This window comes from Mesorhizobium sp. M0293, assembly GCF_040321735.1.
In the GTDB taxonomy this organism is placed as follows: Bacteria; Pseudomonadota; Alphaproteobacteria; order Rhizobiales; family Rhizobiaceae; genus Mesorhizobium.
The window spans coordinates 1-47,500 of sequence record NZ_JAMYSA010000016.1; the positions used below are offsets into that span (position 1 = coordinate 1).

Genomic DNA, 47,500 nt, shown 5'->3' on the forward strand with positions numbered 1-47,500 from the left:
GGCTACAATAGGCTCGCGCCCTTCCTCTACCCCGTCGATCGGGGGAGAGGTGGCTCGGCGAAGCCGAGACGGAGTGGGGGGTCGATCTGGCTCGGACGTCGAACGCCGCGCCATCCGACTCAGCCTGGCGAATTTTTGCTCGAACTCTGCGTTGCGCCAGTTATCGAATTGACTCAGTCGCGCGTGAAAGCACCGCGGAAGGCGACGGCGGCGAGGACAAGGCTGGCGATGGCGTTCCAGCCGGCCAGCGACAGGCCAAGGATGCGCAGTGCGGCCTTGTCGCAGGAGGGCGGCACGAATTTGTCGAGCGCGTCGAGCACGCCCTTGCCGCCGGTGTCCACCGGTCCCGCACCTGCGGTGCAATCGGTCGGGCCGGCCCACCACTGCCATTCGACGCCGGAGTGGTAGACGCCGAGATAAAGGCCGTAGAGCATCAGCAGGCCGCCGACGGCCAGCAAGCCGCGCGTCAGCCATGCCGGCGCGTGAAGCATCGATGCAATCGCCGCCAGCACCATCAGCGGCACGCCGATGTAGTAGGGCGTGCGCTGCTCGAGGCAGAGGTGGCAAGGGATGTAGCCGCCCAGATACTGGAAGCCGAGTGCCGAGCCGACGGTGGCGCCCATGGCGACGGCGAGGAACAAGGCCGTGCGTGTCCGCTGGCGTCCGGGATCGGCATTCATCGTCGCGGTCATTTCAATCGGCTCCGTCCGGCTCGCAATGGCTGTGTTCAGAGGGCGTATTTGACTGTTATATAGAGCAAAATCAGGGCAGCCGCGGCCGCGCCCGCGATCAGGCCAAGGCGCTTTTCGATGAACTCGCGGATCGGCTCGCCATAGCGGCGCAAAAGCCAGGCCAGCAGCAGGAAACGGCCGCCGCGTGCCACGATGGCCAGCACGATGAACAGCAGCAGATTGACGCCGATGACGCCCGACAGGATCGTCACCACCTTGATCGGCGGCAGATGGGCGGCGCCAGAGGTGACCAGCATCAGGACGATGAAGCCGACGCCCGCGCCTGCGCGCAGCGTCTCGAACTCGTCGTACTTGCCGTAGAATTCGAGGATCGGCCTCGCCACCGCGTCATAGGCGTAATGGCCGATAAACCAGCCGGCGATGCCGCCCAGCACCGAGGCGACGGTGGCGATCAGCGCGTAGCGGTAGGCGCGATCCGGCCGCGACAGCGCCATCGGCAGATAGAGCACGTCGGCCGGCACCAGGAACACCGAGCTTTCGACGAAGGCAATGAAGGCCAGCCACCATTCGGCGGATTTGCGGGCCGCCAGCGACAAGGTCCAGTCGTAAAGTCCGCGAAGCATCGGCACTCCTAACGCATGTCGCCCCAAAGGTGCGCGGCGATCTTCTCAGACATGCCGCGCTTTGACGCGCCGCCTGTCTAGAAAGATTTTCCGCACTGCACAATGGCAGCCCTGTCACGAAATCGAAAGGCGCAGTTTGGTCGCATCCGGCACCGGAGAAATTGGCCAGTTGACGAACGGGCCTCCAACCGTATAGTCCCGCGCCATCCAGGCCGCCCGGCCTGAGCCCCTATGGCGGAATTGGTAGACGCGCTCGACTCAAAATCGAGTTCCGCAAGGAGTGCTGGTTCGATCCCGGCTAGGGGCACCAATTCCTTTTGAAGAACCGGCGTTGCAATCCGAAAAATTGACCTTCCGCTATCAAGACGCTTTGCGCGCTCCGGCGGGATCGCCGTCATTGGCCGCGCTAAGCTCGCCGGTCGCCAGCAGGTCCAATCCGTCGAATGCCCGTTCGAGATCGGCACTCACATCCGCTGCCGGTCCGCTGTGCCGGTCCTGGCGCGTCAGCGTTTCCAGCCTGTGTTGAAGCTCACGGTTCTCATCGCGGCAACGGGCATGGGCGAGCTCGTCGGTCATGCCGCGCAAGCGCAGGTCCGCGAGTTGGACCTTCACCGCGGCACAATCTTTGCGTGCCGCATCGCGCTCCTCGCGTAACTTCGCGATCTCGGTTTGCGAAGCGCGGTGCCAATGCTCGGCCGCTTCCCCGGCACCGTCTCCGACATGGCTCGGCGGTGCGCGCACCACGGCCTGATCGACAAGCAGAGCCGTGGTCCGGCGCTGGAGCGAGCGCAATTCTCTCTCGAGTCCCGCGGCCCGCTCTTGCGCGGCGGCGGCGCAATCGTTGAGAACGCCGCGCTCATGCTCGGCCGTGGACAGCCGCGCTTGCAGGTCTTGCTGAACCGCCAACTGCCGCGACAGTTTGCCGGTCAGTTGCTCGTTGAGGAACTGGTAATCCGCGACCTTGGCATGAAGCAGCATGGCTGCCTGTTCCAGGCTGGCAAGCCGCGATGCAACGTCCTCACGCGCCCGCTCGGCGGCTTGCCTGGCCATGATCTCATCGGCAAGCTGCTCCGAGATCCGCGCCAGGTTGTGTCCCAGGCGCTCGACCTCGACATTCGCCTTGAGGAACCGCGCTTCGCGCTGGTCGGCGTGCCTGTCGGCCTCCACAATGGCCTGCCGGGTCCTGTCGAGTTCGACCTTCAGGTCGGCGATGGTCGCGCTCGCGATCGACAGCTCGCGCGATTTTCGCTCAAGTTCTTTCGACGCGCGATCATGCAGATGTTCGAGCCTGGCCGTCGCCTCTTGCAATTCCCATGTCTCGGTATCGAGCGCGTCGGCATGGCGCGTTTGCGCATCGAGCCTGACCAGATAGTCCTGCAAGGAGGACCATGCCTGACGCGACAATTCCAGCCCTTCCGCCACGCCTTTCAAATGGGCGGCCAAATCGTCACCGGAACACAGCATCGACTGATGGCTGGACAAGGGGGAGGAAAGGCGCCTGCCTTGGCCTGTCTGAATTGAAGCGGGAGAAGCAGCCAGCGGGTCCGACTGGGCCAATCTGTTGGGCTTCTCTTCGAAGGAAGGCGAAGCCGTGCCGGCTTGGATGCTTCGGATCAGCTCCTCCAGCGCGTCATCGTCGCCTCTTCGGACAACGGCATTGGCCTCTGCACTGATGTGCCGGGCGCCGTTGGCCTCATGATTCAGCGACATTTTTCTCTCATCGCTACCGAATCACTAAAGTATCGCGGATCAAGAACAAGATTGCGAGTAGATTTTATTGCTGAAAAGTGCTGTCGAAAAATCTCGTTTTTTTATGAACAGACGTCAATATTGGCATCGACTGGTGGGGAATCGAAGTAAGTTCTCGGCCACCTCTGTCAATTATCCAGGGCTTGCGGCGAAATATGCCGTTCTCTCGGACCGCGCCTGGCTGCCTTACCGCCGTCCCAGCAGGCTCTTCATGCGGTTGCGCAGCAGGCGGGCCATGTTGCGGGTTTCGCGGTAGAGGTGCAGCTGCGAGGCGGCCTGGCGGGTCAGGCGGTCGGCGTCCGGCGTCAGGCCGATCACCAGCGTGCCCATTGGCTTGCGCTCGGCCCACAGCCGGCTCATCACCGGGTGGTCGGGCACCGCGCAGGAATCGGTCATCATGATGTTGGGATCGTCGAGATGCTGCCTGGTCACCTCGATCATCAGCAGCGTGCCCGGCGAATAGCTGGCCAGCGTCTCGTCATAGGCCGTCTTCCAGGTGTAGGCGACGCCGATTTCGACGAAGACGATCAGGCAGGCGATGGTGCGGCCGTCGAGCGTCAGCGAATGGATGCGGCACATGTCCTGTTCGGCCAGCCGGTGCACCGCCTCGCGGGCGAAGGCGGCGCGGTAGCGGTCGATCGCCATGGCGGTGCGTTCGCGGCCCTTCCAGCCCGCCGCTTCCAGGGTCAGGAAGCTTTCGATGGCGTGGCGGATGTCCTCGGGCCCGCGCGCCACGACATGCTCGAGCTTGCCGAGGTCGCCAAGGCGCCGCTTCAGGCGGCGGAACTCGCGATAATGGTGCGAACGCAGCGAAGCCTTCAGATACTCGTCGCCATCGGTTTCGCTCTCCAGCGCCGGACGCTGGGTCTGGCCGGTGGTGACCAGCATCAGGCCGCGCGTCTCGGCCACGGTGGCAAACAGGCTCGCCACCGGGCCGTCGAGCCGGATATCGGGCAGGACGAACACTTTCGGCAGCTTGAGGTGTGGACGCGACAGCATCGAGAAGAAATCCTCGACGACGCCGACCGGATCGTCGCGATCGACCAGCGGGGTGCCGAGCGGACCGAACGGGCTCGACCATGTGCGCATGACCGGCACGCCGAGCGGCACCACCGGCCGTTCGACCGAGATCGGCACAAGAAGGCGCAGCCGGTTGCGGTATTCGTCGCCGTCGCGGATGACCGCCAGCCGCACTTCGCGATCCTCCAGCCGCGGCATGGCCGGCGCCAGGAAACGCGGGTTGAAGAAGACGTTGGGCTCGACCGCGCGGGCGCAGAGGTAATCCAGCTCCTCGACCAGGTCGAAGCCGGCCGATGCCGGGTAGATGGCGAGTTTGCGCTCGGGCCGGTTGTTGGCGAGGATTTCAATGTGGGCAGGGTCGGGGTCGCGGGCCAGTCCGGCAAGGCCGGACACCATAGCGCCGGCGCTGCCGCCGCTAGTTTCCTCAAGCAACGGGATGGCGGCCATCACGCGGCTCCTTTCGCAGGCACGAAGATGAGCATGACGATGCCGAGCTTGCGCCACACCGTGAACGACAGCGCGCTGGCTTCGAAGATCATGGCAAAGGCGGTGGCCATGGCCGCGCCCCACAGGCCGAACATCGGGATCAGCACCACGTTGAGGGCGATGTTGAAGGCCAGCGTCATGGCATAGACGGCGGCGCAGATGTTCTGGTTGCCGCTCATCGTCAGCAGGCTTTCGCAAGGACCGACGGCGGCGCGCGCCACGACGCCGAAGACGAGCAGGAACAGCAAGGGATAGCCGCTGCTGAATTCAGGGCCGAACAGCACCAGCATCGGTTCGCCCAGCGCCAGCACCAGCAGCGCCATCAACAGCGACGGCCAGAACGTCCATGACACTGTCTCGCGGGCAAAGGCGGCGAGCCTTTGCGGGTCGCCATGAGTGAACTGCGCATAGCGCTGGGCAACGCCGGCCTTGACGGCGAAATAAACGAAATGCACCAGCGCCAGCGTCTTCACCGTGGCGAAATAGACGGCGACGTCGTTGGGATCCATATAGGCGCCGACCATCAGCACATCGGCATTGGTGAGCAGGAAGAAGAAGCTTTCGACCAGGAAGATCGGCAGCGACACGATGAACCATTGTGCGAAATGCACCTTCATCGGCCCGGCCGGGATCTGCCGTTCCATGCGCTGGGTGACGCCGATCAGCTGGCCAAGCGTGGTGGCGTAGGTGGCGGCGATCGAGGCGAAGATGGCGGTCTTTGCGTCAGGGGCGTAGCCCGCCAGCAGCATCAGCGCCATGAACAGCAGGATCAGGATGGGCCGCACCAGATAGGTCGGCGACAGGGCAAACAGCGCCCAGCTGTTGGCGCGTGCCAGTCCCGACAGAAGGTCGGACATGGCGATCATCGGCAGGCAGATGACGCCGAGGATGAACGGGATCACATAGTAGTTTTCGATCCAGGGTGCCGCCAGCCAGACGCCGAGCGCGCCGAGCCCGGCGATGAGCGTGGAGGCGATCAGCACGAACAGGCGGCTGGCCAGCACGATGCCGCGCAGTTCGTCCATCAGGCCGCGCTCGCGGTATTCGGGAATGAAGCGGATAACCGAGGTGTGGAAGCCGAGGCAGGCGAGGTTGCCGACGATGACCATCGTCACCCAGACGAGGACGAAGATGCCGTATTCGAACGAGCCCATCCAGCGCGCCATCAGCACCTGGCTGATGAAGGCGATGACGGCGCTGACGATGCGGATGGAGAAGGCGATGACCGACATGCGGCCGGCCTCGCCGCGCTCGTCGGCGGTGAACAGCACGGCGTCGATGCGGCCAAGCAACGGCTCCATGCGCAGCGCCAAACGCTGCGGCAGGAACCGCCCGGCTGTCGTGGCCGCGGAAAAGCGCACCCCGATTTCTCTCCGTTTTCCGCTTCTTTTCAGGCTTTGGTGTAGCGGAGACACATTAAGAAACGGTTGGGTGAGGAGTGGTCCGCGCAGCGGACGAAAAGCCAACGATTTGGCTTTTCGAGCGACGAACGCCCGGAGCCATAGCGGAGGGCCGGCAGGGGCGGTGCGCGGCACGAGCATTCGTTATGGCGGTGGCATCGCCATCACGATCCGCAGTCGTGCGCGCTGAGTACAAAGCCGCGCTTGAAGCGCAAGATGAAGCCGAAGCGCACCGTTATCGGCCTTGTTAAGCGTGGAGGCAAAGCCAGCCTGGTTCACGTCCAGCACGCCATCAAGGCAGTTGTGCGCGATATCCTGGTGCGCAATGCCGACCGCAATTCGACGCTCTACACGGACCAATCCAAGCTCTACACGGTGATCGGCGAGGAATACGCCTCGCACAAGACGACCAATCATTCCGCTGGCGAATACGTCCGCTATGAGGACGGCGTGTCGATCCATTCGAACACGATTGAAAACGTGTTCTCAGTCTTCAAGCGCGGCATGGTCGGCGTCTATCAGCATTGCGGCGAAGCCCATCTTCACCGCTACTTGTCGGAATTCGATTTCCGCTAGTCGCCGCACCGCTCTTGGCGTCACCGACACCGAGCGCCACGACCAGTTGCTCGCGATGATCGAAGGCAAGCGCCTTACCTATCGGCGGATTGGTGAAACCGGTCTCGCCTAAGCAGAAGGCGCGAAAGCTGATGCGTATGCGACGAAAGCCTAACTATCGTCCTTGATGCCAGCTTCCGAGCGGCGACGGTCGATTTCGGCATCAACGCGCTTCCGCTGTACATCCATGAGCATTTTAGGCATCCCCAGCGTGAGTATGAACGCCGTCACTCCTAATGCTAAATGAATATGGGCAATGATGGACTTTGTGTCGCTAGATACTACGGCTTCAGGCGCCTTGCTGAGAAGCGTTCCGACAAAAATTACGCCTATTGTCAATAGATATAGCACGAACAACCAAGTATGGCGTATTAGTCTATCCTCTATCGCCTGCCTGTGACCTTCCGCTGACTTCCAAGAACCGGACGGCAATAGCGATGGGTCGCCCAAGACTGTTATCACCGCAACCAAAAATCCCGCGAGTACAGTATATACAGTTACAAAAATTCCTATCGCGGCCTCATTGTCTACGACATACTCTCCCCAATGGCGAGACACCAAAAATCCGGCCAAGAAAGCGAACCCAATAAATAGAGCTCGCATCTTATTGCGTCACTATGCCAGACGCTTGCAAGTCGCTTTCGAACTTGCGAAGCGCTTTCCAAGCGCTGTCCCGCAATACCGATTTTCCGTGACGCTCGATCGTCACCTTTTGACGGATGAAGACCTCTTTCTGGCTTATCCTCTGGTTGTCACCAGTGACGATTACATAATCGTCGTCCTCGTCCTCGATAACGTCGCGGGCGACGCTATCCATTAGTTTCCTACCGACCACGCGCCCTTCCTTCCTCCGGGTGTCAAAAGAGAGCGACAGGGATACGTTCACATTCTCTAGATCCATAGGAACGCCATTTCCGAATAGCGCTTTCAAATGCTTGAATGCTGCTCCCATAGCACCTGCCGTATCGCCCTTCCGGTCGACGTAATTTATACTGGCTTCATAAAGCGTAGTGCGCATTTCGACCGCCTTTACGCCTTGTGCTTTGATAAGTTTCACTTTGTCGATATTCCCGACATTTTGAAGCTCGAATTGATCGGCCTCGTCATCGATATCGGCTTTCTTGAGAAGCTGGTGGCAGTATGTCGAGAACGAACCGTCTTTGAGCACTGTAGAGCATAGGAATGCGTCATTCCCGCGCACTAGGGCAAAGACATCACCGTCCATGTAATCCCTTTTTGCGGGAGCCGGAGCAGTGCCAACTTCAAATTCTTCTAGATCGTCATCTGCGGCAGGCACCGTGCTCGCATGGTCGCCTGGAGTTCCTGCAACCAAATGAAGTAATAGGCCACCACCCGCATTGCGATTTGCTTTGTTGCCTTTGATTATTTGCCCGTCTGCGCGCGGAAATTTACGCTGGCCAATCTTAGGCAACTTCTTATGTGCCTCACGCAGATAATGTTCTAGCGTCTTCGCTGGGTCGTGGCCGTCGAGCCACATGGCCCGCCTGTATACAACAGTCTTCAGCCGTGTGTTGGCCATGCTAATCCCCCCATTTTAGGAAGAATTAACATGCTCAACGATTGTTTGACAGTGGCTTGCTATCGTCGGGCGATGCTTTTTTCTTAGTCTCTGTTTTGGCTGCCTTGGACGGCGGGGGCGGCGTCTTCAGCATCCGCTTAACGTCTCGTTGAAGCGCTTTTCGTCGGTTTTTGCGTCGGCCTTGTCATTCATGCCGCCTTACCCAGTGCCTCGCGAGCAATACGAGCTATCGCTGCGTCTTCGTCATCCTTGTAAACGGGTACGGTCGCAAGGCGGTTACTTGCCCTGCGGCGTAGTTCATTCGAGATGGCATGGTCATCCTCCAATAGAGCGATAACCGACAAATCTTGCTTCACCTCATGCAGCGCAGCAAAGTGAAGGAAGATCGCGTCGTTCACTCGCGCAGGACTATTCCCAAAAAATATGGCGACGGGCGGGCGACCGCTCACCTCCAAAACCATGTCAGGAGTCACCTCAGAAAGGCGAGAACTGACCGCCTCATTTTCTCTGATCTTGGCACGGTCGCCTACCACGGACCTTATTCGCTCCGCTGCGTCTTCCTTGAATGAGGAGGCGATCTTCTCTTGCGTAAGCAGGAGAAAATCGTTCATTCGGATCATAACGCCGACAAACTCTAGCGCCCTAGCCGGCAATTCCTTTTCAGGAAACGCCACGGTCTTGATCGTCCCGTCTGCCTGATCGAAATGAGCGTCCACTGAGGACAGTAGGCTTTCCAGCCCGCGACGGCGGGTATCGGTCTCAAAATCGACGCCGGCCGCCTCTAGCTGCTGAATCGTAGCGCCGTCGTCCTCAAGCCTGAAAGCACCACCCTCTGTTTGCGTAACGTAGAATGACACGCGGTCACCGTCATCGCGCCTGAATGCCGTAGACACAGCAAGGCCTGCGGGCACCTCGGTGACCGTTATGTCGTTGCAGAACGCGTGGCAGAGTTCGGTCTTCATACCATCCCTTCCGCCTTATCGATCTTGAAGATCGATATTGCGCAATTAAAGGCGGTTTGAGCAGAAAGAGGCTGCTTTAGATGCCTGAATTCTGTTCGGCGATGGAACGAACCCGCCTTAGGCAGGCGAACGCTGCCGAACCGGTTGTGAGCGACATTGACGTTGGCCAAATCGCTGCAACGGGCATGGCAGTGCCACCCAGGTTCGCTGGCATGATACTCATAGTCACAGATGACAAGAGTTTCGCCGCCTTTCGTTACGCCTAGGGTAGCACGGAAAATCCGCTTGGATTCGTTGAACAGCAGAAGAACGCGACAATCTTCGCCGACTGCTTCAAAGGTGAGGATTCGCCACTGATAAAGCGGGCCATACTTATATGCCTTGGCCTTGGCTCGACGTGACGGCCACTTGGAGCGCGGTATCTCACCTCGCTTCCAATCCCCCGTATCAACGGCGGATTTCTCCGCCGCGATGATCCCCCTCAGATTCATGATGATCCTCATAGTGCAAAATCGCTAAGGAATCACCTATACTTTGTCATTGAGGCCGCCCGAAATGCGCTGCTTCAATCTGCCTATGTCGATTGCGATCCAGGCGAGCCGCTAGATCAGATGATCACTGCCATTTTGCAGGCCGCCCTTGCGGCCTCATCTTATTGAGGAGCGTCTCAATCTCATCAGTCGCTTGGCTTGACGCCATCCATAATGGCGTCAACGCGCATCTGGTCCGTAAAGCCGAGCTTAGAGCGGCGATTGTAGCGGAAGTCGAACTGCCAAGTAGCGGTGCAAATGAGCCTCACCGCAATGCTGATAGACGCCAATGCCGGCGCCGCCCCTCATCCGCCTGCCGGCACCCAGCCCTTCGCTATCGCTCAGGGCGTTCGTCGTTCGAAAAGCCAAGCAATTGGCTTTTCGTCCGCTGCGCGGACCACGCCTCACCCCCGTGAACGGGGAGAAGGGAAGCATTCCCCTTAGGCGAACGCCCCATGGCAGTGCTTGTATTTCTTGCCGGAGCCGCAGGGGCAGGCTTCGTTGCGGCCGACCTTGCCCCAGGTAGCCTGGTTGTTGGGGTCGCGGTCTTCGGGAGCGACGACAGCGGTTGTCTCCGGGCGGACCAGGAGGGCGGTCTCGCCGCCTTCGAAATCATTCTCGCCGGTGGTGCCGTCGAGATGCGTGCCGAACATATCGGGTGCCTCGGGCGGCGGCGCGTCGGCGGCCTGGCGGACCAACTCGACGCGCATCAGCTGCGCGGTGACGGCCTGGCGCAGATTGCCCAGCATCGCCTGGAACAGCTCGAACGCCTCGCCCTTGTATTCCTGCAGCGGATCGCGCTGGGCGTAGCCGCGGAAGCCGACGACCGAACGCAGATGGTCGAGATTGACGATGTGCTCGCGCCACAGATGGTCGAGCGTCTGCAGCACCACCGAACGTTCGACATAGTTCATCACCTCGGGGCCGAAGCGCTCGGAGCGCTCCCTGGCGGCGGCGTCGGCGGCCTGCGTGATGCGCTCGCGGATGTCGTCCTCGGCGATGCCCTCTTCCTTGACCCACTCTTCGATCGGCAGGTCGAGGTTGAGGAATTCGGCGGCCTCGGCCTTGAGGCCGGCAACATCCCACTGCTCGGCATAGGCGTTTTCGGGAATGGCCTTGGCGACGATCTCGTCGATGACGCCCTCGCGCATCTCGCCAATGGTTTCGCTCAGGCCTTCGCCGTCCATCAGCTCGATGCGCTGCTCGAACACCACCTTGCGCTGGTCGTTGGAGACGTCGTCATATTTCAACAGGTTCTTGCGGATGTCGAAGTTGCGCGCCTCGACCTTCTTCTGCGCCTTTTCCAGCGCCTTGTTGATCCACGGATGGATGATCGCCTCGTCTTCCTTGAGGCCGAGCTTCTGCAGCATGCCGTCCATGCGCTCGGAGCCGAAGATGCGCATCAGGTCATCCTGCAGCGACAGGAAGAATTTCGAGCGGCCGGGGTCGCCCTGGCGACCGGAGCGGCCGCGCAGCTGGTTGTCGATGCGGCGCGATTCGTGGCGCTCGGTGGCGAGCACATAGAGGCCGCCGGCGGCCAGCGCCTTTTCCTTCAGGCGCTCGACGTCGGCATTGATTTCCTTTTCACGTGCTTCGCGTTCTGGACCGGCCGGCATGTCGCCGAGTTCCTCTTCGATGCGCATCTCGGCGTTACCGCCAAGCTTGATGTCGGTGCCGCGGCCGGCCATGTTGGTGGCGATGGTGATGGCGCCGGGCTTGCCGGCCTGGGCGACGATCGCGGCCTCGCGCTCGTGATGGCGGGCGTTCAGCACCTCGAAGTCCTTGAAGCCTTCCTTGCGCAGGCGCTCGGCCAGCTGCTCGGACTTTTCAATGGAGGTGGTGCCGACCAGCGTCGGCTGCCCCTTGGTGCTGGCTTCGCGGATCTCCCTGACGATCGCCTTGTATTTCTCCTCGACCGTCCGGTAGACCTCGTCGTCCTCGTCGATGCGGACGACCGGCAGATTGGTCGGGATCTCGGTGACGTCGAGGCCGTAGATGTTGCCGAATTCCTCGGCCTCGGTCAGCGCCGTGCCGGTCATGCCGGAAAGCTTCTTGTAGAGGCGGAAGTAGTTCTGGAAGGTGACGGAGGCGAGCGTCTGGTTCTCCGGCTGGATCGCCACATGCTCCTTGGCTTCGAGCGCCTGGTGCAGGCCTTCCGAATAGCGGCGGCCCGGCATCATGCGGCCGGTGAATTCGTCGATGATGACGATCTCGCCGTTGCGCACGATATAGTCCTTGTCCTTCTGGAACAGCCGGTGCGCCTTCAGCGCGTTGTTGACGTGGTGGACGATGGCGACGTTCTCGACGTCGTAGAGCGACTCGCCCTTGAGCAGGTCGGCGTCGCGCAAAAGGTTTTCGAGCTTCTCGGTGCCTTCCTCGGTGAAGATCGAGGTCTTCTGCTTCTCGTCGATTTCATAATCCTGCGGCTGCAGCTGGATGATGAAGGTGTCGATGGTGTTGTACATTTCCGAACGGTCCTCGAGCGGACCGGAAATGATCAGCGGCGTGCGCGCCTCGTCAACCAGGATGGAATCGACTTCGTCGACGATCGCGTAGTTGTGACCGCGCTGCACCATCTGGGCGCGCTCGTATTTCATGTTGTCGCGCAGGTAGTCGAAGCCGAGCTCGTTGTTGGTGGCGTAGGTGACGTCGGATGCGTAAGCGGCGCTGCGCTCCTCGTCGGACAGGCCATGGACGATAACGCCGACCGAGAGGCCGAGGAACTTGTAGACGCGGCCCATCCATTCGGAGTCGCGGGTGGCCAGATAATCGTTGACGGTGACGACGTGAACGCCCTTGCCGGCGAGCGCGTTGAGGTAGACCGGCAGCGTCGCGACCAGGGTCTTGCCTTCGCCGGTGCGCATCTCGGCAATGCCGCCATTGTGCAGCACCATGCCGCCGATCAGCTGGACATCGAAGGGCCGCATGCCGAGCACGCGGCGGGCCGCCTCGCGGACGGTGGCAAAGGCAGGCACCAGAAGGTCGTCGAGCGTGGCGCCGTTGGCGATGTCCTGGCGGAATTTCGCGGTGCGGCCGACCAGCTCCTCATCGGAGAGCGCCCGCATCTCGTTTTCCATGGCGTTGATCGCCTCGACACGGGGCCGGGTCGATTTGACCCGACGGTCGTTGGAGGAACCGAAAACCTTACGGGCGAGACCGCCGAGACTGACCATCCAATGGTCCTTTCGATAGAATTCTCAATCTTGAGATGGGCGCCGGCTGGCCCCATCAATTCCACGTGAACGTGGACAAACACAAAAAGCGCCCGGAAAACGGTTCTGGACGCAAAGTCGTTGGACAGATAAGAGGGGGCTCAACTGATGTCAACGCCGCGCTGGCCCTGCCGGGCGCGCCAAATTCCGCCACAATCTGGCTGATCTGGAAGCCACCCGTCCTTACAATCCCCACCGGAGTCGTCTTATGTCCTTGTTGTTCCGCCGTGCGTCGCTTGCCAGCCTTGGTCTGGCCTTCGGCCTGTCGGCCCTTTCGCTGTCGCCGCTGATGGCACAGCAGACCGCTCCCGCTCCGGCGGGTGCAGCAGCGCCGGCCGCAGCACCGGTCGATCCGAATACGGTGATCGCCACGGTCAACGGCCAGCCCCTGACCGAGGCCGATCTCGTGCTCGCCGAAGGAGAATTGTCGCAGCAGTTCGCACAGCTGCCGCCCGAGCAGCGCCGCGCCGCCGCGCTTTCGGCCGCCATCGAAATCCGCGTCATGGCCGCCCAGGCGGTCACGACAGGGCTCGACAAGAATCCCGACTTCCAGCGCCGCATGGCCTTCCTGCAGCAGCGTGCGCTGCATGGCGAGATGGTCGAGAAGGGCGTTGTCGACAAGGTCACCGACGCCGAGGTTCGCGCCCGCTACGACCAGGAAATCGCCAACACGCCGCCCGCCAACGAGGTGCATGCCCGTCACATCCTCGTGAAGACGAAGGAAGAGGCCGAGGCCATCATCAAGCAGCTCGACGGCGGCGCCGACTTCCAGAAGCTCGCCAACGAGCACACCAGCGATCCCTCAGGCAAGACCAGTGGTGGCGATCTCGGCTGGTTCGGACCTGGCCAGATGGTGCCGGAGTTCGACAAGGCGGCCTTCGCGCTCGAGGTCGGCAAATACACCAAGCAGCCGGTGCAGTCGCAGTTCGGCTGGCATGTCATCAAGCTCGAGGACAAGCGCACCAAGCAGCCGCCGGCCTTCGACGACGTCAAGGACCAGGCCAAGCAGGCGGTCATCCGCGATAAGTATTTCGCGCTGGTCAAGTCGCTGCGCGCCGGCGCCAAGGTCGAGATCCCCGACGCGAACCTGAAGCAGGCGGTCGATACGCTGGAAAGCGCCAAGTAAGCCTGAAAGAATTTTTTGCAAAGGGGCGCGGCAGCCAAGGGTTGCCGCGCCTTTTTACCTTCCGGGCGCCGCTATGCCTCGCATGACGTAACCGACCACCTTGCGGATCGTCGCTTCGTCCTCGTCGAGCCGGTTGGTCAACAGATGCTTCCAGGCGAAGGAGGCGATCAGGTCGGCGACAACAGCCGGATCGATTTCGGCCGGGATTTCGCCCCTTGCCTTGGCGCGTTCGATGATCTGACCGGTGTGGGACCGTCGGCCCAGCGCATAGTCGGCAAGGGCAGCCGCCGCCGTATCATCCGACTGCGCCTCGGCGATCAGCGACCTGAACACGCTGCCCGACGATGTCTCGCGCCAGTGAGCGAACAGGTTTTTCAGGAAGCCGACGAGATCCTCCTCCAGTCGCCCGGTATCGGGAACATCGACGCGTTTCTGGCGCTGGTAGACTTCGAGCAGCAATGCCGCCTTGCTCGGCCACCAGCGATAGATGGTGGGTTTGCCGGCGCGGGCCCGCCGCGCCACCGCCTCGATCGAGAACCCGGCATAGCCGGCCTCGACCAGCACGGCCTCGGCGGCGTCGAGAATGGCATCGGCGCTGTCGGGGTTGCGCCGCGCACCGATCGATCTGCGCGCCGGATCGGCATCCTCGGCCATGTCTGTCGTCCTCGCCACCAGGTTTGCCGGCAGCATAGGTGACCTGGCGTTCAAACGAAACGCCGCGTTTTCAAACTTCTGGACGGCGATGATGGTCGCGCCAGGCAACAAGTCAAGGATAACATATTCCTTTGGAGCCTCTACCAGCATGTTGGTTGACGAAGCCCCTAACGCAAAAACCCGCCTGTGCGGCGGGTCACTGGCGCAATCAGCACCATGGCCGAAAATCTAGCATAGCTGCCCTCATGGGTCAAGGAAAAAATTCCTATCGGCATAAACGCGACCGGCACAGAACTATTCGACAACGCCGGATGATGCCTACTGCATCGCTTGCGATGTCTCGGACTCGATGCGCCAGCCGCCGTCGGCCTTGACCAGTCCAAGCGTGACGCGTGCCTTGCCGGTCAGGCGAGCCGCCGACTTGTCCTTCGGCACATAGTCGTAGCGCATGGCAAAGATGGCCTCGGAGCGATCCTCGCCATGCGGGGTGACCTCCAGGCTGCCTGATACCAGGCCAAGCGACCAGGAGGACCATTGCGCGAACCAGTCGGTCTTCACCTTGACGATGGCATCGGCGTCGTAGCGCGCGCCGAAAATGGTCGCGGACGGGCCGTAGAGCCGCTTGACGGTCTCGCTCATCGCCTTGGTGTCCGGCGTCAGATAATCCTGGCGGAGGAATTTCTCGATCGATCCCTTGTCGTCGCCCACCGAGCGCTCGAGTACGGCAACTTCCGTCGAGGGCGCCGGCGCGGCGGCCGACTTCCGCGGCTGGGCGGGCTGTCCGTCCGAGACGAATTCGAAGCGTTCGAGCAGCGAGCCCTGCTCCCAGGGGCGCTGGGCTTCGCGGGTTTGCGAAACCACGTCGCGGCGCACCGCGATCATCATGTCGTTGATGCTCTGGCCGGGTTCGGCGATATGCCGCAGCAGGGCCTCGGCGAAGGGCGAGTTGCGCCCGCTTCCGTCCATGGCGACAGCACCGGGTGCCGTCGAGAAGGCAATAAACGAACCGCGTGTCGAATCGAATTGCGCCAGTCCCGCCAGCGCCGTCGCCGAGCGCGTGGTGGCCGTGCGGCTGAGACTGCGGGCAAACGGGTTGTTGCGGCAGGCGTCGAGAAACACCAGGCTGACTTTGGTCTGCTGTTCCATGATGTCGAGCACTTCGTCGATCGGCACCGCCTCGAGCTGCAGCTTTACCGGAACGTCCAACCTGGCGTCGACCGGCACGATGTAGTTGCGCCCGTCGACCTGCAGTCCGTGACCGGCATAGTAGAAAAGCCCGACGCCGGCGCCTTCGAGCGCATCGGAGAACTCGCCGATGCTGCGTTCAAGCTCGCGCTTGCCGAGATCATTGCCCTCGATGACCTCGAAGCCGATGGAGTGCAGCTTGTCGGCGATGTCGAGCGCGTCGTTCACCGGATTGGCCAACGTGCCGGCTTCGGCATAAGTGCCGTTGCCGATGACCAGCGCCACGCGCCGCTGCGGCTGTGCATCCGCGCTCAGCAGCAAAAGTCCCAGAAATGCCCATGCGAGGATCGCAAGCCTGCCCATGGGCAGGATCATAACGCCATCGGCCCCGGCGACGCCAACGGATTTGAAATGCAAGCTTGATCCCAAATGGGGTTCCCGCCCCTGGCAAGAGCGGCGAAAACGCCCTTGCGCCCGCGCGGCGTATCGGGCAAACCGGCCTTCCCTTGCGATTTTCCCGCCCGAGGCCGCCATGTCCACTACGATTTCGCCGCTTGCGCCGAAGAAATACCCCAAGATGCCGGCCATTGAGGGGGTGCGCATCGCCACTGCCGAGGCGGGGATAAAGTACAAGAACCGCACCGACCTTTTGACCATGGTCTTCGATGAAGGCACCGCGGTCGCCGGCGTGTTCACGAAATCGAAGTGCCCCTCGGCGCCGGTCGATTTCTGCCGGCAGAATCTCGGCTCAGGCAAGGCGCGGGTGCTGGTCGTCAATTCCGGCAACGCCAACGCCTTCACCGGCAAGAAGGGCCGCGAATCGACCGCATTGACGGGCGAGGCGGCGGCGAAGGCGGCCGGCTGCCGGGCAGCAGAGGTTTTCCTGGCATCGACCGGCGTCATCGGCGAGCCGCTCGACACCAGCAAATTCAGCCACCTGCTCGCGGGACTGGTCAGCAACGGCAAGCCTGAGCTGTGGACCGAGGCGGCAAAGGCGATCATGACCACGGATACCTATCCGAAAGTGGCGACCGCGACCGTCAAGCTCGGCGATACCGACGTCACCATCAACGGCATCTCCAAGGGCGCCGGCATGATCGCGCCCGACATGGCAACGATGCTCTCCTTCATCGCCACCGACGCGTCGATCGCCGCCCCTGTTTTGCAGGACCTGTTGTCGCGCGGCACGGCCAAGACCTTCAACGCGGTCACCGTCGACAGCGACACCTCGACCAGCGATACGCTGCTGATCTTCGCCACCGGCAAGGCCGCCAAGCGCGGCGCGCCAGCGATCTCTGATGCAAAGGATGCCCGCCTTGGCCCATTCCGGCGGGCGCTCGGCAAGGTGCTGAAATCGCTGGCGCTGCAAGTGGTGCGCGACGGCGAGGGCGCCCGCAAGCAGGTCGAAGTCACCGTCACCGGCGCCAAATCGGCGCGCTCGGCCAAGCGCATCGCGCTGTCGATCGCCAATTCGCCGCTGGTCAAGACCGCGGTCGCCGGCGAGGACGCCAATTGGGGCCGCGTCGTCATGGCCGTCGGCAAGGCCGGCGAGCCCGCCGATCGCGACCGGCTGTCGATCTGGTTCGGCGACAACAGGCTGGCGCATGAAGGCGAGCGCGATCCCTCCTATTCCGAGGCAGCGACGTCGGCCTATATGAAGCGCGACGACATCCGCATCCGTGCCGATATCGGCATCGGCCGCGGCAAGGCGACGGTGTGGACTTGCGATCTCACCAAGGAATATGTCGCCATCAATGGCGATTACCGGAGCTGATGGTTTTGGGCTCCAGGCACCCGGCAAGCATGCTCGCGATCGTGCGTCGCTACGAGGCGGCCGGCTTTCGCGCGTGGCCGGCAGCCGCCGTCCACTATGACGGCACCTGGGTGGTGCGGCTGACCGCCGGCCATCCGGCCAAGCGGCTGAACTCGGTCAATCCGCTCGATCCCGGCGATATCATGCACATTGCCGACCGTATCGGCCGGGCCAGCCGCCGTTTCGATGCCTATGGCAGGCCGCTGACGTTCCGCATGTCGCCGCTGTCGGGTCCCGATCTCGCCAACCATCTCGACCGCGAGGGCTGGAGCCGGTTCGACGAGTCGCTGGTCATGCGGCTGCCGCTGGCCGACGCGCAACTCGATGCCGCCATGGACCAGATTCCGCTGAAGGACATCAGCCGCTTCATCGGCGCGTCGCTCAAGGTCAGCGGTTCGGATGTTTCGCTGCGGCCTGGCCTGTCGGAGATCATCGGTGCCATCCAGCCCGAGGCCGGCCTGTTCGCGCTCGAAGATGGAGCCGAGCCGCTGGCAACGCTTATCTGCGTGCACGACGGCGATCTCGCCGGCCTCTTCGAGGTCGCCACCGACAAGTCGGCGCGCAACAAGGGCCACGGCCGCAACCTGATCCTGTCGGCGCTGAAATGGGCGCGGTTGCGAGGTGCGCGGGAAGCCTGGCTGCAGGTCGAGGCCGGCAACATCCCGGCGCTGGCGCTCTACCATTCGCTGGGCTTCGACGAAGTCTATCGCTACCACTACCGCCGGCCGCCCGGGCATGAGTGAAGTTGGGCATGAGTGATATGACGATCGCCGGCAAGCGCCTGCTCCTGGTCGCCGCCTGTGCGCTGGTCGATGCCGACGGCCGGGTGCTGCTGGCGCAACGGCCCGAGGGCAAGCAACTTGCCGGGCTGTGGGAATTTCCCGGTGGCAAGGTCGAGCCCGGCGAGACGCCCGAACAATGCATCATTCGCGAACTGCACGAGGAAATCGGCATCGAAACCGACATTCCGTGCCTGGCGCCGCTCACCTTCGCCAGCCATTCCTATGACGACTTCCATCTGCTGATGCCGCTGTTCATCTGCCGCCGCTTTCGCGGCATCGCCCACCCAAGGGAAGGGCAGGCGCTGAAATGGGTGCGGCCGAAGCAGATGCGCGACTACCCGATGCCGCCGGCCGACGCGCCGCTGATCCCGTTCCTCATCGATCTTCTTTGAGGGCGCTCCCGTCCGATTGCCGGTCGAGGCGTCGTATCAGCCAGCGTTAATGGAAGATTTATCTCGTCATGAAAAATTGAAGCAAGGCCGTTCGCGGCCGCGCCGCCGATTCGCTGGGGAGCGATAGCATGAGCCTAGACAGGGATTGGGACTCGATCCGGCCCGAGCGCGGCTTTCGCGCCGCCGACGCGGGCATGGGCATATTGCGCATCACGCTGCTGTTCGGTTCGGCCGCGGTGGCGCTGGCGCTGATCGCAACCCCTTTCCTAGACAGCCAGACACGCTCGCTGTCGGCCCGCGATGGTCTTGCCGGCGGGCTCGACATGACGGCCACCGGCTCGGTCAGCCATCGCGAAACCTACACGCTGCGCCGCAGCGTGCTGCAGCCGCAGCCCAGTTCGGTCTGCATCATCAGGTCCAATGGCAGAAGCAGCGGCGATTGCTGACATGGTTAAGAGTTTTCGCAAAGGCGGCCGTTTCACCGCCTGTTAAGGCTTTGCCGTTAACCTTTCTTAACAGATCGGCAGTAAGGTCCCGGCGAGAGGGGTTCAGGCCATGAAAGCAGTGCTGCTGCGTTTTCTGAAAGACGAGACCGGCGCCACGGCCGTCGAATATGGCGTGATCATCGCCGTGCTGTCACTGGCCATCGTCGGCGGTATCGGTGAGGTCCGTGACGGGATCGTCTGGCTGTTCAGCGACAACAACAGCAAGCTTGCGAACGCTTTCACACCCACACCCTGATCCAACTTTTCCGCGATTGCGGGCAGGATCATTGCCCGTCGGGCGCCTCCAGGATTGCCTTCAGCGAGATCTTGGCCGAACCCGGCTTCAGCGGTTTTTGCTGCGATGCATCGGGCGCCCAGCCGGACATCCAGACAATCGAGAAACTTGCCCTCACGCGGCCGTCGGGATCGGAAAACCGCTCGGCGTAGATTTCCGCCGCGCGGGCAAACAGCGTGCGCGAGCCCGGCCGCCGGCTGCGATCGGTGAGTGCATTGGTCTCGCCCATGGCCCGCAGATCCGCCATCAGGTCAAACAGACTGTCATAGCGCACCGTCACCGTCTCGACGTCGGCGACCGGCAGAGCGAGACCGGCGCGCTGCAGAAGCGCACCGGCATCGCGCACGTCGGTGAACGGGATGACACGTGGGCTGGCGCCGCCATAAAGCTCGGTCTCGGCCGCAAGCAGGCTTTCTCGCAACTCGAAAAGCGTGCCGGCGCCGGCAAAGGCGCCGAGGAAAAGCCCGTCCGGCCGCAGCGCGCGGCGGATCTGGACCAGCATGCCGGGAATGTCGTTCATCGCCTGCAGCGACAGAAGCGAGACCGCCAGATCGAGGCTCTCTGGCTCGAACGGCACGGTTTCGAGCGGTGCGGTCAAGCCGGCGCCGCCACCGTTCAGGAAAGCCATGTCCGTCTCGACGCGGACAATGTCGGCGACCTTGCCGCTTTCGGCGAGCATTTCGGCTGCCGCCGGTGTCTGGCAAAACAGCACGGCCGCCTTGCCGAACCGGCGCTCGACGGCACCAAGCCGGTCGGCAAGGTCCTCGGCCGCGCGGCGCATGAGGAAGTCCGCGCCGTCAACCGGATGGGCAAGCGCGCGCCGCTTGTGCGCCAGCCACAGAGAGGTATCCATTATCGGCTGCAACAGGCAGATCCTTGTTTGTCCACGCCCTGATATAGTTGGTATACCTGGCACGGAGAACCAACCACGTGGCCGATCCGATGTCCAAGATCAAGCCCAGCGAGATCAAGCGTTTCGCCCGGTCAGCCCTCGGCTTGCCGGCGCGCATCCTGTTTCCGCCTGTCTGCGCCGGTTGCCGCCGGCATGTCTCGCAGCCCGGCGTGCTGTGTGGCGCCTGCTGGCCGAAGCTCAGGCTGCTGGAACGGCCATGGTGCCCGGTGATGGGCACGCCGTTCACCCACCATATGGGCGAAGGCTTTCTGTCCGCCGAGGCCATTGCCGATCCACCACCGTTCGAGCGGGCGCGGGCGGCGGTGGCCTATTCCGGTGTCGCTCGCCAGATGGTGCAGGGGCTGAAATACCAGGATCGCACGGATCTCGCGCCGTGGATGGCGCGCTGGATGGTGCGCGCGGGCGCCGATCTCATCGCCGAAGCGGATGTGGTGGTGCCGGTGCCGCTGCACTGGCGGCGCTTTTTCAGGCGGCGGTTCAACCAGTCGGCGGAACTGGCAAGGGCGGTCTCGGCGCTCAGTGAATTGCCCTTCGCTCCTTCGGCGGTGCGGCGCGTGAAACTCACCCGCCAGCAGGTCGGGCTGGAGCGTAGCGAGCGCGAAGAGAATGTGCGGGCCGCCTTTCGCGTGCCCGCCGAGGCGGAAATCGAGATCGCCGGCCGCAGGGTGCTTTTGATCGACGATGTCTACACCACCGGCGCCACTGTCCGTTCCGCCACCAAAGCGCTGAAGAGGGGAGGTGCGGCCGCCGTCGATGTGCTGACCTTTGCCCGTGTGTTGCCGGGGGACTTCCGGGCGGACGAGTCCGCGACTATATAAGTCGGCAACGAACAGTGGAAATTCGTCATGGTCGATGTCACCATCTACACCCGCATGATGTGCGGCTATTGCACGGCGGCCAAGCGGCTGCTGGAGCGCAAGGGCGTTGCCTTTACCGAGCACGATGCCTCCTTCTCGCCGGAACTGCGCCAGGAGATGATCTCCCGCGCCCACGGCCGCTCGACCTTTCCGCAGATTTTCATCGGCGATACGCATGTCGGCGGTTGCGACGACCTGCACGACCTGGAGGCCGAAGGCCGGCTGGACAGGTTGCTCGCCAACAGCGCGACGATTTGAGGATATGACGATGGGTGTTTTCAAGGCCGCTGCGATCCAGATGCGTTCAGGCGAGAGCCCGGAGCGCAACGCGGTTGATCTCGAACGGCTGGTGCGTGAGGCTGCTGGCCAAGGTGCGACCTACATCCAGACGCCGGAGATGACCGGCGCGCTGATCCGCGACAGGCAAGCCCGCGCCGCATCCTTCACGTCGGAGGACAAGGATGTCGTCGTCGCGACCGCGCGCAGACTTGCCAAGGAGCTCGGCGTCTTCCTGCATATCGGCTCGACCGCCATCGCGCGCACTGATGGCAAGCTCGCCAACCGGGCGCTGCTGTTCGGGCCGGATGGCGCGACGCTCGCTACCTACGACAAGATCCACATGTTCGATGTCGATCTCGACAATGGCGAGAGCTGGCGCGAATCCGCCGCCTATGAACCAGGAACTGAGGCCGTCGTGGCCGAGATCGAGGACGCGAAACTGGGCTTCGCGGTTTGCTACGATTTGCGCTTCCCGCAATTGTTCCGCGCCGAGGCGCTGGCCGGCGCGGACCTGCTTTCCGTACCTGCCGCCTTCACCCGCCAGACGGGCGAGGCGCACTGGCATGTGCTGCTCAGGGCGCGCGCCATCGAGAACGGCGCCTATGTCGTCGCCGCCGCGCAAGGTGGCCTGCATGAAGACGGCCGCGAGACCTATGGCCATTCGCTGATCGTCGATCCGTGGGGCCGTATCATCGCGGAAGCCGCACATGACGAGCCGGCAGTGATCGTCGCCGAGATCGACCCGGCGCAGTCGCTTGCCGCGCGCAAGAAGATCCCCAATTTGAAAAATGCGCGGGATTTTGCCGTCAACGGCTCGGGCGAGGCGCCGCGTCTCAGGGGTGCAGCCTCTTGATCCGTTTTGCCCTGATCTGCGAGCATGAACACGAATTCGAAGGCTGGTTTCGCAGCAACGAAGATTTCGATACCCAGAAGAAGCGCGGCTTTGTCGATTGCCCGACCTGCGGCTCGCACAAGGTGCAGAAAGCGCTGATGGCGCCGGCCGTCTCCACGGCGCGCAAGCAGGAAACGATCGCGCTCGCCATGGGCGAGGCGCAAAAGCAGGCTTTGGCGCAGCTCAAGGCGATGGCCGAGAAGGTGCGCGAGAATGCCGACTATGTCGGTGACAAGTTCGCCGAAGAGGCGCGAAAAATCCATTTTGGCGAAAGCGACCCGCGCGGCATCTATGGCGAGGCGACGCTGGACGAGGCCAGGAGCCTGGCCGAGGACGGCGTCGAGTTCATGCCGATTCCGGTGTTTCCGGACGACCGCAACTGAGCGGCTAGCTGACGCTGCCGATCAGCTTTTCAAGCAGCCGAGAGAGCGCTTCCTTCTCTGCCTGCGTCAGGCTCGCCAGAATCTTGTGCTCGTTGGCAACGTGGGCGGTAACTGCCTCGTCGATCAAAGCGAGTCCCTTTTCGGTCAACCGTACCACAATGCCGCGCCGATCGTTGGGGTGCGGACCGCGCAGGATCAATCCGGACGTTTCTAGCCGGTCGAGCCGGTTGGTCATGGCGCCGGACGTCACCATCGTCGCTTCGTAGAGAGCGGTCGGCGTCAGCGCGTAAGGTGAGCCCGAGCGGCGCAGCGTTGCCAGCACATCGAACTCTCCCGACTGCAATCCATAACGGGCAAACAGCGGCGCGAGCCGCTCGCGGGCGATCAGCGAGGCGGCCTCGTTCAGCCGCCCGAGCACGGCCATCGGCGAGACATCCAGGTCGGGCCGCTCCCGCTTCCATTGTTCGATCGCTCTTGCTGCCCTGTCCAACTGTCTCACCATCATATATCTTGACGTTAAGAATCTTTCCATTATCTTACTGCAAGATGCAATGCTGGCCAAGGGCCGCTCGCGACAGGGTTCGATGATGAAATTTCTCTGGGATTCGGCACTCGGACTGCTGGTCGTCACCGGCGGCCTGCTCGGCCTGACACTGCCCTTCGGCAAGCTCGCTACGGCTGCCGGCGTGCCGGCCATGGTCTGGGCTTTCGTCATCTCGCTCGGCGCCGGCGGCGTCTTGCTGTGCGTGCTCTTGGCTCGCGGCCAGCGTGTCCGGCTCACGGCGCACAAATTGCGCTATTTCTTCGTCACCGCGGCGGTGTCCTATGCCGTGCCCAATCTCCTGATGTTCTCGGCCATTCCGCATCTTGGCGCCGGCTACACCGGCATCATGTTCACGCTGTCGCCGGTGATCACGCTGGTGTTCTCGATCCTGCTGCGTGTCCGGCGCCCGAACATGCTGGGCATTGTCGGCATCGCCATCGGCTTTGTCGGCGCCGTCATGGTGGCGGTGACGCGCGGCGAGGCCGGTCAGCCGGCCGACTTGTTCTGGGTGGTGATGGGGCTGCTGATCCCGGTCAGCCTTGCCGCCGGCAACATCTACCGCACGGTCGATTGGCCCCAGGGCACCGGCCCGATCGAGCTTGCCGTCGGCAGCCATTTGGCATCGGCAGCGATGCTGTTTGTCGGCATTCTCGCTCTGTTCGGCGTCAAGGCCTTCGCTCCCCTCGGCGGCGTGCCGTTGGTCGTCGTCGCGCAGGCTGCGTCGGCGTCGGCGATGTTCGCCTTCTTCTTCCGGCTGCAGGCGGTCGGCGGTCCGGTCTATCTCAGCCAGATCGGTTATGTGGCGGCGGCTGTCGGCTTGTTTGCCGGCACGATCTTCCTCGGCGAGCACTATCAGCTGCTGACCTGGGCGGGTGCGGTCATCATCACCGCCGGCGTGTTCATCACCACCAGGGCGCAAGGCCAGACCAGCATGAAGGCGCAAAGCCAGGCGGCGTGAGGCCTTGGCGCCTCAACTGGCGCCGGTTTCGTTCTCTTCACCGCCGGGTTCCGGCCTTGGATGCCGGCGTCGGTGAGTGGCCGCGGCACGGGCCGCCTGCTCATAGATGCCGGTCATCAGTTCGAGCGTGCGCGCCGCTTCCTCGAGCTTCGCCGCCATCTCCGGAACGCGCGTCACCGCTTCGATGAGCAGGACGGAACGGATGTCGGCATAGCGTTCGGTCACGCGAAACCCAAGCGGCGTGACCTCGTAGGTGACGCCGGCCCTGCCGCTGCCGGTTCGCTTGACAAGGCCGCCCTTGAGCAATTTGCGCAGGCTGTACTGGATGTTGGGAATGTCGTCGCGGTTGGTCATCTGCGCCAGGTCGCGGATGCTCTTTGGCCGGTCGTTCATCCTGATGATGTGCAGCAGCGCATTTTCCGGCCCACTGGCGGAAAACTCGATCACCGTCGCCAGGCATTCGGCCTGCCAGCGGCCGAACGCCTCATAGGAGCGCATCAGCGCATATTCGATTTCGGCAACGTCGATTTCGAGCGGTGTCCGCGCCAGATGCCAGCCGCGATCCAGCAGCTTGGCTTGCGTTTCCAAAGGTTTGCGCCGGTCGGTCATCATGTCTCCCCGCACGGCAGCATGCGCCGATCCGGCCGATTGCGTCCATATGATTTTATGACAGACTTTCTATTATAAAATATAATCATAAAATGAGGAGAACACGACCAATGAGCATGCTCGACAAGACCGCGGCCAATGCGCAGCCCTTCTTTCTCGGAACCTTCGCGTCCAATTGTTCCGGCGGCATGACCGTCACCAAGGTCCCCGAACGATGGGTCAGTTCCTGGGACAACAATCTGCGGCTGGCGCAGCTGCTCGACGAGGCCGGCATCGATTTCATGCTGCCGATCGCCCGCTGGATCGGCTATGGCGGCGAGACCAATTTCCACGGCAATGTGCTGGAGACGATCACCTGGGCCGCCGGGCTCTTGGCGCTGACCCGCAACATCACGGTTTTCGCCACCACCCACACCGCGGCCAATCACCCAGTCGTGGTCGCCAAGCAATTGGCGACGATCGACCAGATCAGCCGCGGCCGGATCGGCCTCAACATCGTCGCCGGCTGGAACAAGCCGGAATATGAAGCGCTCGGGCTGACGCTGCCCGACGATCACATCACGCGATACGGCTATGCGCAGGAATGGTTCGATATCGTCAGGGCGCTGTGGGATCGCACCGAGGCGTTCGACTGGGACGGCACCTATTTCAAGCTGAAGAACGTGCTTGGCGATCCGCGCCCGTCGGCGCGCCTGCCGATCCTCAACGCCGCCGGCTCGGAAGAAGGGCGCAAATTCGCGGTCCGCAATGCCGATTTCCTGTTCACGCCGGCAATCGACCTGTCACGCTCCAAGGACGAGATCGCGGCACTCAAACAACAGGCGATCGCCGCCGGCAGCACCGTCGACGTGCTGACCTTCGCCCATGTCGTCTGCCGGCCGACCGAGAAGGAAGCGACGGACTATCTCGAGTATTTCGGCCGCACCAATGCCGACTGGGCGGCGGTCGACAATCTGGTGCGGCTGCAATTTGCCCATGCGCAGTCGTTTCCGCATGACCTCCTGGCGCTCATTCGCGACCGTATGGCGGTGGGCCATGGCGGCTTCCCGCTCACCGGCACGCCCGAACAGGTCGCCGATGGGATCACCGCCTTGCACGAGGCCGGATTTCGCGGCTCGACGCTGTCCTTCGTCGACTATGTCGAGGAATTCCCATATTTTCGCGATACCGTCCTGCCCATCCTCGAGCAGCGGGGCACCCGCATCGCAGCGGCCGCCATGCAGTCGGCGGCGTAGAGCGGTTCATCGTTCACGAAAACGCCAAACCGCTCTACTTCTTTTTGTTTTGTCGCAAATTTGGAGCAAGCCATGACCGAAGCAAAGGTTCTTACGGGAACTCCTGTCGATGTCGCGGATTTTCGCGCCGCGATGCGGCTGATTGTCGGCAATGTCAGCGTCATCACGGCCGGCACCGGCGAGGACCGCTCCGGCCTGGTGGTCATTTCGGTCGTCTCGCTGTCGGCCGAGCCGCCCAAGGTGATTGCCTGTGTCAACCGGTCGTCGTCGACGTGGCCGGTGATCGAACGTTATCGGCATTTCGGCGTGAACTCGCTTGGCCCACAGCATCAGCGCGTTGCCGAGCGGTTCTCCGGCTTTGGCGGCATCAAGGGCAAGGACCGCTATGAGGGCGCCGAATGGACGACGCTCAAGACCGGAGCTTTATTGCTTTCGGATGCGGTGGCAGCCTTCGACTGCAGCCTCGACGAGATGATCGATCGCGGCACGCATTCCATCGTCATTGGTTCGGTCGAGGCCGTGCGCACCAGCGATGCCGGCCAGGCGCTCATCTACTGGCGCGGCGGCTATCGGCCTCTCGACGCCTAGGACCCTGGAGCAATTCCAGCAAAGGCGTGCAGGATCAGACCGAGACTTTTTCCGCCAGGACCATGTAGTTGACGTCCATGTCCTTCGAGCGCGACCAGCGGTCGGCAAGCGGATTGTAAGTGACGCCAGTGCGGTCGATCACGGTCAGGCCGGCGCCGCCCAGCGCCTTCTCAAGCTCTTCCGGGCGCACCAGCTTGCCGAATTGATGGGTGCCGCGCGGCAGCCAGCGCAGCACATATTCAGCGCCGATGATGGCCAGCCCGAGCGCCTTCAGCGTGCGGTTGATGGTGGCCACGAACATGATGCCGCCAGGCCGGACCATTTCGCCGCATTTGGCGACGAACAGGTCGATGTCGGCGACATGCTCGACCACTTCCATGTTGAGAATGACGTCGAATTTCTCGCCGGCGTCGGCAAGGTCCTCGGCCGTCGTGGCGCGATAATCGATGCTGACATTACCCTCGGCCGCGTGCAGCTTCGCCACTTCGATGTTTGTTTCGGAGGCGTCCGCGCCCACCACCTCGGCGCCAAGCCGCGCCATCGGCTCGCACAACAGGCCGCCGCCGCAGCCGATGTCGAGGATGCGCAGGCCCTCGAAAGGTCTTGCCGCGCGCGGATCACGGCCAAAGCGCGCTGCCACCTGGTCGCGTATATAGGCGAGCCGAACCGGATTGAATTTGTGCAGCGGACGGAACTTGCCGTTCGGGTTCCACCATTCGGCGGCGAGGGCGGAGAAGCGCTCTACTTCTGCGGCATCGATCGTCGATCGTCGGGGCTCTGGCATCGGTTGGTCTCCTCGACACTACAGCGCCGCGCGTCCTTTGGACGTGCGAAGGACGCCGTAGCACTTTAGATTCTGCGCATGATCCTTTCCGAAATCGACTCCGATTTCGGCGCCATGCGCTAGGAAGTCGGGCGTGAGACCGCGAATGTCAAGGCAACAATTTTCGATGCTGCCAAAGCAACAGGTCTGTCAGGACATGTCACCTGTCGGGCACCTCATCGAAACACAATTGGCCCGCTGGGCGAAAAGAGGACAGGCTTTAAGTTCGAAGGAAACGACGAATGAAACAGGAAACGGCTTCGATCCTCTGGCGCCGGCTGGACCTGGAGGGCCACGATGCCTGCCTGCTTTCGCAGACGGATGGCGGGTACAGCATCACGGGGCAAGCCGTCTTCATCCAGGACGGCGAGCCGTGTTGCCTTGTCTATGAGGTGGATTGCGACGCCGGCTGGCGCACACGAACGGCGCGGGTCGACGGCTTTCTCGGCACGCGCAAGCTGCATTACGCGATCGAACGCGGTTCCGACGGCCAGTGGACGCTGAACGGCGAAGTTCAACGGGATGTCGCCGGCCTCGTCGACGTCGACCTCGGGTTCACGCCGGCGTCGAACCTGCTGGCGATCCGCCGGTTCGACCTCGGCATCGGCGAGGCGACGCCCGCCCCGGCCGCCTACCTGACCTTCCCCGAGCTCAAGCTGGTGCGCCTCGAACAGAGTTACCGCCGTCTCGACGAGGTTCGCTATGCCTACGCGGCGCCCATGTTCGGCTATGACGAAGTCCTCGAGGTTTCGCCGCACGGGTTTGTAGTCGACTATCCCGGCCTGTGGAGAGCCACCACAGGCTGACCCAGCATCCCTCGGTGCCGGGTATCTTGCTGGAGACGCGGTCGACCAGGATTCTTAACATCAAATTTACGAGGTTGGCGGTTTCCTGACGCACGACCGAAATTCGGCATATACATTGCTTCCTGGAATAGGATGGCTTGGTGCGGATCAAGACCCAGATTATCACAGCTTTGTCGAGCGCTGTGGCCTTGATCGGCCTTGTGGGCGGCATTGCTATAGTCTCCCAGATATCGCTGACCAGATCCGGTGCACTGGCTGAGGCGACAAGCGTTGCACGGCAACTGGCGGCGGCGATCGCCTTCAAGGCCGCCGATACGCCACGTCCGTTGTTCGAGAGACCCGAAGCGTTGCGTGAATTCGTGACCTCGCAGCACAGTGGCTCGAAACGCGACCTCGTCGTGGTCGATCGCGGCAAGATCATCCTGGCGGATATCCCGGGTGAGGAACAGAACGTCGGAACCGCCTTCGATCATGATCGCGGCAATGAAGTCGGCCGCACGCTCGATGACGGCGAGCCGCGCGACTTCGTCGAAAGCAGCGCCGACGTATCAGAAGCGATCAATCTGGTTGCAGTGCCGATCAAGGATGCCGCCGACCAGACCGTCGGCGCGGTCCTGTTCGAGTACACGCCGCTGCTGCGCGCTGCCCAGGAGCGCACCAACAACGTGCTCTGGCTTGTCGGCCTGTGCACCGCGGCCGCCGTGCTGCTTTCCGCGCTCTCGGCTTTCCTTTTGCTGCGCGGCTTTGGCGCCGGTCTTTCCGGTCTCAACCGCGGCATCGAATCGCTGGCGCGGGGCGACGCCGGGGCGCGCATCGGCCGTATCGCCAATGACGAGTTCGGCCAATTGGCGCAAGGGTTCGACCGCATGGCATCCGAACTCGAATCCTCGCGTGCGCAGCTCGTCGAGCAAAAGGCCTATATCGAGGATATTGTCCGCACCGTTGCCGAGGGCATCGCCGTCATCAACGGCAGTGGCCAGATCGTCTCGGTCAATCCGGCTGCCGCCGAGATCGTCGGGCGGCGCAACGACAAGGTCGAGGGGCAGAATTGGTCGTCGATCCTCGATATCAGAGGGCTGTCGGGAGACAGGCTGGCGCAGGGAACATCGCCGGTCGAACTGGCGCTGAGCACGGGCCGTCGACATCAGGCGGAGGTGCGGCTGGCAAAACCGGACGGATCGTACCTGCCGGTGATTGCCAGCTGCAATCCGCTCAATCGCTCCGATGGCGGCATCGTGCTGACGTTGAGCGACATCAGCGAGTTGCGCAGCGCCGAAAGGGCGGTCAGCGATCGCGCCGAGGAAATGGCGACGCTGAACCGCGAACTGAAGGAAACGTCCCAGGCAACGACCCGCCTGGTCAAACTCGGCGAGCTGCTGCAGGCTTGCGTCACCTTCAAGGAGGCGTTTTCCGTCGTCGGTTCGGCCATGCCCGACTTCTTTGGTGGATTGAGCGGGACCGTTCATCTGACCAGTGCCTCGCGCAATCTGGTCGAGGAGATGGCGCATTGGGGGGCCGTCCGTTCTAGCGTTGGCCAATTTGCGCCGGAAGATTGCTGGGCGCTGCGGCGCGGCCAGGAGCATGTTGCCGGCCCCGGCATGCTGACGCCGCGCTGCAACCACATCACCGAGAATGGCGGCCGCGGCTATGTCTGTATGCCTCTGGCGGCGCAGGGGGAGACGCTTGGCATTGTGCATCTGTGCGAACCAGATGCCGTTGACAGGCCGGGCTGGCTGGCCGAGCGGCAGCAGATCCTGCGTGGTGTCGTCGATACGCTGGCATTGGCGCTCGCCAATTTGCGCCTGCGCGAAACGCTGCGGCAACAATCGATCCGTGACCCGAATACCGGGCTCTACAATCGCCGCTATCTCGAAGAGACAAGCAGTCGCGAACTGAGGCGCATGGAGCGTTCCGAACAGCCCCTGGCGATGATCATGCTCGATGTCGATCATTTCAAGCAGTTCAACGACACGTTCGGCCATGAAGCCGGGGATCTTGTCCTCAAGCAGGTCGCCGGCACGCTGCTCGACCATGCCAGGGAAAGTGACGTGGTGTCACGCTATGGCGGCGAGGAATTCGCCCTGATGATGCCGGCGACTTCGCTGGCGGATGGCGCCGAGCGTGCCGAGGCGCTGCGAAAAGCGATCAAGCAGCTTCATCTCGCTCATCGCGGCCGCACGCTTGGCACCATTACCGCGTCATTCGGGGTGGCTGCCTTTCCGGAGCTTGGCGCCTCATGGGCGGAGATCGTCAACGCCGCGGATCGCGCGCTCTATCAGGCAAAGGCTGACGGGCGTGACCGCGTCGTCGTCGGGTTGGGCAACGCGCATGCGGACCGGCAACAGGCCAAGGCCAGCAAAAGCGTGGCTTGAGGTCCGGCGTCCCGCTGTCGCGGCCGGCGAGATTATTCCGGTGTGCCTTGTTTCGTGTCCAGCACGTCGCGCAGTTTCGCCGCCAACTGCTCGATGGTGAAGGGCTTGGCCAGGAAATGCACGTCATGGTCGAGCACGCCGTTGTGAACCACGGCGTTTCGGGTGAAGCCGGTGGTGAAGATCACTTTCAGCCAAGGCATGCGCGCGACCGCTTCTTCCGCCAGCTTGCGGCCGTTCATGACCGGCATGACGATATCGGTGAACAGAAGTGCGATGCCGGGGTTTTCCGCCAGCTTCTGCAACGCTTCCTGGCCGCTTGCGGCATCGATGACGGCGTAGCCGAGTTCGCGCATGGCATCCGTGGTGGAGGCACGCACCTGGGCATCGTCCTCGACGACAAGGATCGTTTCGGTGGCAGGTGCCGCGGGGTTCCCGCCGCGCCCGCTCGGCACGACAGGCTCCTGCGGGTCGAAGAATCGCGGCAAGTAGATCTTGACCGTCGTGCCTTCGCCGGGTTCCGAATAAATCTTGACGTGGCCACCCGACTGTTTGACGAAACCGAACACCTGGCTCAGTCCCAGGCCGGTACCCTTGTTGACCGGCTTGGTGGTGAAAAAGGGCTCGAAGGCCTTGGCTATGATTTCGGGGGCCATGCCCGAACCGGTGTCGCTGACGGCTATCATCACGTACTGGCCGGCCTCGACATCGGCATGGGTAACGGCGTAGCTGTCGTCGAGATGGCTGTTGGCGGTCTCGATGGTCAGCCTGCCGCCATCGCCCATGGCGTCACGCGCGTTGACGGCGAGGTTGAGAATGGCGTTCTCGATCTGGCTCGGGTCGGCATGGATCTTCCACAAGCCGCCCGCCAGCACGGTTTCGATGCGAATGACTTCGCCGAGCGCCCGCCGGATGAGGTCCGACATTCCGGTCAGCAGGCGGTTGGCGTCGACGATCTGCGGCGCCAGCGGCTGCTGGCGTGAGAAGGCGAGCAGCCGGGCCGTCAGGTTGGCAGCACGGTTTGCCGCGTCGACCGCCGCCTCGATGAATTTTGCGATGTCGTGCTCGCCGCGCGCCAACTTGCGCTGGGCGAGGTTCATGGCACTGATGATCACCGCCAGCATGTTGTTGAAATCGTGGGCGATACCGCCTGTGAGTTGACCGACCGCTTCCATCTTCTGCATCTGGCGGATCTGGGATTCGGCCTTTTCGCGCGTCTGGATCTCATGGCCGAGCGCGATGTTCTTGCGCATCAGTTCTTCCTGGGCGGCCACCACCTCGCGGAAGCGGCGGCGCGATTGCCTGATCGTGTAGGCGGCAAGCAGGAAGATCGCCAGCAGCGCCGCCAGCGAACCGACGCGCAGCCAGATTTCGACCTGGTCGGTATGGTCGTCGCGCGCGGCGACGGCGGCGGCGCCGATGCGTCGGATCTTATCCATGCTGGTCCGGATTTCGTCCATGACAGCCTTGCCCTGGCCGCTGCGGACCAGATCCAGCGCCTTCGTCGCATTGCCCTGGTCGTACAGCACAATCGTCTCGGCCAGTTCAGCCTGCATTTGCGAAAGCGCGTCCTTGATGTGGTTGATCTGCTGGACGATTTGGTCGTCCGGGGCCGTCATGCTGTCGATGCGTGCAAATTGCCCCGGAATTGCGCTCACAGCCCGTCGATAGGGTTCGAGATAGGATTTCTCGCCGGTCAGCAGATAGCCGCGCTGGCCGCTCTCCGCGTCTTGCGCCAGCGAAAGCAGGCCGGAAAGCAATTCCTGGTACTCGATTGCCTCGCGCGCGGCGGCGCGATTGGCCCTCTGGCCCTCGACCAGCATGGCACGGCTGCCGACGATCAGCGCCAACACCGCGAAGCCAATGATGAGCGGGAGCGATTGCCATCGCATGGCGCGTCGAAGACGAGCAATCATCTGTAATGCTGAGCCAAAAGGAATTCCCCCGGGGCAACATTTCGTAAGCGGCGCGGCGTCGGAACGCAATATGCCGTCTTCTTGAAGCCGGCAATCCGCCGCCAGCCTTGCGAAACCTTCATCATTTGGCTAAGGAGGCCGCGCATTCAGCGGCCGGCGTCAGCCGGCCTCCCGCTTTTCGGGATTCCCGCTTTTGGGCTGGGGTCCGGCTTCAGTCAAAGGCATTTCGCTTCCATGGCGCGCATCGTGATGAAATTCGGCGGAACCTCCGTCGCCGACATCGCCCGCATCCGCAATGTGGCGCGTCACGTCAAACGCGAGGTCGATGCCGGCCATGAGGTGGCGGTGGTCGTTTCGGCGATGTCCGGCAAGACCAACGAACTGGTCGGCTGGACGCGCGAAGCCTCGCCGATGCACGATGCACGCGAATATGACGCGGTGGTCGCTTCCGGCGAACAGGTCACGGCCGGCCTTCTGGCAATCACCCTGCAGAACATGGGCGTGCATGCACGCTCCTGGCAGGGCTGGCAGATCCCAATCAAGACCGACAATGCGCATGGCGCGGCGCGCATCCTCGACATCGACGGCGCGTTCCTGATCAAGCGCTTCGGCGAGGGCCAGGTGGCGGTGATCGCCGGTTTCCAGGGCATCGGCCCGGACAATCGTATCGCCACGCTTGGCCGCGGTGGCTCCGATACCAGTGCGGTCGCCATCGCGGCGGCGGTCAAGGCCGATCGTTGCGACATCTACACCGACGTCGACGGGGTCTACACCACCGATCCGCGCATCGAGCCCAAGGCGCGGCGGCTGGCCAAGATCTCGTTCGAGGAAATGCTTGAAATGGCCTCGCTCGGCGCCAAGGTTCTGCAGGTGCGTTCGGTCGAGCTTGCCATGGTGCACAGGGTGCGTACCTTCGTGCGGTCGTCCTTCGACGATCCCGATGCGCCCGGAATGGGGGATTTGCTCAATCCGCCCGGAACGCTCATTTGCGACGAGGAAGAGATCGTGGAACAGCAGGTCGTCACCGGAATTGCCTACGCCAAGGACGAAGCGCAGATTTCGCTGCGCCGGGTCGGCGACCGGCCGGGCGTTGCCGCCGGCATCTTCGGGCCGCTGGCCGAAGCCAACATCAATGTCGACATGATCGTCCAGAACATTTCCGAGGACGGCAAGTTCACCGACATGACCTTTACCGTGCCATCGGGCGATGTCGACAAGGCGCTAGCCGTGCTTGAACGGCTGAAAGCCGAGATCGGCTACGATGTCGTGCAGTCGGAAGCCGGCATGTCGAAGGTTTCGGTCATCGGCATCGGCATGAGGAGCCATGCCGGCGTCGCAGCCACCGCTTTCAAGGCGCTGGCCGACAAGTCGATCAACATCCGCGCCATCACGACCTCCGAGATCAAGATTTCGATCCTGATCGACGGTCCGTACACCGAACTTGCGGTTCGTACTTTGCATTCCGTCTACGGTCTGGATAAGCAGTAGCGAGAACGATTTGAGTTGTTGCGTGTGCGCCGGTCGCAGTGGAAACTGCGACGGGCAGAATGTCCATTGGAGAAGAAGCCGCGATGCGTGATCAGGCCAGTGGCCCGCGCGTTTTGCTCAAACGGCTCCGCGAGCTCATGCAAGAGCCGCTGGAGCCGCAGGAGCGGCTTGACCGGATCGTGCGCGATATCGCCTCCAACATGGTCGCCGAAGTATGCTCGCTCTATGTGCTGCGCGCCGATTCGGTGCTCGAACTCTACGCCACCGAGGGTTTGAACCCGAACGCCGTCCACCTGGCGCAGCTCAGGCTGGGGCAGGGCCTGGTCGGCACGATCGCGGCGAGCGCACGGCCGCTCAACCTTTCCAATGCGCAGGAACACCCGGCCTTCGCCTACCTGCCGGAGACCGGAGAAGAGATCTACAACTCCTTCCTCGGCGTGCCGGTGCTGCGGGCAGGGCGCACGCTGGGCGTGCTGGTGGTGCAGAACAAGACCATGCGCCATTACCGCGACGACGAGGTCGAGGCGCTGGAAACCACCGCGATGGTCATCGCCGAGATGATCGCCACCGGCGATCTGGCGCGGCTGACCAGGCCTGGCCTTGAACTCGATCTGCGCCGCCCGGTCAGCTTTACCGGCCTGTCCTTCAATGAAGGCGTCGGACTTGGCCATGTGGTGCTGCACGAGCCGCGCATCGTCGTCACCAATCTGTTCAACGAGGACAGCGAGGAAGAGGTTCGCCGGCTCGAAACCTCGCTAGGTTCGCTCAGGCTCTCCATCGACGACATGCTGGAGCGCCGCGACGTCGCCTTCGAGGGCGAGCATCGTCAGGTTCTGGAAGCCTATCGCATGTTCGCCAACGACCGCGGCTGGGTGCGCCGGCTGGAAGAGGCGATCCGCAACGGCCTGACCGCCGAGGCTGCCGTGGAAAAGGTGCAGAGCGACATGCGCGCCCGCATGCTGCACATGACCGATCCCTATTTGCGCGAGCGGATGAGCGATTTCGACGACCTTGCCAACCGGCTGCTGCGCCAGCTGATGGGACGCGGGCCGGAGGATGTCGCCGCATCGCTGCCGAAGGACGCCATTATCGTTGCCCGTTCGATGGGGGCCGCCGAACTGCTCGACTATCCCCGGGACAAGATGCGCGGGCTGGTGCTCGAGGACGGCGCTGCGACCAGCCACGTCGTCATCGTCGCGCGCGCCATGGGCATCCCTGTCGCCGGCCAGATGAAGGGCGCCGTTTCCATGGCGGAAAACGGCGACGCCATTATCGTCGATGGCGAAGAGGGCGTGATCCATTTGCGGCCGCAGGCCGATCTTGAAGCCGCCTATGCCGAAAAGGTGCGTTTCCGGGCGCGCCGGCAAGAGGTCTATCGCGAGCTGCGCAAGAAGCCGTCGACGACGAGGGATGGCGTCCAGGTCGACCTGTTGATGAACGCTGGTCTTGCCGTCGACCTGCCGCAGCTGGCCGAGGCGGGTGCGGCCGGCATCGGCCTGTTCCGCACCGAACTGCAATTCATGGTCGCCTCGACCTTTCCCCGTGCCGAGGCCCAGGAAAAGCTTTACCGCGACGTGCTCGAGGCAGCGCGCGGCAAGCCGGTCACCTTCCGCACCATCGATATTGGCGGCGACAAGGTGCTGCCCTACTTCAAGGGCTCTATCCAGGAAGAGAATCCGGCGCTCGGCTGGCGGGCGATCCGCCTGACGCTTGACCGGCCGGGTTTGCTGCGCACCCAGATCCGTGCCCTGCTCAAAGCCAGCGGCGGACGTGAGCTCAAGCTGATGCTGCCGATGGTGACCGAGCTCGGCGAGATCGCCCAGGCGCGCGAGATCATCGATCGCGAGGTGCGGCACCTGTCGCGTTTTGCCCATCATTTGCCGACCAGCCTGAAGCTGGGCGCCATGCTGGAAGTGCCGTCGCTCTTGTTCCAGCTCGACGAATTGATGAAAGCGGTCGATTTCGTCTCGGTCGGTTCGAACGACCTGTTCCAGTTCGTCATGGCTGTCGACCGCGGCAACACGCAACTGGCCAACCGCTTCGACACGCTGTCGGCGCCGTTCCTGCGCGTCCTGAAGCAGATCGCCGATGCCGGTGTCCGCAACCACACGCCGGTGACCCTGTGCGGCGAACTCGCCGGAAAACCTATCTCGGCGATGGCGCTGATCGGCCTCGGCTTCCGCTCGATCTCGATGTCGCCGGCCTCGATCGGCCCGGTCAAGGCGATGCTGACGGAACTGCCGCTGGATGAGTTGGAGGCATTCTTCGACGACAACCTGATGGCGCCGGCGCAGGGGCTGCCGATGCGGGCGCTGCTGCAGGCCTTTGCCGACGACCGCTCGATCCCATTATAACAGCCTCATCATGGTCAACCTGCCCCGCGATCGTATGGATCAAGTCGTCAAGCGTTTCGAGATGCTCGAAGCGCAGATGTCGGCCGGCCCGGCGCCGGACGCCTATGTGCGGATGGCGTCCGAATATGCCGAAATCCAGGACATGGTGGCCAAGGTCAGGGCACTGCGCCTGGCCGAGCATGAGCAGGCCGACCTCGAAGCCATGCTTGCCGACAAGGGCACCGATGCCGAGATGCGGGCGCTCGCCGAGGCCGAGCTGCCGGAGGTCGAGGAACGCATCGAGGCGCTGCAGAGGGACATCCAGATCCTGCTGTTGCCCAGGGATGCCGCCGACGACAAGAACGCCATTCTCGAAATTCGCGCTGGTACCGGCGGCGATGAAGCCGCCCTTTTCGCCGGCGACCTGTTTCGCATGTATGAGCGATACGCCGCCGAACGCGGCTGGCGTTTCGAGACGGTGTCGGCCAGCGACGGCGATGCAGGCGGCTACAAGGAAATCATCGCCACGGTGTCGGGCAAGGGCGTCTTTGCGCACCTGAAATTCGAATCCGGCGTGCACCGCGTGCAGCGGGTGCCGGCGACCGAGGCGAGCGGGCGTATCCACACCTCGGCCGCCACCGTCGCGGTGCTGCCGGAAGCCGAAGAGGTCGACATCGACATCAGGGCCGAAGACATCCGCATCGACACGATGCGCGCTTCGGGCTCGGGCGGCCAGCACGTCAACACCACCGATTCGGCTGTCCGGATCACCCATTTGCCGACCGGCATCATGGTGGTGCAGGCGGAAAAGTCGCAACACCAGAACCGGGCGAAGGCCATGCAGATCCTGCGCGCCCGCCTCTATGACCTGGAACGCGGCAAGGCCGACGAGGAGCGTTCCGAATCGCGCAAGTCGCAGGTCGGTTCCGGCGACCGCTCGGAACGCATCCGCACCTATAATTTCCCGCAAGGCCGCGTCACCGACCACCGCATCAACCTGACGCTCTACAAGCTCGACCGGGTGATGATGGGCGAACTCGACGAGATCATCAACGCACTGATCGCCGATCACCAGTCGAAGCTGCTCGCCGACATCGGCATCGATGGCTGATCAACTGCCCGAGACGCTGGGGCAGTTGCTGCGGGAAGCGCAGGCTCGGCTTGCCGCTGCCGCCATCGACGATCCGGCGCTCGATGCGAGGCTGATCGGCGAGCATTTTTCCGGCACCACGCGCACGCAAGCCATCGCGGCCCCCGAACGCAAGGTCGACGCTGGCGTCGTCGCCGAAATCGATGCCGCCTTGCGACGCCGCGCCGGCGGCGAGCCGGTGCATCGCATCCTCGGCTATCGTGAATTTTACGGCTTGCGGCTGTCGCTATCGCCGGAAACGTTGGAGCCGCGGCCGGATACCGAAACGCTGGTCGAGGCGATGTTGCCCTTCGTCAAGGCAGTTGCGGCGCGGGAGGGCACATGCCGCATCCTCGATCTTGGCACCGGCACCGGCGCCATTGCGCTGGCGCTGCTCAGCGCCGTGCCAGGCGCGATCGCCACCGGCGTCGATCTGTCCGCGGGCGCGCTGGCGACGGCGACCCGCAATGCCGGGCAACTGGGCCTTGCAGGGCGGTTCACTGGGCTCCAGTCGGACTGGTTCGAAAAAGTTTCTGGCCGGTACCATGTAATTGCCGCAAACCCTCCCTATATACCCTCCGAAGACATTGGAAATCTGCAGGACGAAGTCCGCAATTTCGACCCGCGCTTGGCCTTGGATGGCGGCGCGGACGGTCTGAACCCCTATAGGATCATCGCCGCCGAGGCGGCGAGGTTTTTGGAAACTGAAGGCAGGATTGCGGTCGAGATCGGCCACACGCAGCACAACCAAGTTTCGGAGATATTCACTGCTGCCGGCTACGTGTCGGGCGGTGCTTTTCGGGATTTTGGCGGAAACGACAGGGTTCTTGTCTTTGAAAGGGTAAAGCCTTGACGCAGTGCAAAAAAGCGCTTGGCAATGCCGGGGAATGCGGCTAGGGTCGCCTTAACCGGATGAGACGAAGCAGGCAGTGCTCTTAGCGATTCGGTTTTCCTTGGAAATAGCTGCCTTCTTGCGCAAACGATGCCCAAGCTTCGTGCGGGAATCGTCCGGCAAGTGATGTAACCGGAACAGGATGGCACGTGGCGCCAACGCAATTGATGCGGGCGAACGCCGGTGAAGAGACGAAACGGCTGGCTGCATGAGCGCCTCCGTTCGTGAAGAGTTTTCGAAAATTTCAAAATGAAGAGAGTTTGATGAGGCCACAACAGCAGAACAGGCGCATGCGCGGTCGTAACAACAGCGGCGGCGGTGGTAACAATAACAATAATAATAATAACAACAACAACCGCAAGGGGCCGAATCCCCTGACGCGCAACTACGAGAGCAACGGCCCGGACGTGAAGATCCGCGGTTCGGCTCAGCAGATCGCCGAAAAATACGCCACCCTTGCCCGTGATGCGCAAAGCTCCGGCGATCGGGTCATGGCGGAGAATTATCTCCAGCATGCCGAACACTACAATCGCATCATCGCGGCCGCACAGGCACAGATGCCGATCCAGAACACGCAGCAGAATCGCGATGACTTCGACGATGACGGCGACGAGGATCGCGACGATTTCGACAATGCCGGCAACACCGGCAACAACAGCAACACTGTTTCCGATGCCCAGGTGCCGGTGATCAACCATGGCGCCGGCCCGCAGCCGGTCATCGAAGGCATGCCGGCCGAGGTTGCGCTCAACCGGGAAGGTGGCCGCGACAATCGCGACAATAGTGGGCGTGACAATAGCGGGCGCGACAATAGCGGTCGCAACAATGGTGGCCGCCATCGTGATCGTCGCCCCAATGGCGGTTACGGCCAGAGCGGTCAGCGCGACTATTCATCGTCCGCCGAGCAAGGTGGTCAGCCCCAGAGCAACGAGCCCGCAATTCAGGGCGAAGCCGCTTCGCCGACCGAGTCCGTTGCGGCGGCCGAACCTGCTCCGTTGTTCGAGAACCTGTCGCCGGCAGGTCTTGCCGCACGGGCCGAACTCAACGAGGCGGCCGCCGAAAGCGGTGCTGCCCGTCGCCCGAGGCGTCCGCGCCGGCCGCGCGTCAACGCAGATCAGGTTGAGGGCGGTGGCGGCAATGCCGAAGCCGGCGAGGTGGCTGCGGCCCCGGTCGACAGCGGCAACGCCGAACCGGCCAGTGTCGATATCGACAACTGATCGAACGACACGTCAAGACGTTGAGCGGCGGGGAGAAATCTCCGCCGTTTTTGTTTTGGGCGGCTGTGCAATATTATGCGGTTGCCGATATCGAGACGTCTTGAGGGTTCGGGACCTGTGCACCATATCAGCCTCAACTGGATCCGGCTCGAATGGGCGGGTCCGTCACCGCAATCTGATCCGGTGCCGCAAAGCGGGCCGGTGATGGAAGGAGACAAATATGAACCTTGAGAAATACTCAGAGCGCGTGCGCGGCTTCATCCAGTCCGCGCAGACAATGGCGCTCTCCCGCAACCACCAGCAATTCACGCCTGAACACATCCTGAAAGTGCTCGTCGACGATGACGAGGGCTTGGCCGCGTCGCTGATCGAGCGCGCCGGTGGCAACGTCCGCGACGTCAAGCTTGGCGTCGAGACGGCGCTCGAGGCGATGCCCAAGGTCGAGGGCGGCAATGGCCAGCTCTATCTGGCGCAGCCGCTGGCAAAAGTGTTCTCGACCGCCGAGGAGCTGGCGAAGAAGGCTGGTGACAGCTTTGTCACGGTCGAGCGGCTGCTGCAGGCGCTTGCCATGGAGAAATCGGCCAAGACGGCTGACATCCTGGCCAAAGCCGGCGTTACCGCGCAGGCGCTCAACCAGGTCATCAACGACGTCCGCAAGGGCCGCACCGCCGATTCGGCGAGTGCCGAACAGGGCTATGACGCGTTGAAGAAATATGCGCGTGACCTGACCGCGGATGCGCGTGCCGGCAAGCTAGATCCGGTCATTGGTCGTGACGACGAGATCCGCCGCACCATCCAGGTGCTGTCGCGCCGCACCAAGAACAATCCGGTGCTGATCGGCGAACCGGGTGTCGGCAAGACGGCGATCGCCGAGGGCCTGGCGCTGCGCATCGTCAATGGTGACGTGCCGGAATCGCTGAAGGACAAGCAGTTGATGGCGCTCGACATGGGCGCGCTGATCGCCGGCGCCAAATATCGCGGCGAGTTCGAGGAGCGGCTGAAGGCCGTGCTCTCCGAAGTTACTTCGACCAATGGCAACATCATCCTGTTCATCGACGAGATGCACACGCTGGTGGGCGCCGGCAAGGCGGACGGCGCCATGGATGCGTCGAACCTGTTGAAGCCGGCGCTTGCGCGCGGTGAATTGCACTGCGTCGGCGCCACCACGCTCGATGAGTATCGCAAGCATGTCGAGAAGGATGCAGCCCTTGCCCGCCGTTTCCAGCCGGTTTTCGTCGATGAGCCGACGGTGGAAGACACCGTTTCGATCCTGCGCGGCCTGAAGGAAAAATACGAGCAGCACCACAAGGTGCGCATTTCGGATTCGGCGCTGGTGGCGGCGGCGACGCTGTCCAACCGCTACATCGCCGACCGCTTCCTGCCCGACAAGGCGATCGACCTCGTCGACGAAGCCGCATCGCGGCTGCGCATGCAGGTCGATTCCAAGCCCGAAGCACTGGATGAGATCGATCGCCGTATCATGCAGCTCAAGATCGAGCGCGAGGCGCTGAAGGTCGAGACCGACGATGCCTCGAAGGACCGGCTCGCCCGTTTGGAAAAGGAACTCGTCGGCCTTGAAGAGGAATCGACCGAGATCACCGCCAAGTGGCAGGCCGAGAAGCAGAAGCTCGGGCTCGCCGCCGATCTCAAGAAGCAGCTCGACGAGGCGCGCAACGACCTCGCCATTGCCCAGCGCAAGGGTGAATTCCAACGCGCCGGCGAGCTTGCCTATGGCAAGATCCCGGAACTGGAAAAGAAGCTGAAGGTGGCCGAAACCCAGGACGGCAAGGTCGGCATGGTCGAAGAAGTGGTCCAGCCCGACCATGTCGCCCATATCGTCTCGCGCTGGACCGGCATTCCGGTCGACAAGATGCTGCAGGGCGAGCGCGACAAGCTGCTGCGCATGGAAGACGAGATCGGCAAGCGTGTGGTCGGCCAGGGTGAGGCGGTGCAGGCTGTCTCGAAGGCTGTGCGTCGGGCTCGTGCCGGCTTGCAGGATCCGAACCGGCCGATCGGCTCGTTCATGTTCCTCGGGCCGACAGGCGTCGGCAAGACCGAACTGACCAAGGCGCTGGCGAGCTTCCTGTTCGACGACGAGAGCGCGATGGTGCGCATCGATATGTCGGAGTTCATGGAGAAGCACTCGGTTGCCCGGCTGATCGGCGCGCCTCCCGGCTATGTCGGCTATGAGGAAGGCGGCGCGCTGACCGAAGCGGTGCGGCGGCGACCCTATCAGGTCGTGCTGTTCGACGAGATCGAGAAGGCGCATCCGGATGTCTTCAACGTGCTGTTGCAGGTGCTCGATGACGGCCGCCTAACCGACGGGCAGGGCCGCACGGTCGACTTCCGCAACACGCTGATCATCATGACGTCGAACCTGGGTGCTGAATATCTCGTCAATCTCGGCGAGGGCCAGGATGTCGATGAGGTTCGCGACGAGGTGATGAATGTCGTCAGGGCGTCGTTCCGGCCGGAGTTCCTCAACCGCGTCGACGAGGTGATCCTGTTCCACCGGCTGCGCCGGCAGGATATGGGCCGCATCGTCGAGATCCAGCTCAAGCGGCTGGAAAGCCTGCTCGTCGATCGCAAGATCACGCTGTCGCTGGACCAGGAGTCGATCGACTGGCTGGCGGCCAAGGGTTACGACCCGGCCTATGGCGCGCGGCCGCTGAAGCGGGTGATGCAGAAGGAACTGCAGGACCCGCTGGCGGAGAAGATCCTGCTCGGCGACATCCTCGACGGCTCTACCGTCAAGGTGACAGCCGGTTCCGACCGGCTGAATTTCCGCTCCAAGCCGACGATCGTCGCGGCGGAAGCGGCAGCCTGATCCAACGCCGCGCGTCCATCCTGGACGCGCGGCTTTTTTCATATAAACGGGGGCGGGGATGACGCTGGACGACTATAACGGCTTCTGCGCATCGCTGCCTGCGACGAGCCATGTCGTCCAGTGGGGCGGAGCCCATGTCTGGAAGGTCGGAGCCAAGGTCTTCGCGATCGGCGGCTGGGACCAAGGCCAGCAGCTCTTCGTTACCTTCAAATGCTCCGAAATCGCCTATGATGTGCTCAAGGAGCAGCCGGGCCTGCGACCCGCGCCCTATCTTGCCTCGCGCGGCATGACATGGATCCAGCGTCGGACAAGCCAGAGCATGGATGATGCTGCGCTGAAAGACTATCTGCGCGAGAGCCATCGCCTTGTCGCCCTGAAGCTGACGAAGCAGGCGCGCAAGGAATTGGGGCTTGCCGCAGGCTAGCCAATATTCGTCGAGGTGCCGGGAAACCGCCATCTTCATGCCCGGTTCATATTGGAACCATAGGCTGGGCAAATGGTTTGCTGGCGAAGGGGTTCGCCTTACAGGGACAACGCCGGGCGGCGGCAATTACGGACCGGAGAGCTTCGCCACCATGCTGCGCACGATCTTCACCCTTTCGGTACTTGCCGGCGGGTTTTTGTCTTCGAATTCCCTCGCTGCGCCGACGCAGGACAGCGCACCACCGATCGTCCGCGCCGCCAATGACGGTGGCATCCTGCTCGCGCAGGACGGCAATGTGGACATTTACTACGACGCCAGGGGCAACCGCGTCATTGTCGATGCCGATACCGGCAAGGTCATCGCCATCCAGCCGCCGCAGACGCGGCTCGACCGCCGCGTGCTGCGTCGCGAGACACGGCTGCGCGAACTGGGCCGCGCCCCCGATGACAATGACCGCTACTATCTCGACGATCCGGAAGACATGGCGCGGTTCCGCCGCAAGCAGCTGGAAGAGGAAGGCCGGGTCATCCCGCCGCCGGCGGACGAATACGATCCCAACAGTGACAATTCCGTGGAAGCCTATCCGCCGCCACTGCAGGACGATGGCAGCTACGACAACAATTATCCCGATGCACCCCAGCCGGCAGAGCCGCAGATCATAACGCGTCAGCCGCTGGACGAGGCCTCGATAGACCCTGGTCAGCCTGCGGCACCGACCGAACAGACCATGCCCGGGGATCAGGCGGCACTGCCGCCGAAGATCGGCGGCAAGACCATTGAGCCGTCGCTTTCGCTGGGAGCGCGCGAGGACGTCGCAGCGCTGCAGGTGCTACTCGACCGGGGTGGCGCTTCGCCTGGCGTCATCGACGGGCGTTTCGGTTCGAACGTCGACAAGGCGCTCGCCGCCTACAACCAGATCACCGGCAGCAATCTGCGATCGACCGATGCGGTCGGCATCCAGGCGGCACTGGCGCAATCCGGCGGCGACGCTTTCGCCAACTACACGATCACGCCGGAGGATGCGGCCGGCCCGTATGTCGCCTCGATCCCGGAAGACTACAGCCAGAAGGCGCAGCTCGACCGCATGGGCTATACGTCTGTGACTGAAGCTCTGGCGGAGCGCTTCCACATGGACGAGAATTATCTCAAGGCGCTCAACCCGGACATCAACTTCAATCGCCCCGGCACGATCATCAAAGTCGCCAATTTCGGCAGGCTGGTCTCGACGCCGGTGGCCCGCATCGTCGCCGACAAGGACAAGAAAGAGGTTTTCGCCTATGATGCCGGCGGCAGGCTGGTGGCAGCCTATCCCGCCACCATCGGCTCGTCGGATACGCCGTCACCGTCCGGCACGCATGCGGTATCGCGCGTCGCGCTCGATCCGAACTACACCTACAACCCCAGCATCAATTTCAAGCAGGGTCAAAACAACAAGATCCTGACCATTCCGCCGGGCCCGAACGGTCCTGTCGGCTCGGTCTGGATCGCCCTGGACAAGCCGACCTACGGCATTCACGGCACGCCGGACCCATCGAAGATCGGCAAGACCGAAAGCCATGGCTGCGTGCGCCTGACCAACTGGGATGCTCGTGAACTGGCCAAGCTGGTGTCGCCGGGTGTGACGGTGGAGTTTGTCGGCGGACCTTCAGCCGATGATTTTGCGCAGCAGTGAACTCCGAAGTGCGGCGGCATAGATCAACTGCACGACCAGGATGAAGCCGATGCCGAGCAAGGGATTGACGAATGACAGTGCGGCGCCGATCGCCCACAGGATTTGCGCCTTGACGATGCGCAGATAGACCGTGCGTTTGGTTTCCGCATCGACGTCCTCTGCCAAAAAGCCGTTTTTCTCCGCATAGCGCCAGCTGGCGAACAGCGTGACGCCGAGCATCAGCAGATTGAGCCAATAGACGAGCACCGCGATTCTGAACTCGAGGAAGTCGGCCAAAAGGTCGGTCGAGAACAGCAGCAGGGCGATGAAGCCGAGAAAGCAGAGGTTCAGCGTGGCAAGCCGTCGGTCGGATCTGGCGATCAGGCCATGCTGAGCCTGCTGGCCGAACCAGAAGATGGTCAGCGTCAGGAAGCTCAAGGCGTAGGTCAGGAAACGTGGCGCCAGTGCCGCGATCGCGGCAAGCAGGTCGCGTTCGGAATGGATTGCTTCGTGCGCCGGCACCCTGATTTCGAGAACGATCAGGGTGAGCGCGATGGCAAACACCCCGTCGGTGATGCCGACGATACGGCCGCGTCCCTCCGCCGATGCTTCAAGTGGCCGCCTCATCGATGTCTTCCCCGTTTGCAAGTTTCCAGGAAACCTAACATGGCTGCCGCCGTTTGCATCAGAACAGGCGCAATCCCGGCAATGTGGGCTGGTTTCAAGGATAGCAGACCGCTGGCCGGTTGTTGCCGTTGCACCGGAGGTCTAAGCAAGGTTCCATGCATTCACCAAGCGCAGCTGCCGCCGTCCCGCTGACCAGTCCGGCCACGAACGGCACGTTCTGTCCGCAAGCGCAGCGGCGATTTGTGCTGATCGCGGCCATCCTGGCTTCGGCGCTCGGCTTCATCGACGGTTCGATCCTGGCCATCGCCACGCCGGCGATCCGCGTCAATCTTGGCGCCAGCCTTGCCGAGGCACAGTGGATTTCCAACGCCTATGCGTTGACGCTATCGGCGCTGATCCTTGCCGGCGGTGCCGCTGGCGATCGATTCGGGCTGCGCCGCGCCTTCGTGGCCGGCATTGCACTGTTCATTACCGCTTCGCTTGCCTGCGCGCTGGCGCCGAATGCAATTGTGCTGATCGCATTTCGCGCCGTGCAGGGCATTGGTGCGGCCATCATGGTGCCGGGCAGCCTCGCCATCATCGCCAAGGCCTACCCGAAAAAGGAACGCGGCCGCGCTATCGGCATCTGGGCGGCGGCTTCGGCGCTGACCACGGCACTTGGCCCGGTGTTCGGCGGCTTCGTGCTGTCGGCTTTCGGCGACGGCATCTGGCGGGCGATCTTCGCCATCAACCTGCCGCTCGGCCTTATCTCGATCTATCTCCTGCTGGCCAAGGTTCCAGCCGATACGCCGACCGAGAAACGCAGCCTGGACCTCGGCGGTGCCGCACTCGCGACATTGGCCTTCGGTGCGCTCGCCTACGGGCTGACCTCGATGAGCGCCAGCGGTGAGGGCCACATGGCCGGGCCGAGCATTGCCGCCGGCGTCGTATTGCTGGCTGTCTTCATCGTCTTCGAGCTTCGGCAGCGCGAGCCGATGATCGACCTCAGCCTGTTTCGCGTCGGCGCTTTCGCCGGCGCCAATGTCGCGACGTTTTTCCTCTATTTCGCGCTGTCGGCCAATCTTTTCTATCTGCCGATGCTGCTGATCGCCGGCTGGGGACTGAGCACGGCCGAGGTTGGCTTCATCTTCGTGCCGCTGTCGGCATCGATCGCACTTCTATCAGGACCGGTCGGCCAGCTGTCGGACCGGATCGGCCCGCGTTTTCCGATCGCCAGCGGCAGCCTTGTGGTGGCTTTCGCCTTTGCCGGACTTGCCTTGCTTGCCCATGCCGGCATCCACAATTTCTGGACGGGAACATTCCCGCTGATGGCGCTGATGGGGCTCGGCATGGCGCTGGTCGTGTCGCCACTGTCGACCGCGATCATGACGGCGGTGGAAGACAAGGATACGGGTGCGGCATCCGGCATCAACAATGCCGTCTCGCGCATCGGCGGCCTGATCGCGGTGGCGGCGATGGGCTCGCTTGCCGCCTGGGTCTATGCACATACACTGGATGGCAATGAAACGCCCGGCGTGCCGGGCTATGGCGAACCGGCAACGGTTGCGCTTGCGCCGGCCGTCGACGCGGCAAGGCTTGCCGCCAGCGACGCAGCGTTTGCCGCGGTCTCTTCGGTGACCGCGCTGCTTTGCCTGCTTGCGGCTGTCATCGCCTGGACGACCATTTCCGGCCAACGGCTGCCATGGCCGCAGCATGCCGAAAATCCGCAAGGCTGAGAAATCGGCAAAGCCAGAAAGCCGACGGATCAACCGTCGATCTTGGCACTCGCAACCTTCAGCGAATCGCTGTCTTCCTGCTTCAACAGTTCGTCGATGCGCTCGCGTTCACGTTTGAAAGCGACGAGATCGTCACCTTTCAGCACCTTGCCGACCGGCAGCCGGACGCGCATCGAATCGACTTTGGTGCCGTTGACGATCAACTCGTAGTGGAGGTGCGGACCGGTGGAGAGACCGGTCTGGCCGAGATAACCAATGATCTGCCCCTGGCGCACGCGGGCGCCGGGTTCGATGCCTTTAGCAAAGGCGCTCTGGTGATTGTATGATGTCTCGTAGCCGTTGGCATGGCGCAGGATGATCTGCTTGCCATAGCCGCCGGCCCAACCCGCCTTCTCAACGACACCATTGCCAGCGGCGATGATCGGCGATCCGATAGGAGCAGCCCAATCGGTGCCGGTGTGCAT

At 62.9% G+C, this 47,500-nt stretch carries 43 protein-coding genes, 1 tRNA gene and 2 pseudogenes (1 of these 46 cut by a window edge); 26 read left to right on the top strand and 20 right to left on the bottom strand.

What is annotated here, in order from left to right; all coding sequences use genetic code 11:
- Positions 1–173 precede the first annotated feature (173 nt).
- Together NKJ06_RS08775 and NKJ06_RS08780 are read right to left on the bottom strand one after the other, a co-directional pair.
- Positions 174–692, bottom strand: a complete 519-nt coding sequence (locus tag NKJ06_RS08775; RefSeq protein ID WP_352631695.1) for a disulfide bond formation protein B — start codon at positions 690–692, stop codon at positions 174–176.
- 35 nt (positions 693–727) lie between these two features.
- Positions 728–1,315, bottom strand: a complete 588-nt coding sequence (locus tag NKJ06_RS08780) for a YqaA family protein (protein WP_352631697.1) — start codon at positions 1,313–1,315, stop codon at positions 728–730.
- A 225-nt stretch (positions 1,316–1,540) separates the two neighbouring features.
- On the opposite strand from NKJ06_RS08780, the gene NKJ06_RS08785 reads away from it, so the two are divergent.
- A tRNA-Leu gene (locus NKJ06_RS08785) sits at positions 1,541–1,625 on the top strand.
- A 50-nt stretch (positions 1,626–1,675) separates the two neighbouring features.
- Here the strand turns inward: NKJ06_RS08785 and NKJ06_RS08790 are convergent.
- The 3 genes from NKJ06_RS08790 to NKJ06_RS08800 form a co-directional block, all read right to left on the bottom strand.
- Entirely contained in the window at positions 1,676–3,025 is a 1,350-nt protein-coding gene (locus NKJ06_RS08790; RefSeq protein ID WP_352631699.1) for a coiled-coil domain-containing protein, read from the bottom strand.
- A 225-nt stretch (positions 3,026–3,250) separates the two neighbouring features.
- Positions 3,251–4,531: a GNAT family N-acetyltransferase gene (locus NKJ06_RS08795; protein WP_352631701.1), complete on the bottom strand. Its 1,281-nt coding sequence runs from the start codon at positions 4,529–4,531 to the stop codon at positions 3,251–3,253.
- Positions 4,531–5,931: a lipopolysaccharide biosynthesis protein gene (locus NKJ06_RS08800; protein WP_352631703.1), complete on the bottom strand. Its 1,401-nt coding sequence runs from the start codon at positions 5,929–5,931 to the stop codon at positions 4,531–4,533. Before NKJ06_RS08800 ends, NKJ06_RS08795 begins: the two co-directional genes overlap by 1 nt.
- A gap of 264 nt (positions 5,932–6,195) precedes the next feature.
- On the opposite strand from NKJ06_RS08800, the pseudogene NKJ06_RS08805 reads away from it, so the two are divergent.
- Positions 6,196–6,658: pseudogene (locus tag NKJ06_RS08805) on the top strand (IS1595 family transposase); the annotation flags it as partial.
- A gap of 38 nt (positions 6,659–6,696) precedes the next feature.
- On the opposite strand, the gene NKJ06_RS08810 reads toward NKJ06_RS08805, so the two are convergent.
- From NKJ06_RS08810 to secA, 6 genes and pseudogenes are all read right to left on the bottom strand, one after another.
- Positions 6,697–7,158, bottom strand: a complete 462-nt coding sequence (locus NKJ06_RS08810) for a hypothetical protein (RefSeq protein WP_352631705.1) — start codon at positions 7,156–7,158, stop codon at positions 6,697–6,699.
- Positions 7,159–7,189: 31 nt separating this feature from the next.
- Entirely contained in the window at positions 7,190–8,125 is a 936-nt protein-coding gene (locus NKJ06_RS08815; protein WP_352631706.1) for a hypothetical protein, read from the bottom strand.
- Between the two features lie 188 nt (positions 8,126–8,313).
- The gene (locus tag NKJ06_RS08820; RefSeq protein WP_352631708.1) at positions 8,314–9,087 is read right to left on the bottom strand and encodes a DUF1828 domain-containing protein; all 774 of its coding nucleotides are present in this window, start codon (positions 9,085–9,087) and stop codon (positions 8,314–8,316) included.
- On the bottom strand, positions 9,084–9,578 hold the full coding sequence (locus NKJ06_RS08825) for a hypothetical protein (protein ID WP_352631710.1): 495 nt from the start codon (positions 9,576–9,578) through the stop codon (positions 9,084–9,086). Before NKJ06_RS08825 ends, NKJ06_RS08820 begins: the two co-directional genes overlap by 4 nt.
- A 185-nt stretch (positions 9,579–9,763) precedes the next feature.
- Positions 9,764–9,908 (bottom strand): annotated as a pseudogene (locus tag NKJ06_RS35795) (IS1595 family transposase); the annotation flags it as partial.
- Positions 9,909–10,057: 149 nt separating this feature from the next.
- Positions 10,058–12,790 (bottom strand): preprotein translocase subunit SecA, encoded by a 2,733-nt coding sequence (gene secA, locus NKJ06_RS08830; RefSeq protein ID WP_352631712.1) that lies wholly within the window; start codon positions 12,788–12,790, stop codon positions 10,058–10,060.
- A gap of 247 nt (positions 12,791–13,037) precedes the next feature.
- Between secA and NKJ06_RS08835 the strand changes: the two genes are divergently transcribed.
- Positions 13,038–13,955 carry a peptidylprolyl isomerase gene (locus NKJ06_RS08835; RefSeq protein WP_352631714.1) on the top strand — a complete coding sequence of 306 codons (918 nt, stop codon included), beginning with the start codon at positions 13,038–13,040 and terminating at the stop codon, positions 13,953–13,955.
- A 54-nt stretch (positions 13,956–14,009) separates the two neighbouring features.
- On the opposite strand, the gene NKJ06_RS08840 is transcribed toward NKJ06_RS08835, so the two are convergent.
- The gene (locus NKJ06_RS08840) at positions 14,010–14,609 is read right to left on the bottom strand and encodes a TetR/AcrR family transcriptional regulator (protein ID WP_352631715.1); all 600 of its coding nucleotides are present in this window, start codon (positions 14,607–14,609) and stop codon (positions 14,010–14,012) included.
- A gap of 318 nt (positions 14,610–14,927) precedes the next feature.
- Positions 14,928–16,211, bottom strand: coding sequence for a caspase family protein (locus tag NKJ06_RS08845; RefSeq protein ID WP_352631716.1), 1,284 nt, complete (start codon positions 16,209–16,211; stop codon positions 14,928–14,930).
- A 115-nt stretch (positions 16,212–16,326) separates the two neighbouring features.
- On the opposite strand from NKJ06_RS08845, the gene argJ reads away from it, so the two are divergent.
- The 5 genes from argJ to NKJ06_RS08870 all read left to right on the top strand — a co-directional run bounded on the left by argJ (position 16,327) and on the right by NKJ06_RS08870 (position 19,522).
- Entirely contained in the window at positions 16,327–17,568 is a 1,242-nt protein-coding gene (argJ, locus tag NKJ06_RS08850; protein ID WP_352631718.1) for a bifunctional glutamate N-acetyltransferase/amino-acid acetyltransferase ArgJ, read from the top strand.
- 29 nt (positions 17,569–17,597) lie between these two features.
- Complete coding sequence (locus tag NKJ06_RS08855) at positions 17,598–18,350, top strand: GNAT family N-acetyltransferase (protein ID WP_352631720.1); 753 nt, start codon at positions 17,598–17,600, stop codon at positions 18,348–18,350.
- Positions 18,351–18,358: 8 nt separating this feature from the next.
- Positions 18,359–18,781 (top strand): (deoxy)nucleoside triphosphate pyrophosphohydrolase, encoded by a 423-nt coding sequence (locus tag NKJ06_RS08860; protein ID WP_352631722.1) that lies wholly within the window; start codon positions 18,359–18,361, stop codon positions 18,779–18,781.
- Positions 18,782–18,909: 128 nt separating this feature from the next.
- Positions 18,910–19,227, top strand: coding sequence for a hypothetical protein (locus NKJ06_RS08865; protein WP_352631726.1), 318 nt, complete (start codon positions 18,910–18,912; stop codon positions 19,225–19,227).
- Between the two features lie 109 nt (positions 19,228–19,336).
- Positions 19,337–19,522, top strand: a complete 186-nt coding sequence (locus NKJ06_RS08870; RefSeq protein ID WP_352631728.1) for a Flp family type IVb pilin — start codon at positions 19,337–19,339, stop codon at positions 19,520–19,522.
- 28 nt (positions 19,523–19,550) lie between these two features.
- Here NKJ06_RS08870 and NKJ06_RS08875 read toward each other — a convergent pair whose 3' ends face one another.
- Positions 19,551–20,426: a methyltransferase domain-containing protein gene (locus NKJ06_RS08875; RefSeq protein ID WP_352631729.1), complete on the bottom strand. Its 876-nt coding sequence runs from the start codon at positions 20,424–20,426 to the stop codon at positions 19,551–19,553.
- A gap of 65 nt (positions 20,427–20,491) precedes the next feature.
- Here NKJ06_RS08875 and NKJ06_RS08880 point away from each other — a divergent pair, with 65 nt between their 5' ends.
- Genes NKJ06_RS08880 through NKJ06_RS08895 form a run of 4 tightly spaced genes read left to right on the top strand, consistent with a single transcriptional unit; the run spans position 20,492 to position 22,885 of the window.
- Positions 20,492–21,292 carry a ComF family protein gene (locus NKJ06_RS08880; protein WP_352631731.1) on the top strand — a complete coding sequence of 267 codons (801 nt, stop codon included), beginning with the start codon at positions 20,492–20,494 and terminating at the stop codon, positions 21,290–21,292.
- A 27-nt stretch (positions 21,293–21,319) separates the two neighbouring features.
- Positions 21,320–21,589 (top strand): glutaredoxin 3, encoded by a 270-nt coding sequence (grxC, locus tag NKJ06_RS08885; protein ID WP_352631733.1) that lies wholly within the window; start codon positions 21,320–21,322, stop codon positions 21,587–21,589.
- A gap of 10 nt (positions 21,590–21,599) precedes the next feature.
- Entirely contained in the window at positions 21,600–22,463 is an 864-nt protein-coding gene (locus NKJ06_RS08890) for a carbon-nitrogen hydrolase family protein (protein WP_352631735.1), read from the top strand.
- Positions 22,460–22,885, top strand: a complete 426-nt coding sequence (locus NKJ06_RS08895; RefSeq protein ID WP_352631737.1) for a DUF1178 family protein — start codon at positions 22,460–22,462, stop codon at positions 22,883–22,885. Before NKJ06_RS08890 ends, NKJ06_RS08895 begins: the two co-directional genes overlap by 4 nt.
- A 4-nt stretch (positions 22,886–22,889) precedes the next feature.
- Here NKJ06_RS08895 and NKJ06_RS08900 read toward each other — a convergent pair whose 3' ends face one another.
- Complete coding sequence (locus tag NKJ06_RS08900) at positions 22,890–23,375, bottom strand: MarR family winged helix-turn-helix transcriptional regulator (protein WP_352631739.1); 486 nt, start codon at positions 23,373–23,375, stop codon at positions 22,890–22,892.
- Between the two features lie 97 nt (positions 23,376–23,472).
- Here NKJ06_RS08900 and NKJ06_RS08905 point away from each other — a divergent pair, with 97 nt between their 5' ends.
- Positions 23,473–24,387, top strand: coding sequence for a DMT family transporter (locus NKJ06_RS08905; RefSeq protein ID WP_352631854.1), 915 nt, complete (start codon positions 23,473–23,475; stop codon positions 24,385–24,387).
- Positions 24,388–24,399: 12 nt separating this feature from the next.
- On the opposite strand, the gene NKJ06_RS08910 is transcribed toward NKJ06_RS08905, so the two are convergent.
- Positions 24,400–24,996 carry a winged helix DNA-binding protein gene (locus tag NKJ06_RS08910; RefSeq protein ID WP_352809649.1) on the bottom strand — a complete coding sequence of 199 codons (597 nt, stop codon included), beginning with the start codon at positions 24,994–24,996 and terminating at the stop codon, positions 24,400–24,402.
- Between the two features lie 110 nt (positions 24,997–25,106).
- Between NKJ06_RS08910 and NKJ06_RS08915 the strand changes: the two genes are divergently transcribed.
- Together NKJ06_RS08915 and NKJ06_RS08920 are read left to right on the top strand one after the other, a co-directional pair.
- Positions 25,107–26,231: an LLM class flavin-dependent oxidoreductase gene (locus NKJ06_RS08915; protein ID WP_352809651.1), complete on the top strand. Its 1,125-nt coding sequence runs from the start codon at positions 25,107–25,109 to the stop codon at positions 26,229–26,231.
- A 72-nt stretch (positions 26,232–26,303) separates the two neighbouring features.
- Complete coding sequence (locus NKJ06_RS08920; RefSeq protein ID WP_352631745.1) at positions 26,304–26,819, top strand: flavin reductase family protein; 516 nt, start codon at positions 26,304–26,306, stop codon at positions 26,817–26,819.
- A gap of 34 nt (positions 26,820–26,853) precedes the next feature.
- Here the strand turns inward: NKJ06_RS08920 and ubiG are convergent, their stop codons facing one another.
- Positions 26,854–27,603, bottom strand: a complete 750-nt coding sequence (gene ubiG / locus NKJ06_RS08925) for a bifunctional 2-polyprenyl-6-hydroxyphenol methylase/3-demethylubiquinol 3-O-methyltransferase UbiG (protein ID WP_352631747.1) — start codon at positions 27,601–27,603, stop codon at positions 26,854–26,856.
- A gap of 281 nt (positions 27,604–27,884) precedes the next feature.
- Here ubiG and NKJ06_RS08930 point away from each other — a divergent pair, with 281 nt between their 5' ends.
- Complete coding sequence (locus NKJ06_RS08930; RefSeq protein ID WP_352631749.1) at positions 27,885–28,448, top strand: putative glycolipid-binding domain-containing protein; 564 nt, start codon at positions 27,885–27,887, stop codon at positions 28,446–28,448.
- A 140-nt stretch (positions 28,449–28,588) separates the two neighbouring features.
- Positions 28,589–30,820: a diguanylate cyclase gene (locus NKJ06_RS08935; protein ID WP_352631751.1), complete on the top strand. Its 2,232-nt coding sequence runs from the start codon at positions 28,589–28,591 to the stop codon at positions 30,818–30,820.
- 32 nt (positions 30,821–30,852) lie between these two features.
- On the opposite strand, the gene NKJ06_RS08940 is transcribed toward NKJ06_RS08935, so the two are convergent.
- Positions 30,853–32,709: a CHASE3 domain-containing protein gene (locus tag NKJ06_RS08940; protein WP_352809654.1), complete on the bottom strand. Its 1,857-nt coding sequence runs from the start codon at positions 32,707–32,709 to the stop codon at positions 30,853–30,855.
- A gap of 258 nt (positions 32,710–32,967) precedes the next feature.
- On the opposite strand from NKJ06_RS08940, the gene NKJ06_RS08945 reads away from it, so the two are divergent.
- From NKJ06_RS08945 to NKJ06_RS08980, 8 genes are all read left to right on the top strand, one after another.
- Positions 32,968–34,221, top strand: coding sequence for an aspartate kinase (locus NKJ06_RS08945; protein ID WP_352631755.1), 1,254 nt, complete (start codon positions 32,968–32,970; stop codon positions 34,219–34,221).
- An 83-nt stretch (positions 34,222–34,304) separates the two neighbouring features.
- Complete coding sequence (gene ptsP / locus NKJ06_RS08950; protein ID WP_352631757.1) at positions 34,305–36,575, top strand: phosphoenolpyruvate--protein phosphotransferase; 2,271 nt, start codon at positions 34,305–34,307, stop codon at positions 36,573–36,575.
- 10 nt (positions 36,576–36,585) lie between these two features.
- Positions 36,586–37,665 carry a peptide chain release factor 1 gene (gene prfA / locus NKJ06_RS08955; protein WP_352631759.1) on the top strand — a complete coding sequence of 360 codons (1,080 nt, stop codon included), beginning with the start codon at positions 36,586–36,588 and terminating at the stop codon, positions 37,663–37,665.
- A complete protein-coding gene (gene prmC / locus NKJ06_RS08960) occupies positions 37,658–38,536 on the top strand; it encodes a peptide chain release factor N(5)-glutamine methyltransferase (protein WP_352809657.1) in 879 nt (292 codons plus the stop codon). The genes prfA and prmC overlap by 8 nt, the downstream gene beginning before the upstream one ends.
- Before the next feature lie 302 nt (positions 38,537–38,838).
- Positions 38,839–39,792, top strand: a complete 954-nt coding sequence (locus NKJ06_RS08965; RefSeq protein ID WP_352631763.1) for a DUF4167 domain-containing protein — start codon at positions 38,839–38,841, stop codon at positions 39,790–39,792.
- Positions 39,793–40,012: 220 nt separating this feature from the next.
- Positions 40,013–42,619 carry an ATP-dependent chaperone ClpB gene (gene clpB, locus NKJ06_RS08970; protein WP_352631765.1) on the top strand — a complete coding sequence of 869 codons (2,607 nt, stop codon included), beginning with the start codon at positions 40,013–40,015 and terminating at the stop codon, positions 42,617–42,619.
- 58 nt (positions 42,620–42,677) lie between these two features.
- Positions 42,678–43,043: an MmcQ/YjbR family DNA-binding protein gene (locus NKJ06_RS08975; RefSeq protein WP_352631767.1), complete on the top strand. Its 366-nt coding sequence runs from the start codon at positions 42,678–42,680 to the stop codon at positions 43,041–43,043.
- A gap of 151 nt (positions 43,044–43,194) precedes the next feature.
- Positions 43,195–44,715, top strand: coding sequence for a L,D-transpeptidase family protein (locus NKJ06_RS08980; protein ID WP_352631856.1), 1,521 nt, complete (start codon positions 43,195–43,197; stop codon positions 44,713–44,715).
- On the opposite strand, the gene NKJ06_RS08985 is transcribed toward NKJ06_RS08980, so the two are convergent.
- On the bottom strand, positions 44,689–45,321 hold the full coding sequence (locus NKJ06_RS08985) for a TMEM175 family protein (RefSeq protein WP_352631769.1): 633 nt from the start codon (positions 45,319–45,321) through the stop codon (positions 44,689–44,691). The two genes, NKJ06_RS08980 and NKJ06_RS08985, sit on opposite strands and share 27 nt — an antisense overlap.
- Positions 45,322–45,476: 155 nt before the next feature.
- Between NKJ06_RS08985 and NKJ06_RS08990 the strand changes: the two genes are divergently transcribed.
- Complete coding sequence (locus NKJ06_RS08990) at positions 45,477–47,036, top strand: MFS transporter (RefSeq protein ID WP_352631771.1); 1,560 nt, start codon at positions 45,477–45,479, stop codon at positions 47,034–47,036.
- Between the two features lie 29 nt (positions 47,037–47,065).
- Here NKJ06_RS08990 and NKJ06_RS08995 read toward each other — a convergent pair whose 3' ends face one another.
- Positions 47,066–47,500: the 3' end of a M23 family metallopeptidase gene (locus NKJ06_RS08995; protein ID WP_352631773.1), read on the bottom strand. It continues 1,533 nt past the right edge of the window; the window shows 435 of its 1,968 coding nt (coding positions 1,534–1,968); the start codon falls outside the window, past its right edge — the gene reads right to left on this strand; it ends in the stop codon at positions 47,066–47,068.

Bases quoted from the DNA above. Each gene is read 5' to 3' on its own strand.
- NKJ06_RS08775 (WP_352631695.1), bottom strand. From the start codon at position 692: ATGACCGCGACGATGAATGCCGATCCCGGACGCCAGCGGACACGCACG.
- NKJ06_RS08780 (WP_352631697.1), bottom strand. From the start codon at position 1,315: ATGCTTCGCGGACTTTACGACTGGACCTTGTCGCTGGCGGCCCGCAAA.
- NKJ06_RS08790 (WP_352631699.1), bottom strand. From the start codon at position 3,025: ATGTCGCTGAATCATGAGGCCAACGGCGCCCGGCACATCAGTGCAGAG.
- NKJ06_RS08795 (WP_352631701.1), bottom strand. From the start codon at position 4,531: ATGGCCGCCATCCCGTTGCTTGAGGAAACTAGCGGCGGCAGCGCCGGC.
- NKJ06_RS08815 (WP_352631706.1), bottom strand. From the start codon at position 8,125: ATGGCCAACACACGGCTGAAGACTGTTGTATACAGGCGGGCCATGTGG.
- NKJ06_RS08820 (WP_352631708.1), bottom strand. From the start codon at position 9,087: ATGAAGACCGAACTCTGCCACGCGTTCTGCAACGACATAACGGTCACC.
- NKJ06_RS08825 (WP_352631710.1), bottom strand. From the start codon at position 9,578: ATGAATCTGAGGGGGATCATCGCGGCGGAGAAATCCGCCGTTGATACG.
- secA (WP_352631712.1), bottom strand. From the start codon at position 12,790: ATGGTCAGTCTCGGCGGTCTCGCCCGTAAGGTTTTCGGTTCCTCCAAC.
- NKJ06_RS08835 (WP_352631714.1), top strand. From the start codon at position 13,038: ATGTCCTTGTTGTTCCGCCGTGCGTCGCTTGCCAGCCTTGGTCTGGCC.
- NKJ06_RS08840 (WP_352631715.1), bottom strand. From the start codon at position 14,609: ATGGCCGAGGATGCCGATCCGGCGCGCAGATCGATCGGTGCGCGGCGC.
- argJ (WP_352631718.1), top strand. From the start codon at position 16,327: ATGTCCACTACGATTTCGCCGCTTGCGCCGAAGAAATACCCCAAGATG.
- NKJ06_RS08855 (WP_352631720.1), top strand. From the start codon at position 17,598: ATGCTCGCGATCGTGCGTCGCTACGAGGCGGCCGGCTTTCGCGCGTGG.
- NKJ06_RS08860 (WP_352631722.1), top strand. From the start codon at position 18,359: ATGAGTGATATGACGATCGCCGGCAAGCGCCTGCTCCTGGTCGCCGCC.
- NKJ06_RS08865 (WP_352631726.1), top strand. From the start codon at position 18,910: ATGAGCCTAGACAGGGATTGGGACTCGATCCGGCCCGAGCGCGGCTTT.
- NKJ06_RS08870 (WP_352631728.1), top strand. From the start codon at position 19,337: ATGAAAGCAGTGCTGCTGCGTTTTCTGAAAGACGAGACCGGCGCCACG.
- grxC (WP_352631733.1), top strand. From the start codon at position 21,320: ATGGTCGATGTCACCATCTACACCCGCATGATGTGCGGCTATTGCACG.
- NKJ06_RS08890 (WP_352631735.1), top strand. From the start codon at position 21,600: ATGGGTGTTTTCAAGGCCGCTGCGATCCAGATGCGTTCAGGCGAGAGC.
- NKJ06_RS08905 (WP_352631854.1), top strand. From the start codon at position 23,473: ATGAAATTTCTCTGGGATTCGGCACTCGGACTGCTGGTCGTCACCGGC.
- NKJ06_RS08910 (WP_352809649.1), bottom strand. From the start codon at position 24,996: ATGACCGACCGGCGCAAACCTTTGGAAACGCAAGCCAAGCTGCTGGAT.
- NKJ06_RS08915 (WP_352809651.1), top strand. From the start codon at position 25,107: ATGAGCATGCTCGACAAGACCGCGGCCAATGCGCAGCCCTTCTTTCTC.
- NKJ06_RS08920 (WP_352631745.1), top strand. From the start codon at position 26,304: ATGACCGAAGCAAAGGTTCTTACGGGAACTCCTGTCGATGTCGCGGAT.
- ubiG (WP_352631747.1), bottom strand. From the start codon at position 27,603: ATGCCAGAGCCCCGACGATCGACGATCGATGCCGCAGAAGTAGAGCGC.
- NKJ06_RS08930 (WP_352631749.1), top strand. From the start codon at position 27,885: ATGAAACAGGAAACGGCTTCGATCCTCTGGCGCCGGCTGGACCTGGAG.
- NKJ06_RS08940 (WP_352809654.1), bottom strand. From the start codon at position 32,709: ATGCGATGGCAATCGCTCCCGCTCATCATTGGCTTCGCGGTGTTGGCG.
- NKJ06_RS08945 (WP_352631755.1), top strand. From the start codon at position 32,968: ATGGCGCGCATCGTGATGAAATTCGGCGGAACCTCCGTCGCCGACATC.
- ptsP (WP_352631757.1), top strand. From the start codon at position 34,305: ATGCGTGATCAGGCCAGTGGCCCGCGCGTTTTGCTCAAACGGCTCCGC.
- prfA (WP_352631759.1), top strand. From the start codon at position 36,586: ATGGTCAACCTGCCCCGCGATCGTATGGATCAAGTCGTCAAGCGTTTC.
- prmC (WP_352809657.1), top strand. From the start codon at position 37,658: ATGGCTGATCAACTGCCCGAGACGCTGGGGCAGTTGCTGCGGGAAGCG.
- NKJ06_RS08965 (WP_352631763.1), top strand. From the start codon at position 38,839: ATGAGGCCACAACAGCAGAACAGGCGCATGCGCGGTCGTAACAACAGC.
- clpB (WP_352631765.1), top strand. From the start codon at position 40,013: ATGAACCTTGAGAAATACTCAGAGCGCGTGCGCGGCTTCATCCAGTCC.
- NKJ06_RS08975 (WP_352631767.1), top strand. From the start codon at position 42,678: ATGACGCTGGACGACTATAACGGCTTCTGCGCATCGCTGCCTGCGACG.
- NKJ06_RS08980 (WP_352631856.1), top strand. From the start codon at position 43,195: ATGCTGCGCACGATCTTCACCCTTTCGGTACTTGCCGGCGGGTTTTTG.
- NKJ06_RS08985 (WP_352631769.1), bottom strand. From the start codon at position 45,321: ATGAGGCGGCCACTTGAAGCATCGGCGGAGGGACGCGGCCGTATCGTC.
- NKJ06_RS08990 (WP_352631771.1), top strand. From the start codon at position 45,477: ATGCATTCACCAAGCGCAGCTGCCGCCGTCCCGCTGACCAGTCCGGCC.